At 64.7% G+C, this 56,666-nt stretch carries 50 protein-coding genes and 2 pseudogenes (2 of these 52 running past the window's edge); 20 read left to right on the forward strand and 32 right to left on the reverse strand.

What is annotated here, in order from left to right; translation table 11 throughout:
* The 5 genes from M3A49_RS28855 to M3A49_RS28875 all read left to right on the forward strand — a co-directional run.
* A protein-coding gene (locus M3A49_RS28855) for an ABC transporter permease (RefSeq protein ID WP_266232055.1) crosses the window boundary here: on the forward strand, positions 1-808 show its 3' portion. The gene continues 56 nt to the left of window position 1, outside the view; the window shows 808 of its 864 coding nt (coding positions 57-864); the start codon falls outside the window, past its left edge; the stop codon is at positions 806-808.
* 42 nt (positions 809-850) lie between these two features.
* A complete protein-coding gene (locus M3A49_RS28860; RefSeq protein WP_266232056.1) occupies positions 851-1,684 on the forward strand; it encodes an ABC transporter permease in 834 nt (277 codons plus the stop codon).
* A 38-nt stretch (positions 1,685-1,722) separates the two neighbouring features.
* Complete coding sequence (locus tag M3A49_RS28865) at positions 1,723-2,562, forward strand: ABC transporter ATP-binding protein (RefSeq protein WP_266232057.1); 840 nt, start codon at positions 1,723-1,725, stop codon at positions 2,560-2,562.
* Between the two features lie 341 nt (positions 2,563-2,903).
* Positions 2,904-3,605, forward strand: coding sequence for a carbonic anhydrase (locus M3A49_RS28870; RefSeq protein WP_266232058.1), 702 nt, complete (start codon positions 2,904-2,906; stop codon positions 3,603-3,605).
* Between the two features lie 549 nt (positions 3,606-4,154).
* Positions 4,155-4,331 (forward strand): hypothetical protein, encoded by a 177-nt coding sequence (locus M3A49_RS28875; protein ID WP_154677984.1) that lies wholly within the window; start codon positions 4,155-4,157, stop codon positions 4,329-4,331.
* Between the two features lie 27 nt (positions 4,332-4,358).
* On the opposite strand, the gene M3A49_RS28880 is transcribed toward M3A49_RS28875, so the two are convergent.
* Positions 4,359-5,354 carry an aldo/keto reductase gene (locus M3A49_RS28880; protein ID WP_266232059.1) on the reverse strand — a complete coding sequence of 332 codons (996 nt, stop codon included), beginning with the start codon at positions 5,352-5,354 and terminating at the stop codon, positions 4,359-4,361.
* A gap of 15 nt (positions 5,355-5,369) precedes the next feature.
* Between M3A49_RS28880 and M3A49_RS28885 the strand changes: the two are divergent.
* Positions 5,370-6,305, forward strand: a pseudogene (locus M3A49_RS28885) (MFS transporter); the annotation flags it as partial.
* Between the two features lie 39 nt (positions 6,306-6,344).
* On the opposite strand, the gene M3A49_RS28890 reads toward M3A49_RS28885, so the two are convergent.
* The gene (locus tag M3A49_RS28890; RefSeq protein ID WP_266232060.1) at positions 6,345-7,367 is read right to left on the reverse strand and encodes a VTT domain-containing protein; all 1,023 of its coding nucleotides are present in this window, start codon (positions 7,365-7,367) and stop codon (positions 6,345-6,347) included.
* A gap of 230 nt (positions 7,368-7,597) precedes the next feature.
* Here M3A49_RS28890 and M3A49_RS28895 point away from each other — a divergent pair, with 230 nt between their 5' ends.
* The 3 genes from M3A49_RS28895 to M3A49_RS28905 all read left to right on the forward strand — a co-directional run bounded on the left by M3A49_RS28895 (position 7,598) and on the right by M3A49_RS28905 (position 10,531).
* Positions 7,598-8,416 carry a helix-turn-helix transcriptional regulator gene (locus tag M3A49_RS28895; protein ID WP_266232061.1) on the forward strand — a complete coding sequence of 273 codons (819 nt, stop codon included), beginning with the start codon at positions 7,598-7,600 and terminating at the stop codon, positions 8,414-8,416.
* A 185-nt stretch (positions 8,417-8,601) separates the two neighbouring features.
* Positions 8,602-10,305, forward strand: coding sequence for an FAD-dependent oxidoreductase (locus tag M3A49_RS28900; protein ID WP_266232062.1), 1,704 nt, complete (start codon positions 8,602-8,604; stop codon positions 10,303-10,305).
* Between the two features lie 34 nt (positions 10,306-10,339).
* Positions 10,340-10,531 (forward strand): hypothetical protein, encoded by a 192-nt coding sequence (locus tag M3A49_RS28905; RefSeq protein WP_028205049.1) that lies wholly within the window; start codon positions 10,340-10,342, stop codon positions 10,529-10,531.
* An 18-nt stretch (positions 10,532-10,549) separates the two neighbouring features.
* On the opposite strand, the gene M3A49_RS42530 is transcribed toward M3A49_RS28905, so the two are convergent.
* From M3A49_RS42530 to M3A49_RS28940, 7 genes are all read right to left on the reverse strand, one after another.
* Positions 10,550-11,092 carry a helix-turn-helix transcriptional regulator gene (locus M3A49_RS42530; protein ID WP_323183340.1) on the reverse strand — a complete coding sequence of 181 codons (543 nt, stop codon included), beginning with the start codon at positions 11,090-11,092 and terminating at the stop codon, positions 10,550-10,552.
* Positions 11,093-11,441: 349 nt separating this feature from the next.
* A complete protein-coding gene (gene ggt, locus M3A49_RS28915; protein WP_254355013.1) occupies positions 11,442-13,172 on the reverse strand; it encodes a gamma-glutamyltransferase in 1,731 nt (576 codons plus the stop codon).
* A gap of 136 nt (positions 13,173-13,308) precedes the next feature.
* The gene (locus M3A49_RS28920) at positions 13,309-14,712 is read right to left on the reverse strand and encodes an MFS transporter (RefSeq protein WP_266232063.1); all 1,404 of its coding nucleotides are present in this window, start codon (positions 14,710-14,712) and stop codon (positions 13,309-13,311) included.
* Between the two features lie 229 nt (positions 14,713-14,941).
* Positions 14,942-15,721, reverse strand: coding sequence for a phosphocholine cytidylyltransferase family protein (locus M3A49_RS28925; RefSeq protein WP_266232064.1), 780 nt, complete (start codon positions 15,719-15,721; stop codon positions 14,942-14,944).
* Positions 15,722-15,749: 28 nt separating this feature from the next.
* A complete protein-coding gene (locus M3A49_RS28930; protein WP_266232065.1) occupies positions 15,750-16,760 on the reverse strand; it encodes a flippase-like domain-containing protein in 1,011 nt (336 codons plus the stop codon).
* On the reverse strand, positions 16,757-17,566 hold the full coding sequence (locus tag M3A49_RS28935; RefSeq protein WP_266232066.1) for a 2OG-Fe(II) oxygenase: 810 nt from the start codon (positions 17,564-17,566) through the stop codon (positions 16,757-16,759). Before M3A49_RS28935 ends, M3A49_RS28930 begins: the two co-directional genes overlap by 4 nt.
* Positions 17,563-18,264, reverse strand: a complete 702-nt coding sequence (locus tag M3A49_RS28940; RefSeq protein ID WP_266232067.1) for a CDP-alcohol phosphatidyltransferase family protein — start codon at positions 18,262-18,264, stop codon at positions 17,563-17,565. The genes M3A49_RS28935 and M3A49_RS28940 overlap by 4 nt, the downstream gene beginning before the upstream one ends.
* A gap of 218 nt (positions 18,265-18,482) precedes the next feature.
* Between M3A49_RS28940 and M3A49_RS28945 the strand changes: the two genes are divergently transcribed.
* Positions 18,483-18,932 (forward strand): hypothetical protein, encoded by a 450-nt coding sequence (locus tag M3A49_RS28945; RefSeq protein WP_266232068.1) that lies wholly within the window; start codon positions 18,483-18,485, stop codon positions 18,930-18,932.
* A 3-nt stretch (positions 18,933-18,935) separates the two neighbouring features.
* Here the strand turns inward: M3A49_RS28945 and M3A49_RS28950 are convergent, their stop codons facing one another.
* Positions 18,936-19,457: a hypothetical protein gene (locus M3A49_RS28950; RefSeq protein WP_028205041.1), complete on the reverse strand. Its 522-nt coding sequence runs from the start codon at positions 19,455-19,457 to the stop codon at positions 18,936-18,938.
* Positions 19,458-19,572: 115 nt separating this feature from the next.
* Positions 19,573-19,962 carry a hypothetical protein gene (locus M3A49_RS28955; RefSeq protein WP_266232069.1) on the reverse strand — a complete coding sequence of 130 codons (390 nt, stop codon included), beginning with the start codon at positions 19,960-19,962 and terminating at the stop codon, positions 19,573-19,575.
* A gap of 165 nt (positions 19,963-20,127) precedes the next feature.
* On the opposite strand from M3A49_RS28955, the gene M3A49_RS28960 reads away from it, so the two are divergent.
* The 3 genes from M3A49_RS28960 (at position 20,128) to M3A49_RS28970 (ending at position 22,480) form a co-directional block, all read left to right on the forward strand.
* Positions 20,128-21,291: a porin gene (locus tag M3A49_RS28960; RefSeq protein WP_266232070.1), complete on the forward strand. Its 1,164-nt coding sequence runs from the start codon at positions 20,128-20,130 to the stop codon at positions 21,289-21,291.
* Positions 21,292-21,485: 194 nt separating this feature from the next.
* A complete protein-coding gene (locus tag M3A49_RS28965) occupies positions 21,486-21,842 on the forward strand; it encodes a sugar ABC transporter ATPase (RefSeq protein WP_254355022.1) in 357 nt (118 codons plus the stop codon).
* A gap of 131 nt (positions 21,843-21,973) precedes the next feature.
* Positions 21,974-22,480, forward strand: coding sequence for a metal-dependent hydrolase (locus M3A49_RS28970; protein ID WP_028205038.1), 507 nt, complete (start codon positions 21,974-21,976; stop codon positions 22,478-22,480).
* A gap of 206 nt (positions 22,481-22,686) precedes the next feature.
* Here the strand turns inward: M3A49_RS28970 and M3A49_RS28975 are convergent, their stop codons facing one another.
* Positions 22,687-22,890: a DUF6900 domain-containing protein gene (locus M3A49_RS28975; RefSeq protein WP_028205037.1), complete on the reverse strand. Its 204-nt coding sequence runs from the start codon at positions 22,888-22,890 to the stop codon at positions 22,687-22,689.
* A gap of 355 nt (positions 22,891-23,245) precedes the next feature.
* Between M3A49_RS28975 and M3A49_RS28980 the strand changes: the two genes are divergently transcribed.
* Entirely contained in the window at positions 23,246-23,908 is a 663-nt protein-coding gene (locus tag M3A49_RS28980; RefSeq protein ID WP_266232071.1) for a helix-turn-helix domain-containing protein, read from the forward strand.
* Between the two features lie 40 nt (positions 23,909-23,948).
* Here the strand turns inward: M3A49_RS28980 and pcaQ are convergent, their stop codons facing one another.
* On the reverse strand, positions 23,949-24,965 hold the full coding sequence (gene pcaQ, locus M3A49_RS28985; RefSeq protein WP_266232072.1) for a pca operon transcription factor PcaQ: 1,017 nt from the start codon (positions 24,963-24,965) through the stop codon (positions 23,949-23,951).
* Positions 24,966-25,106: 141 nt separating this feature from the next.
* On the opposite strand from pcaQ, the gene pcaH reads away from it, so the two are divergent.
* Together pcaH and pcaG are read left to right on the forward strand one after the other, a co-directional pair.
* Positions 25,107-25,811 (forward strand): protocatechuate 3,4-dioxygenase subunit beta, encoded by a 705-nt coding sequence (pcaH, locus tag M3A49_RS28990; RefSeq protein WP_266232073.1) that lies wholly within the window; start codon positions 25,107-25,109, stop codon positions 25,809-25,811.
* Positions 25,812-25,814: 3 nt separating this feature from the next.
* Positions 25,815-26,402: a protocatechuate 3,4-dioxygenase subunit alpha gene (gene pcaG / locus M3A49_RS28995; RefSeq protein ID WP_266232074.1), complete on the forward strand. Its 588-nt coding sequence runs from the start codon at positions 25,815-25,817 to the stop codon at positions 26,400-26,402.
* 169 nt (positions 26,403-26,571) lie between these two features.
* Here the strand turns inward: pcaG and M3A49_RS29000 are convergent, their stop codons facing one another.
* The 4 genes from M3A49_RS29000 to M3A49_RS29015 form a co-directional block, all read right to left on the reverse strand.
* Positions 26,572-27,150, reverse strand: a complete 579-nt coding sequence (locus M3A49_RS29000) for an NnrU family protein (RefSeq protein WP_266232075.1) — start codon at positions 27,148-27,150, stop codon at positions 26,572-26,574.
* A 319-nt stretch (positions 27,151-27,469) separates the two neighbouring features.
* The gene (locus M3A49_RS29005) at positions 27,470-27,700 is read right to left on the reverse strand and encodes an H-NS family nucleoid-associated regulatory protein (RefSeq protein WP_028205031.1); all 231 of its coding nucleotides are present in this window, start codon (positions 27,698-27,700) and stop codon (positions 27,470-27,472) included.
* 305 nt (positions 27,701-28,005) lie between these two features.
* The gene (gene uvrA / locus M3A49_RS29010) at positions 28,006-33,903 is read right to left on the reverse strand and encodes an excinuclease ABC subunit UvrA (protein ID WP_266232076.1); all 5,898 of its coding nucleotides are present in this window, start codon (positions 33,901-33,903) and stop codon (positions 28,006-28,008) included.
* 224 nt (positions 33,904-34,127) lie between these two features.
* Entirely contained in the window at positions 34,128-36,482 is a 2,355-nt protein-coding gene (locus M3A49_RS29015; protein WP_266232077.1) for a tetratricopeptide repeat protein, read from the reverse strand.
* 227 nt (positions 36,483-36,709) lie between these two features.
* Between M3A49_RS29015 and adhP the strand changes: the two genes are divergently transcribed.
* Positions 36,710-37,738, forward strand: coding sequence for an alcohol dehydrogenase AdhP (gene adhP / locus M3A49_RS29020; RefSeq protein ID WP_266232078.1), 1,029 nt, complete (start codon positions 36,710-36,712; stop codon positions 37,736-37,738).
* Between the two features lie 102 nt (positions 37,739-37,840).
* Here adhP and M3A49_RS29025 read toward each other — a convergent pair whose 3' ends face one another.
* The 4 genes from M3A49_RS29025 to M3A49_RS29040 form a co-directional block, all read right to left on the reverse strand.
* Positions 37,841-38,140 carry a putative quinol monooxygenase gene (locus M3A49_RS29025; RefSeq protein ID WP_254355031.1) on the reverse strand — a complete coding sequence of 100 codons (300 nt, stop codon included), beginning with the start codon at positions 38,138-38,140 and terminating at the stop codon, positions 37,841-37,843.
* Positions 38,141-38,182: 42 nt separating this feature from the next.
* Positions 38,183-39,280, reverse strand: coding sequence for an NADH:flavin oxidoreductase/NADH oxidase (locus tag M3A49_RS29030; protein WP_266232079.1), 1,098 nt, complete (start codon positions 39,278-39,280; stop codon positions 38,183-38,185).
* A gap of 181 nt (positions 39,281-39,461) precedes the next feature.
* Positions 39,462-40,145, reverse strand: coding sequence for a type 1 glutamine amidotransferase domain-containing protein (locus M3A49_RS29035; protein ID WP_254355033.1), 684 nt, complete (start codon positions 40,143-40,145; stop codon positions 39,462-39,464).
* 147 nt (positions 40,146-40,292) lie between these two features.
* Positions 40,293-40,895 (reverse strand): TetR/AcrR family transcriptional regulator, encoded by a 603-nt coding sequence (locus tag M3A49_RS29040; protein ID WP_254355034.1) that lies wholly within the window; start codon positions 40,893-40,895, stop codon positions 40,293-40,295.
* Positions 40,896-41,002: 107 nt separating this feature from the next.
* Between M3A49_RS29040 and M3A49_RS29045 the strand changes: the two genes are divergently transcribed.
* The gene (locus M3A49_RS29045) at positions 41,003-41,653 is read left to right on the forward strand and encodes an SGNH/GDSL hydrolase family protein (RefSeq protein ID WP_266232080.1); all 651 of its coding nucleotides are present in this window, start codon (positions 41,003-41,005) and stop codon (positions 41,651-41,653) included.
* Positions 41,654-41,762: 109 nt separating this feature from the next.
* Here M3A49_RS29045 and cyoD read toward each other — a convergent pair whose 3' ends face one another.
* From cyoD to M3A49_RS29070, 5 genes are all read right to left on the reverse strand, one after another.
* Positions 41,763-42,092, reverse strand: coding sequence for a cytochrome o ubiquinol oxidase subunit IV (gene cyoD, locus M3A49_RS29050; protein ID WP_158759630.1), 330 nt, complete (start codon positions 42,090-42,092; stop codon positions 41,763-41,765).
* Positions 42,093-42,704 (reverse strand): cytochrome o ubiquinol oxidase subunit III, encoded by a 612-nt coding sequence (gene cyoC / locus M3A49_RS29055; RefSeq protein ID WP_266232081.1) that lies wholly within the window; start codon positions 42,702-42,704, stop codon positions 42,093-42,095.
* Positions 42,704-44,737 carry a cytochrome o ubiquinol oxidase subunit I gene (gene cyoB, locus M3A49_RS29060; RefSeq protein WP_254355037.1) on the reverse strand — a complete coding sequence of 678 codons (2,034 nt, stop codon included), beginning with the start codon at positions 44,735-44,737 and terminating at the stop codon, positions 42,704-42,706. Before cyoB ends, cyoC begins: the two co-directional genes overlap by 1 nt.
* 7 nt (positions 44,738-44,744) lie before the next feature.
* On the reverse strand, positions 44,745-45,632 hold the full coding sequence (cyoA, locus tag M3A49_RS29065) for a ubiquinol oxidase subunit II (RefSeq protein ID WP_028204958.1): 888 nt from the start codon (positions 45,630-45,632) through the stop codon (positions 44,745-44,747).
* Positions 45,633-45,971: 339 nt separating this feature from the next.
* On the reverse strand, positions 45,972-47,516 hold the full coding sequence (locus M3A49_RS29070; protein WP_254355038.1) for an NADH-quinone oxidoreductase subunit M: 1,545 nt from the start codon (positions 47,514-47,516) through the stop codon (positions 45,972-45,974).
* A 748-nt stretch (positions 47,517-48,264) separates the two neighbouring features.
* On the opposite strand from M3A49_RS29070, the gene M3A49_RS29075 reads away from it, so the two are divergent.
* Positions 48,265-48,744: a hypothetical protein gene (locus M3A49_RS29075; RefSeq protein WP_266232082.1), complete on the forward strand. Its 480-nt coding sequence runs from the start codon at positions 48,265-48,267 to the stop codon at positions 48,742-48,744.
* An 80-nt stretch (positions 48,745-48,824) separates the two neighbouring features.
* Positions 48,825-49,535 (forward strand): annotated as a pseudogene (locus tag M3A49_RS29080) (MFS transporter); the annotation flags it as partial.
* Positions 49,536-49,620: 85 nt separating this feature from the next.
* On the opposite strand, the gene M3A49_RS29085 reads toward M3A49_RS29080, so the two are convergent.
* The 6 genes from M3A49_RS29085 to M3A49_RS29110 all read right to left on the reverse strand — a co-directional run.
* On the reverse strand, positions 49,621-51,021 hold the full coding sequence (locus tag M3A49_RS29085) for a sugar efflux transporter (protein ID WP_266232083.1): 1,401 nt from the start codon (positions 51,019-51,021) through the stop codon (positions 49,621-49,623).
* A gap of 581 nt (positions 51,022-51,602) precedes the next feature.
* A complete protein-coding gene (locus M3A49_RS29090; protein ID WP_266232084.1) occupies positions 51,603-53,300 on the reverse strand; it encodes an acid phosphatase in 1,698 nt (565 codons plus the stop codon).
* 149 nt (positions 53,301-53,449) lie between these two features.
* The gene (locus M3A49_RS29095; RefSeq protein ID WP_266232085.1) at positions 53,450-54,331 is read right to left on the reverse strand and encodes a proteasome-type protease; all 882 of its coding nucleotides are present in this window, start codon (positions 54,329-54,331) and stop codon (positions 53,450-53,452) included.
* 52 nt (positions 54,332-54,383) lie between these two features.
* Positions 54,384-55,184: a transglutaminase family protein gene (locus M3A49_RS29100; protein ID WP_254355043.1), complete on the reverse strand. Its 801-nt coding sequence runs from the start codon at positions 55,182-55,184 to the stop codon at positions 54,384-54,386.
* Positions 55,185-55,236: 52 nt separating this feature from the next.
* On the reverse strand, positions 55,237-56,190 hold the full coding sequence (locus M3A49_RS29105) for an alpha-E domain-containing protein (RefSeq protein ID WP_254340472.1): 954 nt from the start codon (positions 56,188-56,190) through the stop codon (positions 55,237-55,239).
* Between the two features lie 40 nt (positions 56,191-56,230).
* A protein-coding gene (locus M3A49_RS29110) for a circularly permuted type 2 ATP-grasp protein (protein WP_266232086.1) crosses the window boundary here: on the reverse strand, positions 56,231-56,666 show its 3' end. 971 nt of this gene lie beyond the right edge of the window; the window shows 436 of its 1,407 coding nt (coding positions 972-1,407); its start codon lies beyond the right edge, outside the window; it ends in the stop codon at positions 56,231-56,233.

The following is a 56,666-nucleotide window of genomic DNA, read 5'->3' on the forward strand; positions in this document are numbered from 1 at the left end:
TATCGACGCGACAAGCGCGCGCGTGCGCTGGCGCAGCGTACTGCGCAGCTGGGCGTGGCATCTCGCGCCCTGGCTGCTGCCTGCCGTGCTTTTTCTGCTGTGGAGCGTGGGCTGCGCGCGTGGCTGGATCGCCCCGCAAATCCTGCCTGCGCCGCAGCGCGTTTATGAAACCTTCGTCGATCTCGCCCAAAGCGGCGAGCTGGCGCGCAATACGCTGATCAGCCTGCAACGCGTGCTGCTGGGTTTTGCAGGCGGCACCGTGCTCGGCCTGCTGATCGGCGGCGCGCTCGGGCTCTCTCGCACGCTCGAAGCGTGGGTGCTGCCCAGCTTCAACGCGATCGTGCAGATCCCCGTGCTTGGCTGGCTACCGTTTCTGCTGTTGCTCGTCGGGGTGGGCGAGCCGCTCAAATATTTGCTCATCGCTCACGCGGCGCTCGTGCCCGTCACGCTCAGCACCATGCAGGGCTTTCGGCAAACACCCGCCGCGCTCGACGAAGTAGCGCGCCTATTCGCCTATACCCGCTGGCAACGTATCGTGTGGCTCGTGCTGCCCGCCGCGGTTCCGACGCTCGCAACCGGCGTGCGCCTCGCCTTCACGAAGGCGTGGCTCGCGCTCGTCGTAGTCGAGCTCGTGGCGTCGTCGGAAGGGCTCGGCTATCTGATCGTGTATGGCCGCCAGCTCTTTCAGCTCGATCTCGTGATGGCGTCAGTGGTCGTGGTGGGTGCGGTCGGCCTCGTCATCAATCGTCTGCTCGATGTGTTGGAGCGGCGTTTGCGGCGCGGCACGCCTTCGGCGTTTCGCGGCTGATGATGCGCGATTGCCGTCATTCAGGACAGGGGAGAATTCGCCATGAAAATTTCGCTTGCACGAGCGTCCGCGCGTCCCGATTGCGCCTGTGAAGCGGCCACCGAAGCCAGGCCGCGCCGACGTGTCGATTTACGCGGCGCCGCCTTGCCCCTCGTCGCCGTAGCGCTGTGGTGGGCCTTGAGCGCCTCGCATCTCGTGAAGAGCGGCCTGCTCGTGAGTCCCGGCGATGTGATTCGCACCGCTTACGAACAGACCGAGAGCGGTGCGTTAGTCCGGGCACTTTCGGCGTCGCTGGTCCGCGAAGCCTGCGGCTTTGCCATCGGCGCAACGGCGGGGTTCCTGCTGGGCGGCGCGCTGGGTCTCTCGCGCATCGCAGCACGCGTCGTGGGGCCGAGCTTCGACACGTTCAAGCAGATCTCGCTGTTCGCGTGGATTCCGCTCATTTCCGTGTGGTTCGGACTCGGCGACGCCGCCAAGGTGGTGTTCCTTTCGCTCGCGGCGCTGCTCCCGGTTGCCGCCCATACGTGTGACGGCATTCACGCCGTGCCGCGCAAATACGTCGAACTCGCGCAGGCGTTGCGCTATTCGCGCCTGCAGCTTGTCCGCTATGTCCTGTTGCCGGCCGCATTGCCCTCTATTTTCACGGGTCTTTATCTCGCGCTCATCTATTCGTGGCTCGCCACACTCGGCGCGGAGTACCTGCTCGTTGCGGGCAGCGGCATCGGCAATCTTCTGATCGACGGCAGCGAGCAGTTCCGCATGGACCTCGTGCTGTTCGGCATCATCGTCGTGGGCGCGATCGGCTGGGCACTCAATGCGCTCGCACGGCGCGTGGAGCGAACGGTGCTGGCGCGGTTGCACATCAACATCCAATGATCCGGACTACCAATCAACAGAACCTGGGAGAAAAGCCGATGAGCGTCACTGAACCCGCGGGACTCGACATTCTGCACGTGAGCAAGCGTTACGGCGCGGGCGAGTCCGCGCTCGTCGTGCTCGACGACGTGACGCTGCATGTACGCCCCGGCGAATTCGTGAGCGTGCTCGGCGCGAGCGGATGCGGCAAATCCACGCTGTTGCGTCTGATCGCCGGCCTCGACGCGGGCTACAACGGCGCCATCATGATGCGCGGCGAACGTATTGGCGACACCTCGCTCGAGCGCGGCATCGTGTTTCAGGATCATCGGCTGTTACCCTGGCTCACGGCCGAACAGAACATCCTGGCGGCACTGCGCAACGCCCCGCTGTCGGCACGCGACAAGCACGAAGCGGTGGCTGAGCACATCGCACTCGTGGGCCTAGCGGGCTTCGAGCGAGCGTATCCGCATCAGCTCTCGGGCGGCATGGCGCAGCGCGTGGCGATCGCGCGCGGCCTCGTCAATCGCCCGCGCGTGCTGCTGCTGGACGAACCCTTTGGCGCGCTCGACGCCCTCACGCGCGGCCGTCTGCAAGACGAATTGCTGCGCATCTGGGAACGCGAACGCATCACGATGATCCTCGTCACGCACGATGTCGACGAGGCGATCTACCTGGGCGACCGCGTCGTGACGATGGCCCCGCGACCCGGCCGCATCCGTCGCATCGTCGACGTGGCATCGCCGCGCCCGCGCGAACGTACGGATCCGCGCTTCGTGCGACTGCGCGACAAGATTCTCTCCGACTTCTCAGACGCAGCGACACCGCCCGGCGACACGCTGTTGCCCGATACCGACACCCTCGCCCAACCTTCAGGTCAATGGCGCATGGCGTGGTAAGCGCATCGACCGACTGGTCAGTCGCGTCTCATCCCTCCTCATGATCCCGACACCACCGGCGACACCCCGGATGTGCCAACGACGCTCGGCGTGAGAAAATCTGTTTTCGAACGAAAACGCGCGACACGTCAGCGCCCTCGCCGCAGCCCGCTTTCCCGTACTTAGCTGTCTTTTCGGCCGGTTTATCGACATATCCCGCCGGTTGGACGATTGAGTACCGGGAAAACAGCTGTCCTTCGCAAGGTGGCGCGAAGTTTTCCGAGCCGCAAGGGGTCGGCTCAGCGTAAACTCCCGCTGTTGCCATTCGATAGTGTCGATTCATGATAAAGAGAGAAACATCCATGCCAGACAACACCCACTCGCACGACGGTCACTCCGATTCGTGCGGCTGCGACCTGTTACACCTGCTCGACGGCGTGGACGAATTCACTCATCACGTTTTCCCGGGCAACAAGGAGCTGTTCCACAGCCTCGCCCACAGCCAGGCGCCGCACACGCTCTTCATCACCTGCGCCGACTCGCGCGTTTCGCCGGAAATGATCACGCAGGCCAAACCCGGTGATCTGTTCGTTTGCCGCAACATCGGCAATATCGTGCCGGCGTATGGCGAAATGCTCGGCGGCGTTTCAGCCGTCGTGGAATTCGCGGTGCTCGCGCTCAACGTGAAGCAGATCGTGCTGTGCGGCCACACCGATTGCGGCGCGATGAAGGGGCTCGCCTCGGGCGCGGAAGCCACTGCCGACATGCCCACCGTGCACGCGTGGCTGCGCAACGCGGAAGCCGCGCGCAGCGTGGTCAAGACCCGCGGTCTGGACGACGACCAGGTCGTTCAGGCGCTCGTGGAAGAAAACGTCCGCCTGCAACTCACGCACCTGCGCACGCACCCCGCCGTGGCGGCGCGCGTGGCCCAGGGCCAGCTCGAACTGCAGGGCTGGGTCTATGACATCGGCCACGGCAAGGTCACCGTGCTGGACGAAGCACACGGCAAGTTCCTCTCGCTCGGCGAAGCGCGCGCGCGCCTGCGCAAGCGCGTCGAGGAATAATGGCCGGGCGCTGACGCGCTCACGCCTTCACGCTGGCTTGCAGGCCAGCGCCGGGGCGGCGATTCACGCCGCCCCATTTCCCATTCATTCCGCATAATTTGAAGTGCGTCCACGCCGCATTTCGGGCCTTGCCGCGCGATTTTCTCAATCTATGCAATAATTCTTCTCGAATTAGGGGTTTACCCTAGACCAAAACCCGACTACACTCTGGCCCGTACTACATGCGGCGCCCTGCCGCACAAGAAGAAAAAATCCGGAGGTTGGTCGCTATGCAGCAAGTTGCCCCGCCGTCGCATCACCTGTCTCATCCCGGCTTCAACCGCACTACCGGCGCATTGCGTCGTCCCACGCTTCGCTAGTTCAGCGCGCGTGTCCTGCTGCCGCGCACGCGCCGCTGCAGGCGAACTTGAAAGGCCCACTCCGCGTCATCGCCGTTTTGATGCCGCCGCTCGCATCGCGGCAAACGGCGCGCGCCCTTGGCGCGTATGGACGCCCGGTAATGGGCACCCGTCACGGGCCGAGCGCCCGGTTACCGAAGGAGAAGCATCCATGGAGTCCGCGCAGAACCGTCAGTCGAAAGTCGAAGTGAAGTTGTTCCTGCACCCGGAAGATCATTACCGCGCAATGGCCGCCGCGAAGACCCTCAATCTCGCGGAACGCGAGTTCTTCGCGCTGGCACTGCATTTGGGCGCAACCCAGATCCTGCGCCAGACCGAAGCGGCTTGATAAAGCCTCAACGGGCGAAGAAACCCGTCACACCGGTGACGGGTTGCGCTCGGCGAACCCCTCCTGATGCCAGTAGGGGTAGACAGGCCGCACCGCGCTCGCGGCGTCGAGCTTCACCACCTGCTCGGGCGTGAGGTTCCAGCCGACCGCGCCCAGGTTCTGGCGCAACTGCGCCTCGTCGCGCGCGCCGATCAGCACCGTCGCGACCGTCGGCCGTTGCAGCAGCCAGTTCAGCGCGATCTGCGGCACGGTCTTGCCGGTTTCCTTCGCGATCTCGTCGCTGGCGTCGAGCACGCGAAAGAGGTACTCGTCCGGCACCGGCGGCCCCTGCTCTGCCGTCTTGTGCAGACGGCTCTTCTCCGGCAGCGGCTGGCCGCGCCGGATCTTGCCCGTCAAACGCCCCCAGCCGAGCGGGCTCCACACCACCGCGCCCACGCCCTGGTCGAGCCCGAGCGGCATCAACTCCCACTCGTAGTCGCGGCCGATCAGCGAGTAGTACGTCTGGTTCGCGACGTAACGCGGATAGCCGTAGCGATCGGCCACGGCCAGCGATTTCATCAGCTGCCAGCCCGAGAAGTTCGACACGCCCGTGTAGAGAATCTTGCCTGCGCGCACGAGTTCGTCGAGCGTGGACAGCACCTCCTCGGCCGGTGTGTGCGCATCGAATCCATGCAACTGGAACAGGTCGATATGGTCGGTCTGCAGACGCTTCAGCGCCGCGTCCACCGCGCGCTTCAGGTGGAAGCGCGACGAGCCCACGTTATTGGGTTCGTCGTCGAAGCGGAAGGTCGCCTTGGTCGAGATGATCGCCTTGTCGCGGCGCCCCTTGAGCGCTTCGCCGAGCACCGACTCCGACGCGCCGCTCGAATATATGTCGGCCGTGTCGAACATCGTCACACCGGCGTCGAGGCAAATGTCGATGAGCTTGCGCGCTTCGGCGACATCGGTTGCGCCCCAGGCCTCGAAGAACTCGCCTTTGCCGCCGAACGTGCCGGTGCCGAAGCTCAGCACCGGCACCTTCATTCCGGACGCACCCGGTCGTGGCGCTGGATCTTTCTGCTGAATGTGCCGTTCGGCATTGCCGTGCTCGCGGCCATCGCCGCCATCGTGCCGAACCTGCGCGGCGAACAGCGCCGGCCGCTCGACGTGGCGGGCCTCGTGCTGAGCGGCGCCGCGCTCACCGCCATCCTTTACGGCGCGGAACTCGCGAGCCAGGCCGGCCAGAATCCGTGGCGCGCGGTGGCGCTCGTGGCGGCGGGCGTCGCGATCGGGGTCGTCGCGTTCGTCCATGCGAAACGGCATCCGCACCCGCTCGTCGATGTTTCCACGCTGAAAATTCCGACGTTTTCCGTCACGATCGTGACCGGCTCGATCACGCGTATCGGCATCGGCGTGGCGCCGTATCTGATGCCGCTGAAGTTCCAGATCGGCTTCGGTCTCTCGGCGTTCAAGTCCGGCCTGCTGCTGCTCGTGAGCGCGCTCCGCAATCTCGGCATGAAGGCGCTGACGACGCGCATTCTCGAACGCTGGGGCTTCCGGCTGGGTTCCGTCATCGACGTCAGCGTCGCGGGCGTCTCGTTGATCGCGTGGGGCCTGCTCACGCCCGACACGCCGCTCGCCATCGTGTTGATCGTCGTGTTCGTCTACGGCATGGCGCGCTCGATGCAGTTTTCCACCCTCGCCACGCTGGCCTACGCCGACGTCGCGCAGCCGCAGACGAGCGCGGCCAGCACGCTCTGGAGCGCCGCGGCGCAGATGACCATTGGCCTTGGCATTGCATTCGGCGCGCTCGCACTGCGCGTGGCCGCGAACGTCAACGGCGAAACCACGGGCCATGTGTTCACGCTCGACGACTTCCGGCTCGCCTTTCTCGGGGCCGGCGTGCTCACGCTGATTTCGGTGTGGGGTTATGCGCAGATGGCGCGCGACGCGGGACAGAACGTGGGCGGCGGCTCGCGCCGGCAGCGCGCGTAGGCAACGCCGCGCGCCTGGCGACGCGCGGCAAAACTACCGTTATTTGGAAAGGCTTGCCCGCACGGTGTATTCCACTTCCTCGCCCGCTTCGAGTTCATCGGCATGGGCATGCGCCGCGTGGAACTCGTTGGACAACGGCTCGACCGGATAACCGTGGCGCTCCCAGGCGTCGAGCCCGCCCTTGAGCGCGTGCGCGTGATAGATGTGCTTGTTGCGCAGTTGATCGACGATGCGCTTGGCCGTCGCCTCGTTCGGGCACACGCAGTACACGACGATTGGACGCCCAATCAGTTCGGGCGAGAGTTCTTCGCTCGATTCGAGATTCAGCGGCCGCGCGCCGGGAATCCGGTAGGCCTCCTTCTCGCGCACGGTTTGCGGACGCGCGTCGAGCACGATGGGCGGCGCGCTCGACCTCATCATCTCGTCGAGTTGATCGGGCGAAATGCGGTGCGTCGCCAGCCAGTGGCGGAACTGCATGCGCCGCAGCCAGCGCCAGGCGAGGAACAGCACGCCCGCCACGGCAAGCACGTCGAAGATCGTCATGCCGTTCGCGCGCACGAACGCCGCGAACCGCACGATTTCCGCATGCAGCGCCGCGCCGCCGAGCAGCCAGGTGCCCGCCCACAACGCCGCGCCTACCGTGTCCCACAACAGGAAGACGTGCACCGCCACCGTCGTCGTGCCGAGCAGCGGCGCGGAAATCAGGCCGAGCCCCGGCACGAACTTCGCCACCGCGAGAATCGGCGCGCCGTAGCGCTCGAATACGTTGCGCGCGATGCGGATCGTCGTGTCCAGCGACAGCGAAAAGCGCACGAGCCCGTTGAGCAGACGCCGCCCGCGCTTGCGGCCCGCGGCGAACCACAGCGAATCCGCGAGCAGCGTGGCGATCACGGCCGCCGCCAGCAGGCTCCCGTAGGATGTCTCGCCGCTCGCCGCCATCGTGCCCGCGAGAATCAACACCGGCGCGGCCGGCACGGGCACGCCCAGTTGCGTGACGAGTACGCTGAGAAAGACCGCTCCGGCGCCGAAATCGGGTGGAATCGCGGTGGGGAGCGTCAACATTTCGAGATAACCTGCGCGCGGGGATATTCAGGTAAGGAAACATGGCGCGAATACGGCGCCGGCCGAGGGTGGAGATTACCCCAACGTGCCATTCCTTGCTCTCGTTGACGCAGGCTTCATGGCGGCATCGCGCGCGGCGATCCGGCCCCGCTGCTAGCGCTTTCGCGCCGATGCGAAACGATGCTAATCTCATAGAAGTTGCTTTTTCCAGCCGTTTTCCGTCAAGAAACATGCGTTACTGGCATCTCGATCGACCGAGGCAGGCAGGTCAATTCGACCTCTCGCGCGTCACCAGCCTCGTTTCGGCCATTGGCCGCGACGACGCCAATGCGCTCGCCGCCGAAGTGCTGAACATGCTCGGCCCGGCGACTTCGGTCACGCAGTGCACCGTGTTCGCCTACGAATTCGGCAACCGGCCGCGCACGGTTTCCGTGGCCGATCATCGCGGCGGACGCTTTCTGCGCGACGTCGCCGATACCTACGCGCGCCTCTTCTACGCGCTCGACGGCAATCAGCAGATCGTCACCGGCGGCTCGACCGACAAGCCCGGCTCGTCGCTCGTGCTGCACTGGCAAAGCAGCGCGGACATCGCGCACGACGGTTACCGCACCGCGTGTTACGCCACGCCCAACGTGTCCGACCGGCTCTCGCTGCTGCTGCGGCCGGCCGCCGACATCTGGCTCTCCGTGAACCTGTACCGCGAAAGCGACGCCGGCAATTTTCAGCCGGGCGAAGTGGAGCTGGTCGAATCGCTCGCGCCGCTGATCGGCGAGTCGGCGCGGCATCACTACACGATTCGCGGCCAGAGCCAGCTCGGCATTCCTCAGATGATGCTCGCGCGCCTGCGCGGACTCTGCCCCACGCTGTCCAAACGCGAACTCGACGCCCTGCGCGGCGTGCTCGAAGGACGCAGCGCAGTTGAAATCGCCGAGTGCATGGGCGTGAAGCCCAGCAGTGTGGTGACGTATCAGAAACGCGCGTATCAGCGGCTGGGCATTTCGAGCCAGCGGCAGCTTTTTGCGCTTTGTCTGGCGACGGATCAGGGCTAAACACCCGCCGCAAGCGCGCGAAGAAGTAGGCGTGCGCAACACCCGCTCATCTCCCCCCGTAAGCCCCCTGTACCCAAATTGAGGACAGCGGGCCGCGCCTCGCGCTCCATACTGACTTCATCGCCAGCGCCCCTGCTCGGGGCAAGCCGGCAAGCACAAGACTTACGTATCGGAGACGCATTCCCATGAGCGCCGGATTCAAACCCTATCCGTTCGAGGCGAAGCAGTACGCCGCCCGCCTGCCCGAACTAGACGACGGCCGTGAAGCCCAACGCCACGCCGTGACGATCGTCGGCGGCGGTCCAGTGGGCCTCGCCATCGCGCTCGGCCTCGCGAAGCACGGCGTGCGCTCGGTGCTGATCGAAGCCGACGAATCGGTCTGCTACGGCAGCCGCGCGATCTGCATCTCGCGCCGCAGCCTTGAAATCGTCGAGCGCCTCGGCGCGCTCGACGGCTTCCTCGCCAAAGGCCTGCCGTGGACCGGCGGGCGCAGCTTCTATCGCAACGACGAAGTGCTGCACTTCACGATGCCGCAGGACGAAAACCAGAAGCTGCCGCCGATGGTCAACCTCGCGCAGTACCACATCGAACAATTCCTGCTCGATGCAGCGGAACGGCACTCCGATCTCATCGACATTCGCTGGTGCACGAAAGTGACGGCCCTGCAGGACGACGCGTATGGCGCGACGCTCTCGCTGTCCACGCCCGCAGGCGACTACATCGCGCAGACCGACTGGCTCATCGCCGCCGACGGCGGCCGCAGCACGGTGCGCGAGTCGCTCGGCCTGAAGCTTCAGGGCACGAGCTATGAGGGCCGTTATGTGATCGTCGACATCCTGCTCGACAGTGCGCGGCCCACGGAGCGGCTCGCGTATTTCGACCCGGCGTCGAATCCCGGCTCGACCGTCCTCGTCCACAAGCAGCCCGACAACGTGTGGCGCATCGACTATCAGCTGCGCGACGGCGAGGACGCCGACGAAGCGATCAAACCCGAAAACGTCATGCCGCGCGTGCAGAGCCTGCTCGACATGATGGGCGAGAGAGCATCGTGGTCGCCGGTCTGGATCACGATCTACAAGGCCAACGCGCTCACGCTCGAGCGCTATCGCCACGGCCGCGTGCTGTTCGCGGGCGACGCCGCGCACCTCGTGCCGATCTTCGGCGTGCGCGGTGCGAACTCGGGCATCGACGACGCCGACAACCTCGCGTGGAAACTCGCGTATGTCGTGAAGGGTCTCGCGAGCGACGCGCTGCTCGACAGCTACTCCGACGAGCGCGTCTACGCCGCGCACGAAAACTTGAGCTACGGGACCAAGAGCACGGAGTTCATGGCGCCGCCGTCGTTCGCCTTCGATCTGATGCGCACCGCCGTGCTGAGCCTCGCGCGCGAGCACGCCGCCGTGCGCTCGCTAATCAATCCGCGCCAGACTTCGGCCATCGCCTACACGGCCTCGCCGCTCAACGCGGCCTGCGACGCATTCGCGAACGGCCCGGCGCCGGGCACGGTGCTGCCCGAATGCCCGCTCACGATCGTCGATCAGGCAGGCACACGCGAAGGCCACGTGACCGACTTGATCGCGCCAGGCTTTACGGCGTTCTACTTCAGCGAGGATGGCACGACGCCCGCCCCGATCGCCGCGCTCGAAACGACGCTGGCCGCACGCGCACAGCCGTTCGCGCTGGTGCCGCTCGCGCAGCGCCAGCCCGGCGACGCACCACGCCGCAGCGGCTGGGACCAAACGGGACGCCTGTTCCCGATGTACGGCGCGCAGCCTGGCACTCTCTACCTCGTGCGCCCGGACGGCCATGTGCTCGGCCGCTGGCACGGCGAAGCCGGCACAGTCGCCACGCGGGCGCTCGCCGCCCTCGACCACGCGCTGTGTGCCTGAGCGCTGGCGGAATCAAGTACAGATGGAGAAAGCCATGACCGACAGCGAACTCGACACCGTCTACACGCAGCTGTGCAAGACCATGACCAATCTGGGCGAAGCCAACGGCCCGCTCTTTCTCGCGCGCTTCGCGCTGCTCGCGATCGAGCGGATCGGCAACGCACAAACCTGCCTCGGCTTGATCGACGCCGCAGGCAAGAACGTTTCGGCAGCCGTGCCGGAATAAGGGGAGACGCGGCGCGCCTCAGCGCGGCGTCGCCTGAACGAGCCGCGCGAGGCGCGAGCGGTTGCTGACGCCGAGTTTCTGAAACGAACGATCGAGGTGGGTGCGCACGGTCGTATAGGAAATGCCTAGCCGCTCGGCAATCTCCTTGTCGAGCAGCCCTTCCACCACGAGCGCGACCACGTCGCGCTCGCGCCGCGTCAGGCGGCTGATCGCTTCATTATCCGCAGTGGATGGGTCGCCTTGCGGCGGCTGAACGTGCCCCGTCTGCGCGTGCGAGCGCGCCAGCGCAGCAATGAAAGCCGGGCGCACCAGATCGAACAGCGCCCGTTCCCGAGCGGAGAAATGCTCGCACCGCTTGCCGCGCCGAATGCGCAGATGATCGAGATTCTCTTCGCCCGACCAGACGAACAGGTCCGCGTCCGCATGCAGGCCGTCGGCGTGCAGCAGTTCGAGCAGGCGCCGCCCCACCTCGAGACGCAAGGCGCCCTCGGGCAAGATATGGTCGGCCAGCAGCTTGAAGACGTCGGCGATCAACGCGAGTTCGCGGCTCGTCAGGTCCATGCTCGGGTGCGATGAGAAGTGGGCGCGCGCCTCACTTACGTGGCGGCGCAAACGTCAGAGCTTAGTGACCTCGCCTGACGGATTCAATATGCAGTGCGACTGTGAAGCGTGCAGCGGACATGCCGAAAAGAAAATGGGGCGGCAAATGCCGCCCCAAGAAAAACACACGCCGGCAAAGGGCTGTCTTCCGCCGGAGCTTGCATAGTACGCGATGAATAACAGAGCGGCATCCCCAAATTTGAGGACAAACGCTCATGTCATGCAAACTTTTGCCACCCCATGCCAGCTTGCCGACGCGAAATGGTTTGCTTTCATGCGGGGCGCATCGTTTCGCATCGGCGTCGCGGTTTTACTGGATCAGGCGCGACACGCCACGGCCGCGCGGGTCGGAAACCGCGTCGGGCGTATCGCCGTTGATCCGGATCGCCTGAATGTCACCGTTGAAGTCCTGCCCTTTCAGCACGTAGCCCTTCGCCTCGACCTGCTTGGCGAGTTCGCCGTCGATCGGCTGGTACGGCTCCCAGAAAATCGTGTTGGGCGGCAGCAACTGGTGGTGGAAGCGCATCGCCGCCACCGAGTCCTTCAACGGCATGTCGAAGTCGTAGTTGTTGTTGATGACCTGGAACACCGACGTGAAGATGCGCGACCCGCCCGGCGTACCGATCACGAGCGCCACCTTGCCGTCCTTCGTGAGGATGGTCGGCGTCATCGACGAAAGCGGACGCTTCTTCGGCGCAATCGCGTTCGCATCGCTGCCCACCACGCCGAACATGTTCGGCACGCCGGGCTTGGACGCGAAATCGTCCATCTCGTCGTTGAGCACGATGCCGGCGCCCGGCACGACCACGCCCGATCCGAAATAGCCATTGACCGTGTACGTGTTCGAAACGGCGTTGCCCCACTTGTCGACCACCGAGAAGTGCGTCGTTTCCGCCTTCTCAGGCATCGAGGTGCCGAGGCCCGGCTGCACGCTCTTGGTGTCGGAAGGCTTGTCGGGATCGACTTCGGCGGCGCGCTTCGCGAGGTAGGCGTCGTCGGTGAGCTGCGCGACCGGCACCTTGTAGAAGTCGGGGTCGCCGAGATATTGCGCACGATCCGCGAACACGCGTTTCTCGATCTCCGCGATCAGATGGATGTACTGCGGCGAATTGAGCGGCACGTCCTTGAATTGCGGCGCCAGCATTGCCTTCATCTTGAGCAGCTGCACGAGGCCCACGCCACCCGAACTCGGGGGCGGCGCGGTGATGATCTCGTAGCCGTTCCACTTCGCCTCCACGGGCTGGCGCCACACTGCCTTGTACTCCTGCAGGTCGCGCTTCGTGATTAGGCCGTGGCCCTTCATCGAGGCGGCGATCAGGTCCGCGGTCTTGCCGTCGTAGAAGTCCTTCGCGCCCTGGTTCGCAATGCGCGTGAGCACGTTGGCGAGATCGGGCTGCTTGAACGTCACGCCCTCCTTCAGGTTGCCGAAGTAGTCGTCGAAATTGGTCTTGCCGGCGAAGTCCTTTTCTGCGGCCTCACGGCGCTTTGCGAGCTGCTCGTCCACGACGAAGCCGTCGCGCGCGTATTTGATCGCCGGCGCGAGCACCTGCTTCCATTGCAGCCTGCCGAAGCGCTTCTGCGCTTCCCACATGCCCTCGACCGTCCCCGGCACGCCCACGGCGTCATAGCCGAACAGGCTCTTGCCCGGGATCACGTTGCCCTTGTCGTCGAGGTACATCGTGCGCGTGGCGGCGAGCGGCGCGCGCTCGCGATAGTCGAGGAAGTACGGCTTGCCGTTCACGTAGAGCGTCATGAACCCACCGCCGCCGATGTTGCCGGCTTCGGGGTACGTCACGGCGAGCGAGAAGGCGATGGCGACCGCCGCATCGACGGCGTTGCCGCCCTCCTTGAGGATCTGCTCGGCGGCGTCGGCCGCATACTTGTCGGCAACGGCCACCGCCGATGCATTCAGGACCGCGGGGCGTTGCTGCGTATCCTTAGCAAAGGCCGGCGTGGCTTCGAGGAAGCCCGTCGACAAGGCGGATAGCGAAAGCAGTGCGAGAGCGGCAGCGGAAATTTTCGTTTTTTCAACCAGCTTCATTGAGTTCACCCCATGATTCGGTTTGTTGGCCTACCGGAAACCTGCCTTGGCCTTATAGCATGCCGGGAAAACGATTGCGATCCGGCGATCCGCTGATTCCGCTGCCGTGCAAGACGACGTCCCGTCCTGGACTGGATCAGGCGTTGCCGCGCCGGCCGCGCGCAATTTCTTCGCCCGCATTCGCGGGCAAACGCATCGTCACCGGAATCGACGCCACCGAAAAGAGCCCGACCACGAGAAACGCCGGCCAGAAATCGGACCAGACGATGGCAGAATGCCCTTGCACGCGATGCGAGATCTGCAGCACGAGGCCCGCGATCGTCACGCCGAGACCGAGCGACACCTGCTGGATCACGCTTGCTACGCTCGTGGCGCGGCCGATGTCGCGCGTCGGAATATCGGCGTAGGCGAGCGAATTGAGGCCGGTGAACTGCAGCGAAGGAAAGATCCCGCCCGCGAGCACGATGAGCCAGATGAGCCACACGGGCATGCCAGGCGAAAACGAGCCGCATATCGCGATGGCCGTGCCCGCGAGCACCGCATTGACCATCAGGGTGCGGCGAAAGCCGAAGCGCCCGAGTACGCGCGAGACGATCGCCTTCATGAAGATCGAGCCGAACGCCGAAGCGCAGGTGATGGCGCCTGACGCGAACGCCGTCATGCCGAGCCCTTCCTGCAGCGTGAGCGGTAACAAAAAAGGCACGGCGCCAAGCCCGATGCGAAACAGCGACCCGCCCGCCACGCTCGCATTGAACGTGGGGATGCGCAGAAATTTCACATCGAGCACGGGCCGCTCGACACGTTGCGCATACAACCAATAGGCCACCAGCAGCAACGCGCCGATCACGCACATCGTCACCGCAGTGCCAGTGGCGACGAGCTCGCCGCCCACGAGCGAGAGGCCGAGCATGAACAGCGACGCCCCACCCGCCGAAAGCACGAAGCCGGCCCAGTCGAGCCGCCCCGGATGCTCCTCATGCATGTTCTCGATATGCCGGTTCGCGAGCCAGATGCCGAGCACGCCAATCGGAATATTGATGAAGAAAATCATCCGCCAATGCAGATACGTCGTGATGAACCCGCCGAGCGGCGGCCCCACGACCGGCCCGAGCAACGCGGGCACCGTGAGATAGTTGACCGCGCGAATGAAGTCCGATTTGGGCAGCGAGCGGAAGATGATGATCCGGCCCACCGGCACCATCATCGCGCCGCCGATGCCCTGCACGAAGCGGGCGGCCACGAACGTCTCGAGCGACCTCGAAGCCGCGCACATCAGCGACCCAGCCATGAAGATGCCGATGGCAGTGCGAAACACATTGCGCGAGCCGAAGCGATCGGCCACCCAGCCGCAGATCGGGATGAACACGCCAAGGCCGATCACGTAGCTCGTGACGGCCAGCTTGAGTGTGATGGGGTCCTGCCCGAGATCGCGGGCCAGCGCGGGGAGCGCGGTGACGATGACCGTCCCGTCCACGTTCTCCATGAACATCGAGCACGCGACAATGAGCGGAACGATGAATGTGCCGAGGGCTAATGGCATGGGCAGGAACGACGATCAGCGTGGCTGATGGCGTAAAGCTGCCATTATGGCCCTTGTTGCGGAAAACGGGAACCCGGCAACAGATGAAGCGGCGCGCCTCGTGTGTGCGGCATGAAGCGAAAGCGCCCGCAAAAGCAAATGCCGCGAAGCCCGCCTCCGCTTTCAAGCGGAGGCAGACCTCGCGGCCAGATTCAAGCAATCAGCGTTGGGCAATCCGCGCAGATGCGCTTCAGAGAGCCGTCTGCTTCACGCGGCTCACCACGGGACGCAGTTGCGGCAGCACCTGCTCTGCGGCGCGCGTGACGTCATTGGGGAAGTCGATCTCGATCCACGGCGCGCCGGTCACGTCCGCGGTTTCGAATTCGCTGCCGCGTTCGAGCAGCAGGTCGCGCAGCGCTTCTTCGTGCGGCAGGTTCGCGCGGCCCGTATCGACGTAGCCTTCGACGATCTGCGCAAAACGGCGCGCCGTCGCTTCGTTCAGGCGAAAGAAGCCCACCGACTCGCCGATCGTGTCGTATTGCAGACCGACCGCCAGCTGCTTGCGCAGTTCGACGGGCACGCCATTGCGCAGGCACAGCTTCACGGGCTCGTCACCGGCTTCGAAGTCGCGGTCGATCAAGAGACGGTTGGCCGGCCCCGCACCCGCCACGAGCGGCGCGAACACGCGCTCGTCGTAGAGCACGTCGGCGTCCATGAGCAGCACGTCGCCGCCGCGCGTGAGCGCTTCTGCCGTGCGATGCACCGTGAGCACGCTGCCCAGGTCGAAGCGCGGATTCATCACGACCTCGACCTTGTGCGGCCAGCTGATGCGCTTGAGTTCGGCCTCGACCAGCTCAGGCTGGAAGCCGAGCGCGAGCACGACGTCCGTCACTCCCGCCTCTTCCAGCAATTGCAGATGGCGTTCGAGCAGCGTCACGCCCTCGAACTGCAGCAGACATTTCGGAAACTGTTCTCCAGCGTGTTGCTGAAGGCGCAGGCCGAGGCCTGCCGCGAGAATGATGGCGCGCATGCGCAAACGTTCCTTGGGAGAAAAAAGGTCAATCGGCGACTTCGACAGCACAGACGCGCGAGGCGCGCCGGCGTTGCCAGCTACGTTCGCTGAAATGCAGATATAGAAGGCCCGGCAAGCCGAGCAGGATTTCTCGCGCGCGCTTGGCAAGCGAGAGCGCGAGCGCCGCCTCGGGCGGCAGGCCGACGAGCGGCGCGAGCAGCAGATAACCGCCCTCTTGCACGCCCAGCGAACCAGGAATGGCGAAGGCCGCGCCGCGAATCGCCTGGCCGATGCTCTCGAGCAGCAGCGCATCGATCCAGCCTACGGGATGACCGAGAAAGCGCAGCGCGAGCCACACTTCCACCGTGCCCACGAGCCAGCCCGCGAGGCTCAGCGCGAAGCTGACCGCCACGCGGCCACGCCGGGCGTAAAGCGACTTCACGGCTTCGTCGATGGCGTCGGCGCGCGTGGCAAGCGTTGACCAGTCGCGCTTGCCGAACACCTTCGAAGCGAGACGCAGCAGGCGGCCGAACAGACCGCGGCGCTGCGCGCCATAGAACAGCGCGATCAGGCCGCCGAGCACGGCGGTCGCGATCAGCGCGGCGACGCCGAGATCGCGCGGCGCGCCATTGGCGGCGTAGGCCGAAAAAAGCGCGATGCCGAATACGGCGAAGACGATCTGCGCGACGGCTTGCAGCGTCGTGCTCACGGTGATGGCCGCCGCCGCGTTGCGCATCGACATGCCGCGTTGCGCGAGCTGGCGAACCATCGCCACGGGGCCGCCGATCTGGCCCGCGGGCAACAGGCTGTTGACCGACTCGCCGCTCCACCGCGCGAGCAGTGCATCACGTTGATCGACACGCTCGCCTTTGCCAAAGAGCACGGCGATCGCACCCGCGTCCAGTGCGAGCGGCACGACGTGGAACGCCGCGACGAGCACCAGCCCCCAGCCGGCGGCCGCGAGCGCGCCCGTTACCGACCCGAGTCCCTGCCAGGCGAGCAGCGCAATGAAGAGTGCCGTGCCGATCGACAGCAGCAGGATGGCAGCACGGCTCACACCTTGCCTCCAAACGCCTTGCGGAACACCTGACGGAAACCGAAGTACGCAATGGCGTCCTTCATGTTCGAAATGAAACGCCGCCACGGGCGCATGTTCGGGTTCGTCACGTATTCGAGCGTCAGCGAAACGCGCACTTCGCCCTCGAGGCTCGGCGTGACGCGATGGCGAAGCTTGTCGCCGTCGAACACGATGAGCGCGCCCGGCGGGTACTGCACCGAGCCCGGTTCATCCGCCTTGTTCGGGTCTTTCGTGTGCAGCTCGTAGTCGAGCTTGCACGACGACTCGTCGATCACGCCGAGCAGCACCGTATAGCGGCGGCCGTCGTAATACGACGTGTCGTAATGCCAGCCGATATGATCGCCGGCGCGTGTGTAGTAATAGAGCGCGTAAGCGTGCGGGTCGTCTTCGGGCGACAACTGCAGGCGGTCGCCCGTGATCTTTTCGAGCCACGCAATCAGTTGCGGCGAGCGGTAAAGCTCGGCGATGTACGGCGCGAGGCGGTCGATGGTGTGACGGCTCACGCTGCCGCCCGCCTTGTGGCCCGGCAGATAGTTGCGGTTGACTTCAGGAAGCAGCGCGTTGGCCGCGTCGATCAACTGTTGCGTGGCGTCGGCGGGCAGAAAATCGGAGAGATACAGGAACGAGCCCTGGCTCTGGTAGTCGTCGCGCAGGCGCGCGGTGTTCAACGGTTGAAGCGTGCGGCCGATCGCGCCGTCCGGCTCGCCGGCCGCCGCGCGCGCGGCGCGGGCTGGTGCGGGGACGGGAGGCGCTACGACCTGTTCTTGTTCTGCTTGCACGCTCATCTGCTGCTCCACGCCTGACTGGTTTCCTTGGCGGGGCGCAAGCGGCGCGTCACGCGCACATAGTCGAGCACCACCCAGATGGCGAACAACGGCGCCCCGATCGAGGCCGCGATAATGAACGGCGACACGACGCCTGTCAGCGTGACAAGGGGTAGCAGATACAACACGTCCTCAGTCTCAAAGCCGCCGGCGAACGCCTGTTGGGTGCCCGCCTTGCCGGCCATTTCCTCGACGCGCATGCGCAGGAAAAAAATCACGGCGACCGCGACGCCCGCGATGCCGCCGAGCACGGCGGGCGGCACACGCCATTCGGCGCCGGCGTGGGCGGCCACGACGCCGAGGCCGTAGCCCATGCCAAAGAACAGCAGAACGGTAACGAGAGCGTCTGCCGCGAGATCGTACAAATGCCCGATTCGGCTGGTTTTGCCGCTGATGCGCGCCAGCTCACCGTCGGTATGGTCAACAAAATTCGACAGTACGATCAGAAATGCGCCGATATTGACGTGCAGAAAATCTCCGAGCGCCAGATAAAAGCCGCCGGCAACGCCAATCAGGAGTCGCAGCGTGGTCAGATGATTCGGGGTAACGCGCGTGGGTATAAGCGGAGTGACGAGCCAACGCGCCGCGCGAGCGTCCCACGTGCGCGGCTGCGGCACCGTCCGTGGAGCCGTTTTTACAGGTTTGTTTTTTTCGGTCATAACCGCGAAATATATACGCCTTCCAGAAAACTTGCAGGTGTTCCGACGTTCGCCCTACTTCAGCTTGTGGTTTTGTAAGGCAAAGCGCCAGATCGGCTCCCGCAGCGCCGCAAGCGAAATCGCCCGAACACGCGTAGAGTGCAACCCTTCGCGCCAGCCCGGGCGTTGTGCGCCCACCGCATTCCGGCCTGGGCGTACGCACTTTCGCCACTCATTTAATGAAACGCTTTACCTTTGTCGCCCTTTTTCTCGCTTTCCTGACGCTTCTCGCCGGCAATGCCCGCGCCGCCGCCATCGACGACTCGCTGACCTGCAGCGAGTCCGCGCACGACTTCATCGCGGGGCTGATCATGCAAAACCTGATCGATCCGAAGCCCATGAAGGTCGAAAGCAATTCGATCAACGCGTTCTGGCCCGCGCGCGGCCAGCGCATGACCGCCTATGGCTTCAGCGTGTTCGCCATCGTGGGTTTCCAGAAGGACGACCCGCTCTTCAAGACCGGCGACGGCACGCCCATCGCCCCTTCCGCCTACGGGGCCGTCGTGGTCGGCACCCAGGCCAGGGTGCAGGCGGCACTCACGGCGGCAGGCAATAACGCCATCGTCCACCATGCCGGACCGCTATTGACTGCGATCTTCTGCAAGCAGGAGTCAGCGGGCGGGTTCTGATATTTACTCGATACGCCCGAAACCGCCTTCGGCCCAGGCCTCGGCGCGCGCTTTCGTGAGCTTGAAGTTCGGCGCGACGCGCGCTTGAGCGAGTTGCTCGCCAAACGCATCGATCGCGCTGACGAGCGCGTAGGGCTCGTACTCGTCGGGAACGATGTCGAGCGTCACGTCCACATCGCCCTCTGCGGTCTGCACGCTCACGCGCTTGTGCAGCAGCGCGCGCAATTGCTGCTCGTGCCGGCGCAGCACCTCCGAAGCGGTTTTTACGAGCGTGTTGAACGCCGACGTATCGAGCGGCTTGGGATTCTTCTTGTCACGGCCCATGGTCCACGGGCCGACGAGTGCAGGCTCCGGCTCGCCGTCCTTGATCATTTGGACGGCCCAGCCGTCGTCGTCCTCGTTCTTGATCACGCGCGCGGTCCAGCCGTCCTTGCGCCATAGGCGCGCTTCCTGGATCACCTCGGCTTCGGCTGCGGGGTCATCGGCGGGGAAATCGGGATCGGTTGCGGGTGAGGAATCGGTCATGGCGGGGTTTTCATCGGGTTCTGCGCGGGACTTGCCCGTCGCGGGGCAAGGGCAAGATTCTACCCGGATCGCGTCGCGCGTCGGGCGCGTCGTCTTGCTATCCGGTTGATTCGGATTATCCCGCCACCAAACCGGAATATCTGACAGCGGCTTTAATCATTGCGTTTTCCGCAATGCACCATTCCGCTTCGCGCATTAATTTAAAATGATTTTCCGCAGGCAAAAAAACGCGGCCCGAGAGCCGCGTAAAAACAGATGAAAAAAGACCACCCTTGGTCGAGGGCTGGAGAAATTGTACCGCCGCGCGATGCGTGTGTTCAGTCCATGATCTGGAACAGTACCTTTCACCAAACGCCAAGAATCGCGCTTGAAAGAGCGTTGAATTCGCGCTAGGCCAGCCTCTGTGCGGGTTTGCCGCATCGTCGCGGGTGCGCAACAGATTATCCATACGGACCATTTTGTCGCACCAGATAATCCAATAGAAAATCTCTTTATATGCAGTCACTTACGGCGATTAATGCTGATCGAGAAATAAGATGAATGCATTGTTGCGTCGATTTGCGTAAATACGCCGAATCGCGGGCCTACACTTCGCTGCGAATCAGCCGGGCACGAAATCGATTTTCAGAATATTCGGCCCGGGATTCCCCAAGTTCTGACCGGAGAAAACATGAAAAAAGCACTCATTGCTGCAGGCGTCCTCAGTGCATTTGCCATAAGCGCCCATGCGCAAAGCAGCGTCACCCTTTACGGCTCGCTCGACGCCGGCATCGTCTACGCGAACAACGTCGGCGGCCACAGCCTGTGGGCTCAGGGTAGCGGCGCTCTCTCGAACAACTACTTCGGCTTTCGCGGCGCCGAAGACCTGGGCGGCGGCCTGAAGGCGATCTTCACCCTCGAGAGCGGCTTCAATCTCAACAACGGCGGCTACAAGAACGGCGACAGCGGTTTCAACCGCCAGGCCTGGGTCGGCCTGCAGAGCGATCGGTTCGGCACGCTCACGCTCGGCCGGCAGTATGACTCGATGGTCGATTACCTCTCGCCGCTCTCGGAAGCCGGCGCGGGCTTCGGCAACAATCTCGCGGGCCACCCGTTCGACAACGACAACCTCGCGCAAAGCTATTCGATCAAGAACTCGGTCAAGTACGCCAGCGCGAACTACGCAGGCTTCCAGTTCGGCGGCCTGTACGGCTTCAGCAACGACGCGAGTGGCTTCGCCAATGGCCGCGCGTGGAGCGTGGGCGCATCGTACGGCAACGGCCCGCTGAACTTCGCAGCCGCCTACTCGCAACAGAACAACTCCGGCAGCCTCGGCGCCGCGAACAGCGCGGCTTCGGCCGACCAGAACATCTCGGCACGGCTGCAGCGCTCGTTCGGCGCGGGCGTGAACTACACCTTCGGCCCGGCACAGGTTGGCTTCGTATGGACGCACTCGCAGATCGACGGCATGCAGGGTCTCTCGAGTGGCGGCAGCGCGCCGCTGCCGGGCCTCTCGGGCCTGAACCTGCACGTCGACAACTATGAGATCAACGGCGCTTACCATCTGACGCCCGCCCTCGCGTTCGTCGGCTCCTACACGTTCACCGACGGCACGGTCACGGGCAACGGCAGCAACAACAGCCCGAAGTGGCACACCGTGGTCGTCGGCACCGACTACTCGCTGAGCAAGCGCACGGACGTCTATCTCGCCGGCGTTTACCAGCACGCTTCGGGCTCGCTCGGCTATAACGCCGACGGCTCTGGCATCGCGAACGTCGCTGCGATCAATACGCTCTCGCCTTCATCAACGAACAATCAGGTGGCCGCGACAGTCGGTCTGCGTCACCGCTTCTGATCGCTCGGGGTTGGGCAAACCCGGCGCGACCCGCCACGCTGCCTTGCCTTTGCGAAACGCACATGCGCCACAAGCGCATGTGCGTTTTTTCGTGTTACCTGTTGCATCTTTTTACGTCTGCGTGGGCCTTGATCCAGATCGGGGTGCGTATACTCATTGGCATAATCCGCTGCTTCGATACTGTCACGCCGCCTATGAAAACGCTCACGCAACGAATCCTCGCCGCGACTCCGCTCGCGCTCATCGCCGCTTGTGGATCGACACCGCCGTCCGGCACCGCTTCGAACGGCGAACCGATGATCTACGCTTCGTCGGCGCGGTCGGCATCGTCGGTCGCGAGTTGCCTCGAAGACCGCCTGCCGCGCGTGCACACTTCGCGTGACGGCAATACGACCGAGCTGAGCGTGGGCTCGCGTTCGGACGCGTCGTACTTCGTCACGCTCACACCGAACGGCCACGGCTCGGTCATTCGCGTCACGCACGGCGCTTCGGCGTCGAACGATCCGCCTGAAGAAGAACTGCGCTTCGACGTGGCGCGCTGCACGACCTGACGCGCGAACGACTGGCGCGGGCACCGCGCGCGCCACACGACGTACCGCATGTCGCCGGCCTGTCGCCCCTGTCATAACGGCGACACATCTGCGAAGATTGCGCCCCCTTCGACTTCGCAACACACCGCTTCATGGCATCAGGCACCGCACATCACGCCACGGGTTGGGCCGCCGGCGTCATCGCCGCCGCAATCGTCACGCATCAGGGCGCCGATAGCGCCTGGCATCTCTACGCCGCGCTCGCGTTCGCGGCGGGTGTCGCGGGCGGATCGGCGCCCGACTGGCTGGAGGTCGCATGGTGGCGCAAGAAGCGGCGCCTCTGGATCACACATCGCACGTTCACGCACTGGGGCATCGGCTGGATCGCGTTGCTCGTGTGGTCGTATCACAAACTCGGGCACCTGCCGCTCGCGGCGCCCGCGTTCGGCTTCGCTTGCGGAGGCGTGATCCACCTGTTCGCCGACTGGCCCAATCCACTCGGTGTGCCGTGGATCTTTCAACGGCACTCGCTGAACTGGTGGCGCAGCGGACGTTGCGACCTGATCGTCGTCGCCGCGTCATGGGTGGCCGCGTGGTTTTTCGCCGTGCATGGCGTGCCGCACGACTGGTCGCTCGCGCCGTTGCGTCGGCTCGTCTGACTGATCAGGTTTCCTCGTACGGGCGCCGGTGCAGGCGCACCGTGCGTCATGCAGCTGATGAAGCGTTGAATAACAATCGTCTGGGCTGGATCGGGCGCCGCATCGCCCATTAATCATGGGTAATGTTTATTATCGTGTTAATAAAAGCCAAAATAAAAACGGCGCCCCTTTAAAGGACGCCGCTCCTAAATCGCGTCATGCGGTATTCAGGCGTTCTGCTCGCACTCGGCGCGGCCCATGCGGTAGCCGACGATCAACCCGGCGTCATACGCCGACTCCAGCGCGCGGCCAATATCCTCCGCGCTCACGAGGTGCGCGTCGGCGGTCGGCTTCCCGGTCAGTTCGAAGCTCTCGATCCCGAGCGTTCTTCGCGAGATTGCCAGCAATAATTCGAGTCGTTCGTCATGCATTTTGCGCTCTCCACTTGATCCACATCATCTGATTACAATGATAAATATCAAAATCCGTGTGAGCCGCGACGCATGGACGCATATTGAAGCGTCACTCTAATATCAAACCCAAGAAATCTTTAAAGTTTGTTAAATCAACACCCGATCAATCTTTAAAAAACATTAAATCGAATCGTTTTAATTCGCAATTAAACGGGGCATCAATGCATAGCGGCTTGCCCCATGCCGCCGAGCGGACGTCGCGGCCCGGGCCGGCCAGGCGAGGTCAGGGTTTCGCGCGGGCAACCGTTTGATATGATCGGTAAGACATCGCGGGGCCCAACCAGGGCTTTTTGTCAGCATTCGAACGTAGCCCATGGACTCCACGCTCACCCCATCCGCCAGCACGGCGACCACCGAACTCGGCCGCCGCGTGCGCGCCGCGCGCGTCGCCCAGGACCTGACGCTCGATACGGCCAGCCGCCTGTGCGGCGTCTCCCGCTCGACCCTGTCGAAAGTTGAAAACGGCCTCATGTCGCCAACCTTCGACGTGCTCCAAAAGATCGTCGGCGGGCTCAGAATCGACCTGGCCGAGCTGTTCGGCACCCCGCCCAGGCTCAATGCCGGCGGCCGCCGCGCGCTCACGCGCAACGGCGCGGGTCAGCGCCACGCCTATCGCGGCTATCAAATGGAGTTGCTCGCCACCGATCTCGCGCACAAGGCCATGCTCCCGTTTCGCATCCGCATCACCGCGCATTCGCTCGACGCGTTCGACGACTGGGGCCGTCACGAAGGCGAAGAGTTTCTCTACGTGATCAGCGGCAGCGTGTGCCTGTATTCGGAGCTTTACGCGCCCACCTGTCTGGAAGCCGGCGACAGCCTCTACTTCGACAGCCGCACCGGCCACGCGGCCATTTCGACGAGCGAAGAAGACGCCGAAGTGCTGTGGATGGCCACGAGCGCGCGCCTGCCCGGCGTTGCGCCGGAAGCGTCGGCAACCTCGAAGTCGCGCGCCAAGGCGAAGCTCGCGGCCGGCTGAATCCAGCGCGCGGCATTGGGTCTGCGGGATCCGTGAGACCTCAACCCTTGGCGCCGGGCGAACGCTTGCCCGCGGAAGGGTTTGCGGCACGCGCACGCCGCGTCCGGGGCGCGGCGGAGCCATCCGGCCGCACATCGCGCTCGCGCGCCGCACGCCGCACGGCCTCGATCAACGCGCGACCGGCAGGCGCGGGCTGGGTATCGGTACGCTGAATCACCCCCACCGGCTCTTCGCCGCCCGCGGAAGGCAACGGCAACCGCACTAGCGTCCCGCGCCGAAGATCGTACTCGACGGCACCGGCGGGCACGAACCACACCGCGTCGTTCTGGAGCGCCAGCGCGCGCCCCACCGAAACCGAAAGCAACTCGACGAACACCGACAGCGGCGGCGCGCGCCAGGCGGCGAGCAGGCTGTCCGCCGCCTGGCGGATCAACGTGCCGAACGGCGGCAGCACAAGCGGAAACGATGCGAGTTGCGCAGGCAACCCCGCCCCCTGCGCGAGCGGATGCCCCGCGCGGACCACCACGGCGAGCGGCTCGTTGTACAGCTGCTCGAAGCTCAGGCCCACCATGCGCTCAGGGTCGGCCAGACGGCCCACCGCAAAGCTGATCGCCCCTGTCTTCAGCCGATCGAGCAGCTCGGTGTTGGCCCCCGTCATCAGCCGCACGCTCACGCGCGGCCATTCCTCGCCGAAGTGACGCAACGCGCCGGGCAGCAACGCCGTCGCCACAGTAGGCAGCACGCCGATATCGAGCGTCGCGGTCACCGCGCCTTCGTCGCGCGCTAGCAAGGCCACGCCCTGGCGCAGCGCGCTCACGCAGGCGCTAGCGTGCGGCATGAAAAGCTGCCCCTCGCGCGTGGGCACCGCGCCGTGCCGCCCGCGCTCGAACAGCTTCACGCCCAGCACCAGTTCCAGCTCGGCAATCGTCTTCGACACGGCAGGCTGGGTGACCGAAAGGCTCTCGGCGGCCTGCTGCACGCTGCCCATCTGCGCCACGGCAAGGAAACACTGAAGATGACGGAATTTGACGCGTCCGTCCGCGAGCCGGTTTTGCATAACGATTCGTTATACGAGGTGCGAAAAAACATCATTTTGCATAACTTTTCGCTTTGGATAAAGTGGCTGCATCGGCTCGCACCGCCAACCGCTGCCGGCGCCAGGCCATCCCCCCCCAATAATCCACTCAGGAGACACCCCATGGCCGAGTCCATCCTGTCGCCGCGCGACTTCGACTCGCACCCCGCATACGTTTATCCGCCGTACCGTTCGTCGGTCAAACGCGGCCCCACGCTCCCGCTCATTCCTCTGAAAGAAAAGCTGCGCAACCAGCACGCGCCCGTGTACGGCACCGACGACCTCGGCGCGCTCGATCACGACCTCACGCGCAACGCGGCCAGGAACGGCGCGCCGCTCGGCGAGCGCATCATCGTCACGGGCCGCGTGCTCGACGAAGGCGGCAAGCCGGTGCGCAACACGCTCGTCGAAATCTGGCAGGCCAACGCCGCCGGCCGCTATGTCCACAAGCAGGACCAGCACGACGCGCCGCTCGATCCCAACTTCCTCGGCGCTGGCCGCGCGATCACCAATAACGACGGCCGCTATCGCTTCCTCACGATCAAGCCGGGCGCGTATCCCTGGGGCAATCACCCGAACGCCTGGCGTCCGAATCACATCCACTTCTCGCTGTTCGGCGATTATTTCGGCTCGCGTCTCGTCACGCAGATGTATTTCCCCGGCGACCCGCTGCTCGCGTTCGACCCGATCTACCAAGGCACGCCCGAAGACGCACGCGAGCGCATGATTTCGCGCTTCTCGCTCGACACCACCGAAGAAGGCTACGCGCTCGGCTACGAATTCGACATCGTGCTGCGCGGCCCGAATCAAACCCCCACGGAGCGTTGAACCATGGCACTCAAGGAAACGCCTTCGCAAACGGTCGGCCCGTACTTCGCTTACGGCCTGTGTCCGCAGCAATACGACTTCGATTTCAAGAGCCTCTTCACGGCCAACGTGGTCGGGCCTGAAACGCCGGGCGAGCACATCACGCTGATCGGCCGCGTGATCGACGGCGACGGCAAGGCCGTGTTCGACGCAATGCTCGAGTTTTCGCAGGTCGATGCAAACGGCCGTTATCCGGCTTCGCGCGAGGCAATCGCCAGAGACGGCTTCCGCGGTTTTGCACGCGTGGGCACGGGCACGGATGCGCAGCACCGCTTCATCGTGCATACCGTGAAGCCGGGCGTCGAGAACGCCGGCGAAGCGCCGCATCTGAACGTGATCGTGATGATGCGCGGGATGCTCACGCACACCTTCACGCGCATCTATTTCGAAGACGAAGCCGCCGCCAACGCCGCGGACCCGGTGCTCTCAGCCGTGCCCGCCGCGCGCCGCGACACGCTCATCGCGCGCCGCAGCGAGCAGGCCGGCAGCATCGTCTACACGTTCGACATCCGCATGCAGGGCGCACGGGAAACGGTGTTCTTCGATCTTTAATGCATCGACGGATACGCGAGCCGGATCGTGCGGACTTTCACGTGGCTTTCATGAACCGGCCCTATGATCGTGCCGCTGCGATCTGATCGCGGAACTCCGAGCTGTACCTTGTGAAGCCTGCCATGCGCAGGCTTCTTTTTTTGCCGTGCGCCTGCGGCCCGCCGCGCGCTCAGCCGAGCGGCCGCACACCGATCAGCACGCCATGCAGCCAGAAGGCGAACACGGCCCAGACCACAAGTCCGACCACGACGACGATCGCATCGCGCGAAACTTGTCCCGGCGGATAGACCACCCCGGCTTCGCGGTCGCGCCGGTTCTCGCCCCGCAGCTCGAACAACGCCCAGACGAGGAAAACCCCGAAGAGAATGATGTCGTTGAGCGTGCCGTTTGCGAGCAGATGCGCGAACGCCCAAAGCGCGACACCGCTCACGAACGGCTGGCCGACCGCGCGCTTGAAGTGATTACCCGGCACATAGGCCGCGACGAGCAGGATGAAGGCAATGGCGGTGAGGAGTGCCGTGACATGCGCCATCCAGAACGGCGGCAGCCAGATCGGCACGGGATAGCGGCGTGATAGACCGTAACCATAGACGATCAGGACGAAGCCCAGAATGGAAAGCAACGCGAACGCGCCTCGCCAGGCACGCGGACCCAGGCGCTCGATCTGCGCGGCGCGCCAGGGCCCTGCCACGATGCGGATCGAATGGACACCAATGAAAATCACGAGGCCCAGCACGAGTATCGCCATGACTACCTCCCTGCCGCAGCAAGAACGCAATGGGCGAGATTGTCGCGCAGCTTGATCGCGCAGCCAACCGGAGTTTTCAAAAAAGCTGACTAATTACGCGCGCAAATGCCAGCAAAAAAGAATGCGGAATTCATTGCGCGCCTTAGCCGGCGCGGCACATTAGGAGGCGCAATTAAATCCCGGCTCGCGCCGAAAGGCATTTTAAAACCATGCTGAATAATACTGGGCGCCGCGCCATTGCGCGGGCTTTGCGGCATGCGCCGCGAACGGTCTGGCGGTCGAAAGGGCAACACCGGCGCGCCTTCACGCACCGTCATGCCTAGCAGCGAAAATGCTCGATATCCTGTCCCGCGTGCTTATAGCGCAACAGCCAGGGCGGCATATCGCCCTCGCCATTCCACGTATTCCCGTATGCGTCGCGGTACTTGGGTAGTTTTTCGCTTTCGGCAATAGACGCTTCAAGCTCTTCGAACGTAATGCCGTACTCTTCCATACGGCGTCGAATCCACACGATGAGCCGTTCGCGCGCCTCTCCATCGAGGTCGAACATCGATTAATTCCTCTCGCTTCGTCAAGGGCAAGGCACCGATACAACGATCGGCAGAGAATCGTCTTCCCTGAAAAGACAAAGGCTTCGCGAACGAACTGCGAAGCCTTGCTGCACTGATGAAGTGGCCTGGGCGTGGAGCCCGCGACCGGTTCGGAGGGGATCTGCAGTCCGCTGCTCCGCTCTCAGTTGACGCCGCTACAGGTGAGCGAACGTTTGCTGCAAGCGGAACCCATGATACCTTGCGCTCGCGGCACAGATCAAGCGGTTTCAAGGCGGAGCGGGCCTTTGCGGCCCGCTCCGTTCCTTTAGCGCGAAGCCGCTGCGCCGGTCGCGCGCCGCTCTGGTGCAGGTTTCCTTTCGGCAACGTTCACGTCGCCCTGGCCGCGCGCCAGGACGGGCGCGAGCGCCGCACCGGTATGGCTCGCCCGCACCTTCGCGAGCGCTTCGGGATCGGCCGCGGCGACGATCGTGCCGCCGCCCACGCCGCCTTCCGGCCCGAGATCGATGATCCAGTCGGCTTCGGCGATCACGTCGAGGTCATGCTCGATCACGACGACGCTATGCCCCGCGTCCGCGAGCCGGTGCAGCACGCTGATGAGGCGCGCCACGTCGGCCATATGCAGGCCCACCGTGGGCTCGTCGAGCACGTAGAGCGTGTGCGGCGCCTTCTGGCCGCGGCGCGTGATGTCGTCGCGCACCTTCGAGAGCTCGGTCACGAGCTTGATGCGCTGCGCCTCGCCGCCCGAGAGCGTGGGAGAAGGCTGGCCGAGCGTGAGGTAGCCGAGCCCCACGTCCTTCATGAGCTGCAACGGGTGCGAAATACTCGTGATCGAGCCGAAGAACTCCACCGCCTCATCGATTTCCATCGTCAGCACTTCGCCGATGTTCCGGCCGCGCCACGTCACGGCCAGCGTTTCCGGATTGAAGCGCTGGCCGTGGCACACGTCGCACGGCACCTTCACGTCGGGCAGGAAGCTCATGCCGATGGTGCGCACGCCCTGGCCTTCGCACGCGGGACAACGTCCGTCGCCGGTATTGAACGAGAAACGCGACGCGCTATAGCCGCGGGCGCGCGCCTCGAGCGTATCGGCGAAAAGGCGGCGGATCGCGTCCCACACGCCGATATAGGTCGCGGGGCACGAGCGCGGCGTTTTGCCGATCGGCGTCTGGTCGACTTCGAGCACTCGGTCGATGCTTTCCCACCCGCTAATCGAATCGCAGCCCTGCCACGTATGCGAAACCTCGAGCTTCGGCTTCGTGCTCGTGCGCGCGAGCACGCTCGAACGTCGTTCCGCCGCGCTCGGCGCTTTCTCCTTCACCGCCTTGCGCGCGCGGCGCTCGGCAGGCGAAGACAGCACCGAACGCCCCACGGCGTCGAGCAGATTGGAAAGCAGCACGTCGCGCGCGAGCGTGGACTTGCCGGAGCCGCTCACGCCCGTAATCGCCACGAGACGGCCGAGCGGGATCTGCGCGGTCACGTTGCGCAGGTTGTGCAGCTTGCCGCCATGCACGGTGAGCCATTGGCCCGGCACCGCCTCGCGTCCCGCGCGCGCAGGACGCACTTCGCGGCGCGGCTGCAGCGGGTGCTGGATCGGCTGCGCGAGATAGCGGCCCGTGAGCGAATCGGGCTGCGCCGCGAGATCGGCCACGCTGCCCTGCGCGACCACGCGGCCGCCGCGCTTGCCAGCGCTCGGACCGATGTCGATGATGTGATCGGCGCGCCGGATCGTGTCCTCGTCGTGCTCGACCACGACGAGCGTGTTGCCCTTCTCGCCGAGGCTGCGCAGCGCGTCGAGCAGGATCTGGTTGTCGCGCGGATGCAGGCCGATGGTCGGTTCGTCGAGCACGTAGCACACGCCCTGCAAGTTACTGCCCAGTTGCGCGGCGAGACGAATGCGCTGCGCCTCGCCACCCGAAAGGCTCGGCGCGGCGCGATCGAGGCTCAGATAGCCGAGCCCCACTTCTTCCAGGAACTGCAGCCGGCTGCGGATTTCGCTGACCACGTCGCGTGCGATCTGCGCGTCGCGGCCATTGAGCTTCAGCGTATCGATCCAGCCGCGCGTCTCCGCCACGGTCCACTGCGCGACGTCGACGATGGGATGCGCGTCGAACGTCACGGCGCGCGCCACCGGATTCAGGCGCGTGCCGCCGCAATCGTGGCACGGCTCGTCGACCATGCCGTCGGGTTCCTGCTCTTCCGAAGGCAAGGTTTGCTCGCGGCCACGGCCGTCTTCGGCGACGATCGTGTCGTCGTAGGCGGCGCGCTGTTCGCGCGTGAGCGCGAGGCCCGTGCCCACGCAGGTCGTGCACCAGCCGTGCTTGCTGTTGTACGAAAACATGCGCGGATCGAGTTCGGGATAGCTCGTGCCGCACACCGGGCAGGCGCGCCGCGTCGAAAGCACCTTCACCTCACCGATGCTCACCGTCGAACCGCCATTGCCAAGCACATGATCGAGGCCGTCGAGCGGCGCGAGCAAGTGCACGATGCCCTTGCCCGCTTCGAGAGTCGCGCCGAGCATCGTACGCAATTGCGCCTCGTTTTCAGGCTCGATCACGAGGTCGCCCACGGGCAACTCGATCGTATGCTCGCGGAAGCGGTCGAGCTTGGGCCACGGCGCGACGGACACGAATTCGCCATCCACGCGCAGATGTGTGTTGCCGCGCGCCTTCGCCCACTTCGCGAGATCGGTGTAGACACCCTTGCGATTGACGACGAGTGGCGCGAGCAAACCGACATGCTGGCCGCGATGTTCGCGCAGCAGCTGCGCGACGATCGCATCGACGCTCTGCGACGTGACAGGCGTGCCGTCATGCACGCAGTGCTGCACGCCTAGCTTCACGTATAGCAGACGCAGGAAGTGCCACACCTCGGAGGTCGTGGCGACCGTGCTCTTGCGTCCGCCGCGCGAAAGGCGCTGCTCGATCGCGACGGTCGGCGGAATGCCATACACGGCATCGACTTCGGGACGGCCCGCAGGCTGCACGATCGAACGCGCATACGCATTGAGCGATTCGAGGTAGCGCCGCTGGCCTTCGTGAAAGAGGATGTCGAACGCGAGCGTGGACTTGCCCGAGCCCGACACGCCCGTGATGACGTTGAAGCGGCCGTGCGGAATATCGACATCGAGCGCCTTGAGGTTGTGCTCGCGCGCATTCACGATACGCACCACATCCTCGCCCTGCACCTCGCGGCGCGCCTGCGCGGCACGCAATGCGGTTTGCAGCGCCACGCCCTCTTCTTCGGCGAGCAGTTCGACGCTGCTGCCAAGTGCGGCCTCATAGCGCTCGAGCGCCGCGCCCGTATGCGAACGCGGGCATGCGATCACGTCTTCGGGCGTGCCGACGCACACCACTTCGCCGCCGGCGTCGCCGCCTTCGGGACCGAGATCGATCAGCCAGTCGGCGGCGCGGATCACGTCGAGGTTATGTTCGATTACCAGCAGCGAATGACCGCCCGCGAGCAGCTTGCCAAAGGCGCGCATCAGCTTGGCGATGTCGTCGAAATGCAGACCCGTGGTCGGTTCGTCGAACATGAAGAGACGGCCGCCCGCTTCCTTGCCGCGCGACTGCGCAGTTTCGGCGAGATAGCCCGCGAGCTTCAGGCGCTGCGCCTCGCCGCCCGAGAGCGTCGGCACCGGCTGGCCAAGCTTCACGTATTCGAGGCCCACGTCCACGATAGGCTGGAGCACGCGCAACACTTCGGCATCCTCAGCGAAGCATTGCACCGCTTCGCTCACCGTGAGGTCGAGCACGTCCGCCACCGAAAGCGTACGGCCAGCGCGCTCGATCTTCACTTCGAGCACTTCCGCGCGATAGCGGCTGCCGTCGCAATCGGGGCAACGCAGGTACACATCGCTCAGGAACTGCATTTCGATGTGCTCGAAGCCCGAGCCGCCACAGGTCGGGCAGCGGCCTTCGCCCGAGTTGAAGCTGAACATGCCCGCCGTATAGCCGCGCTGTTTCGCGAGCGTCGCCTTGGCGAACAGCTTGCGGATCTCGTCGAACGCGCCGACATAGCTGGCCGGATTCGAGCGCGCCGTCTTGCCGATCGGCGACTGGTCGACGAACACGGCGTCGCTGATCTGCTCCGCGCCGCTCAGCTTGCGGAACGTGCCCGGCGCTTCCGTCGCTTTGCCCAGATGCCGCGCAAGCGCGGGATAGAGCACGTCCTGCACCAACGTCGATTTACCCGAACCCGAAACGCCCGTCACGCAAACGAGGCGCTGCAGCGGAATCTGCACGGTCACGTCGCGCAGGTTGTGCTCGCTCGCGCCTTCGAGCAGAAGGTTCGGCGTGGACGCGTCAACCGGGCGCCGCTCCCAGTGCGAAGCGTCGGCGACGGCGCGGTGGCCGCCCAGGTACTCGCCCGTCAGGGTGCCCGAGGAGCGGATATCGTTCGGCGTGCCGTCGTAGACGATCGTGCCGCCGCGCTCGCCAGGGCCGGGGCCCATGTCGATGAGGCGGTCGGCCGCGAGCATCACGGAAGGATCGTGCTCGACCACGACGAGCGTGTTACCCGCATCGCGCAGGCGATGCATCGCTTCGACGATACGATTGAGGTCGCGCGGATGCAGCCCGATACTCGGCTCGTCGAGCACGAACAGGGTTTTCGTGAGCGACGTGCCGAGCGCCGTGGTCAGGTTGATACGCTGCACTTCGCCGCCCGAGAGCGTGCGGCTCTGGCGGTCGAGCGTGAGATAGCCGAGGCCCACGTCGCAGAGATACTTCAGGCGCGTGCGCACTTCCTCGAGCAGCAGCTTCAGCGCATCATCCAGCAATGCTGAGGAAAGCGAAAGATTGTCGAAGAAGCGGCGAATGCGCTCGATCGGCAGCAGCATCACGTCGTGCACGGTGAGGCCCGGCAACGCTTCGAGTTGCGCGCGCGTCCAGTCCACGCCGTGCGGCAGGAAACGCCCCGAAGGCGCGAGCACGTCGTCCGCATTCTGCTGCGTGCCGAGGCGCCATTGCAGAGCCTCGGTTTTCAGGCGTGCGCCGCCGCAGGTTTCGCACGGCGTGTAGCTGCGGTACTTCGACAACAGCACGCGAATGTGCATCTTGTACGCCTTCGACTCCAGATACTGGAAGAAGCGCTTCACGCCGTACCACTGCGTTTGCCAGCTGCCCTTCCAGTCCGGCGCGCCGTTGATGACCCAGTCGCGCTGCGCCTGCGTCAGTTCCGACCATGCGGTATCGCGCGGAATGCCGGCCTTCGCGGCGTAGCGCATCAGGTCGTCCTGGCATTCCTTCCACGCCGGCGTTTGCAGCGGCTTGATCGCGCCACCGCGCAGCGTCTTGCGCTCGTCGGGGATCACGAGGCCCCAATCCACGCCGATCACGCGGCCAAACCCGCGGCACGCGTCGCAGGCGCCGTAGGCCGAGTTGAACGAGAACAACGCGGGCTGCGGATCGGCGTAGCGCAGATCGCTGTCCGGGCAATGCAGCCCCGTCGAGAAGCGCCAGATCTGCGGCTCGGCCGCGGCTTCGGCGTCGCCGCTCTCGAGCACGTAAATGTTGACACGCCCGCTGCCGCGCTTGAGGGAGGCTTCGATCGCCTCGATCGCGCGGCTCTTCTCCACGTTCTGCATGCGCAAGCGGTCGGCGACCACGTCGAGCAGCTTGCGTGTGCCTTCGGCGGTCTTCACCTCGCGCTGCGCCTGGACGCGCGTATAGCCGCTCGCGGAGAGCCACTGCGCGACTTCCTCCTCGGTGGTCGTATCGGGCAACTCGACTGGAAACGTGACCACGAGACGCGGGTCGCCCGCGGCCGTACGCGCCATCAGTTCGGCGTAAATCGTCTCCGGCGTGTCGTGGCGCACAGGCTGCGCCGTGACACGGTCGAACAGATTCGCTGCGCGCGCGTACAGCAGCTTCAGGTGGTCGTTCAGTTCCGTCATCGTGCCGACCGTGGAGCGCGAACTGCGCACCGGGTTGGTCTGGTCGATGGCGATGGCGGGCGGCACGCCGTCCACGCGATCGACCTGCGGCCGGTCCATGCGGTCGAGGAACTGACGCGCGTAAGCGCTGAACGTTTCGACGTAACGGCGCTGGCCTTCTGCGTAAAGCGTGTCGAAGACGAGGCTCGACTTACCCGAGCCCGAAGGCCCGGTGACGACCGTCATTTCGCCGGTGTGCAGGTCGAGGTCGAGGTTCTTGAGATTGTGCTGGCGGGCACCACGGATTCGGATGGATCGGTTTTCGCTCACTTGCGCTGGCATTCCGGCTGGATCACACGCGTGGGGCCGGACGGCGCGCGAAATGGGGCGAATACGCGGCGCGGCCCGGCAACTTGCAGCGCGGCGCGCGCGGGAAATCGGCGCGCGGCCCTGGCTGTCAGGCTAGGATTCTACTGTATATTTATACAGCACGCTGGAGGGCCGTTCGGCTGAGTCCCCGCCGCCGGTTGCCCGTATTTGCGCGCCAGATCGTCCTATTGCGCCGCGGCGCGCCACATGCCTTCGTACGCCGCCTCGACGCCACGCGCGAAGCGTTCGCCGTCCATCAGCGGCGAATTCGCCATGCGTTCGCGCAGCGTCGCGCGCAGATTCGCGAGGCGCGGCAGGTCGTTCGCGAGACTCGCCGCCGTCTCCACGAAGGCGTCGTCGGAATCGGCGGCCAATTCGGTAAGGCCGAGGTTCGCGAGCTGGCTCAAGCCCGCGCGCCCCGCCACGGTCGGCCCGATGCGCGTGATGACGGGCACCCCCATCCACAGCGCGTCGAGCGAGGTGGTATGGCCGTTGTACGGCAACGTGTCGAGCCCGAGATCGACCTCGTGATAGCTGCGCAGATAATCGGCGCGCGGCCGGAAGGGCAGGAACCGCACGCGCGCCGAGTCGATGCCGGCCCGCGCGAGCCGCTGTGCGAGGCGGCGCCTCGCTTCGCCCTCGGCGGCCATGAGCACGAGGCGCGCCGCAGGCAAGCGGGCGAGTACACGAGCCCACAGATTCAGTGTCGTATCGGTGAGCTTGCATGGGTTATTCAAGCTGCCGAACGTGACGTGTCCCGCACTCGATGCCGGCGGCGCATTCACTTCGGGTTCCGAAGCAAGTGGGTCATAGCACCAGAACGTGTGCGGCAAACGCCACGACTTTTCGCTGTAGTGGCTATCGTGCGCAGGCGGATCGAGCCACGGATCGGTCAGCCGCCAGTCCATCGCGCCGATTCCCGTCGTGCCGGGATAGGCGAGCCAGGCGACCTGCACCGGCGCCGGCTTGCGCGCAAACAGCAGAGGCCGGCCATCGGACATGTGCATCGTGAGATCGACGAGGACATCGATGCCGTCCGCACGGATCCGGTCCGCCAGCGCCGCGTCGCTCAATGTGCGCACGTCGTGCCACTCGTCGACGTGCGCGGCAAGTCGCGCGGTCGTCGCATCGGGCCTGACCACGCTCGAATACGCGTGAATCTCGAAGCGCGTGCGGTCGTGGTGGGCGAACAGCGGCATCATGAACAATGCCTGGCAATGCTCACGAAAATCGCCCGATACGTAACCGATGCGCAAGCGCCTTCCCGCCGCGGCTTCGACAGGCGCCTGCGTGTGTTGCACGCCGAGCGGCGCTTCGTGCTGCGCGGACCACCGTCTCGCCTCGTCGAGAATCACCTGCGGATCTACGGCCTGGAACGACAATGCGTACAGAAGGTTGCTATGCGCGATGAGGTTGCCGGGCTCGCTCGCCACTGCCCGGCGAAAGCATTCGATGCCTCCGTCCAGGTCCCCGCAGTCCTTGAGCACGTTGCCGAGATTGTTGAGCGTGGCCGAGCGGGATGGATCGAAGTCGAGGGCCTGGCGCAACAGCGCTTGCGCCTCGTCGAGGCTGCCGAGCGTGCGCATCAGGTTGGCGGCGTTGTTGAACGCGTCGACGAAATCCGGCCGGGCGCGGATGGCCGTTTCGTACGCTACGCGTGCAGCCTGATAATCACCGAGATCGCGGCAGACATTCCCAAGGTTGTTGGCCGCTTCCGCATGCGCCGGGTCGAGCGCGAGCGCGCGGCGATACTGCGCTTCGGCGTCGCGCAGACGGCCGCGCGCCTGCAGCGCGACGCCGTAGTTGTAGGCCGCATGCGCGATAGGAGGTTCGATGGCCAGCGCGCGTTCGAGCAGGGGCAACGCCTCGTCCAGACGCTCGAGGCGCGTCAGCAGCACGCCGAGGTTGATCATCGCGACGGCCGTGTCCGGCGCGGCCGCCAGCGCAGCGCGCAAGCTTTCGAGCGCCTCCTCGTCCTGCCCCGCTTCCTGCAGCAGCGTGCCGAGGTTCGTCAATGCGTTGGCATCGCCCGGTTGCAAGGCGAGTGCGCGGCGATACGCGGTCTGCGCCTCGCCGGAATCGCCCAGCAGACGCAGGCCATTGCCGAGGTTGTTCCAGGCGTCGGCCCGGTTCGCCTCGCGCTCGAGCGCGGCCCGCCACGCCGCCACCGCTTCCGCCAGCGCACCCTGCGCCTGCAGTGCCGCGCCGAGCCCGCACCAGAGATCGGCGGACGACGCGTCGTCCGCCAGCAGAGCGCGATAGATCTGCGCCGCATCGGCATGGCGCGCGGCCATGGCATAGGCCTGCCCCAATGCTTCGCGGTAGCGCCGCTGACCGGGCTCGACGGCGAGCGCGCGCTGCAGCCAGCCGATCGCATCGACCGGCGCGCCTTCCTGCAAGCCGATCACGCCGAGGCGAAACATCGCACCCGCGTGCGCTGCATCGGCTTCGAGCAATTGCGTGTACAACTGACGCGCGCGCGGCAGGTCGCCGGCGAAATGGCTCTCACCGGCGCGTTCGAAAAGGGAGTCGTTCTGCATCGGGGTCACTGAATTCGTGCAACGGAGTCGTTACCAAACCTTGCCCAATATTAACGGCAGTTTCTTTCGAAAACTTCTCACCCGTTTCATTACCAACTATTGAGCACGTTCATCGCAGACGAAAAACCTTTCCTTCAAACTTGAAAGGCAGGCGGACGTGCGGCGACACCGCGATGCGCAACGCATCCGGCCGCCCGCCGCCACTCAGCTTCGACAGGAGCCCGACGATGAGCAAGACGATGCAAGCCGCGGTAGTCCGCGCATTTGGCAAACCCCTCGTGCTGGAAGAAGTGGCCGTCCCCACCCCGGGACCCGGCGAGCTGCTCGTGAAAATCGAGGCGTGCGGCGTGTGCCATACGGACCTGCACGCCGCGCACGGCGACTGGCCCGTGAAGCCGCAGCCGCCGTTCATTCCCGGTCACGAGGGCGTGGGCTATGTCGTGGGTGTGGGCGCGGGCGTCACGCACGTGAAGGAAGGCGATCGCGTCGGCATTCCGTGGCTCTATTCGGCATGCGGCCATTGCGACCATTGCCTCGGCGGTTGGGAAACGCTTTGCGAGCAGCAGCAGAACACCGGCTATTCGGTCAATGGCGGCTTCGCGCAGTACGCCAAGGCCGACGCGAATTACGTCGGTCTGCTGCCGAAAAATATCGACTTCATCGAAATCGCACCCGTGCTCTGTGCCGGCGTGACGGTCTACAAGGGCCTGAAAGTCACCGACACGCGCCCCGGCAACTGGGTCGTGATTTCCGGCGTGGGCGGCCTCGGCCACATGGCCGTGCAATACGCGCGCGCGATGGGGCTCAACGTCGCCGCCGTCGATGTCGACGATACCAAGCTCGAACTGGCGAAACGCCTCGGCGCAACCGTGACGGTCAACGCGAAAACCACCGATCCCGCTGCGTATCTGAAGAAGGAAATTGGCGGCGCGCACGGCGTGCTCGTTACCGCGGTCTCGCCCATTGCGTTTTCGCAGGCGCTCGGCATGGTGCGCCGGGGCGGCACGGTGTCGTTGAACGGCCTGCCGCCCGGCGACTTTCCGCTGCCGATCTTCGACATGGTGCTGGGCGGCGTGACGGTGCGCGGCTCGATCGTCGGCACGCGTCTCGACCTTGAAGAGTCGCTGATGTTCGCACAGGAAGGCAAGGTCAAGGCAACCGTCTCCACCGACAAGCTGGAGAACATCAACGACGTGTTCGCGCGCATGGAGCGCGGCGCGATCGAAGGCCGCGTCGTGCTCGATATGGCGGGCTAGGCAGCGCACGGCCGCTCAATGAAAAACGCGCCGGACACCGCTGCAAAGCGATGTCCGGCGCGTGACTGGATCGCCGCAACGATTGCGGCAAGAAGCGCGGCCTCAGTCCGCGACGTCCACGCCCTTCAATAGCTTCACCTCAGGCGGTTCCGTCACCCACGCACCGATCTTCGCGCGGTACGCCACGAAGTGCGCGCTTTCGCGATGCGCCTGCACTGCGACTTCGTCGACATAGGTCTCGTAAAGGTAAAAACCCGGCGCGCCATCGGCGCGGCGCAGCAGGTCGTAGCGCAAGTTGCCCGGTTCCTTGCGCGTGTGCGAAACCATGTCACGCATCAGCGCCTCCACGTCGGCGACGTGCTCGGACTTCGGCGTGATGCTCGCGAATAGATAGACGGTCATCGGCATTCCCTCATCGTCAACGGTTGTACCGGTCGGCAACATTCAGCCAACCTTGTAGCGCTCGAGCCAGTGCGCGTACGGCGCGGGCAAGGTCCACGCGGCGCGTTCGACGCCCAGTTCCTGGGCCGCGAAATACGGCCAGTGCGGATTCGCGAGATGCGCGCGCCCGACCATCACGACGTCGAGTTGCTCCTTCGCCACCGAGCGCTCGGCCAGTTCCGGCGTGCCGATACCCCATGCCGACGACACCGGCAGGCCGGCTGCGCGACGCACCTTTTGTGCGATCGGCGCGAGGAACGCAGGCGCCCACGGAATCTGCGCGGCGGGCGTCGAGAAACCGACGCTCACGCCCAGCATGTCGAGGCCTTCGCGCTTGAAGCCCTTGGCCAGTTCGATCGATTCGGCCAGCGTTTCCTCGTCGCGGCCATCGTACTCGATCACGCCAAAGCGCGCCGTCAGCGGCAGATGCTCCGGCCAGACCTTGCGCACGGCGGCCAGCGTTTCCAGCAGGAAACGGCTGCGGTTTTCGAGGCTGCCGCCATAGATATCGTCGCGCTGGTTCGAATGCGTCGAGAAAAAGCTCTGGCCGAGGTAGCCGTGCGCAAAGTGCAGTTCGAGCCATTCGAAGCCGGCTTCGAGCGCGCGCCTGGCCGCGGCCACGAAGTCCTCACGCACGCATGCGATGTCGTCAAGCGTCATCGCCTTCGGCACCTTCGGCAGATGCGCGCCAAACGCCGTTGCCGAGGGCGCGATGGTCTGCCAGCCGCGCGCGTCGCCTTCGGCGATGTGGTCGTCGCCTTCCCACGGGCGGTTCGCGCTCGCCTTGCGGCCCGCGTGCGCAATCTGGATGCCGGGCACCGCGCCCGCCGCCTTGATCGCCGCGACGGTAGGCTTGAACGCCTCCATCTGCGCGTCGTTCCACAGGCCCGTGCAAGCCGGCGTGATGCGGCCTTCGGGCGAAACCGCCGTCGCCTCGACGATCACGAGGCCCGCGCCGCCGCGCGCGATCTGCGCGTAGTGGACGTGGTGCCAGTCGTTGATCACGCCATCGACAGCCATGTACTGGCACATCGGCGGCACGGCGATGCGGTTGCGCAGGGACACGCCCTTGAGCTTGAACGGTTCGAACAATGCGGACATCTACAGCTCCTTTCTTGGCACAGGTCGCGCGTCGCGCGGCGCCTGCGCCGGTTGGCAAAAACGGGATTTCCTTGCGGCAACGCGCAGCCGGACACGCGCTGCGAGCGCGCCTCGCAGCATTGCCGAAAGGAAATCGAGGGAAGCGAACGCGCTCGCCAAAGACGAGCGCGTTCGCGCAACATCAAGCGCGGCGCAGCGCCGCGAGCAAGGCTTCGGCAACCGGCTCCGACGAAGCCGGATTCTGGCCCGTGATGAGCAGGCCGTCGGTTGCGACGTGCGCTTGCCAGTCGGCGGCCTTCGAGTACTGGCCGCCGTTGGCCTTGAGCATGTCCTCGACGAGGAACGGCACGACGTCCGTCAATTGCACGGCGGCCTCTTCGTCATTCGAAAAACCGGTGACCGACTTGCCGGCCACGAGCGGCCGGCCGTCCGCCCCCTTTACGTGACGCAGCACGCCCGGCGCATGGCAGACAGCGGCGACAGGCTTGCCCGCGGCGATCGTCTTTTCGATCAGCGCGATCGAAACCGGATCCTCGGCCAGGTCCCAGAGCGGGCCGTGGCCACCAGGGTAGAACACGGCGTCGAACGCGCTTGCGTCGATATCGGCGAGACGTTTCGTATTGGCAAGCGCCGCTTGCGCCTCGGTATCGGACGCGAAACGCCGCGTCGCATCGGTCTGCGCGGAGGGATCGCTGCTCTTCGGATCGAGCGGCGGCTGGCCGCCCTTGGGCGATGCGAGCGTGAGTGCAGCGCCAGCGTCGCGCAGCGCGTAGTACGGCGCGGCGAATTCCTCGAGCCAGAAGCCCGTCTTCTTGCCCGTGTTGCCGAGGTCCTCGTGCGAGGTCAAAACGATCAGTACCTTCATCGGCCTTCCTTTCTGGGTTGGGTTCGGGCGCTCGCACGCCCTTCGGAAACCGGTCTCTTCATACACTATTAGACCGGTCGTCTAGATATTGCGCACAATGCGCGACAATCGCGCGCACCTCACGCGCTGCCGCGGCTTCGCGTTCGATTAGTCGCTCGGAGGCAGGTTCAACAGGATGCGCGTGGTCGCCATGGCGGCGTCGAGCGGCTTGCGGTCGCGGTGGATCTTCTCGAGCAGAGTCGCGCCGAGCCACAGTTCGTAGAGCGTCACCGCCATGGTCGCGGCGTCGTTCACGCCCACGAGCGAGCCATCCGCGCGGCCTGCCTCGAGACATGCGGCAATGCGCGAGATCGTCGCGTCGGTGCCGAGACGCAGCGCCTCGCGCATCGCCTCGGACAGGTCGCTGACCTCCGCACCCAGTTTCACCGCGAGACATTTGCCCACCGGATCGTCGGCGCATTGGATCAGCCGCCAGTCGTCCCAGTAGCGCATCAGCTTCTCGGCTGCCGTGCCCGGCGCGCGCACGAGCAGATCGTCGAGACGCTCCGCATACTCGGCGAAATATGACGTGAGCAACGCTTCGCCGAACGCTTCCTTCGAGCCGAAATAGTGATAGAACGACCCTTTAGGCACACCGGCGGCCGCGAGGATCTCATTGAGTCCGACTGCGGAAAAGCCCTTGCCCAGCAGTATGGGCATGGCGGTATCGAGGATGTGTTGCCGCACTTCAACGGCTGCCGCTGCATTCATGAGGCGACATGTTACAGAGCGATTAGACCAGTCGTCTAGTAATCTCCCATGATGAGTAGTGGCATTGCATCGCGCCCCGCAACCAGGTAACCAGGAAGAGGCAACCCATGACGTCACGCACCCTGCTCTGTTACGGCGATTCCAATACGCACGGCACGAAGCCGCTGACCGTGCCCGGCGTCTCCGAGCGATTCGGCCCCGCCGACCGCTGGCCCGGCGTACTGCGTGAGGCGCTCGGGCCAGGCTGGATGATCATCGAGGAAGGCCTGCCCGCGCGCACCACGGTTCACGACGATCCCATCGAAGGACGGCACAAGAACGGGCACGCCTACCTGCGCCCATGCCTCGAAAGCCAGTTGCCGGTCGACGTGGTCGCGCTGATGCTCGGCACCAACGACCTCAAGACACGCTTTTCCGTCACGCCCACCGACATTGCGAACTCGGTGGACGTGCTGCTCGAAACGCTCGTCGCGTGTCGCGCGGGTCCGGGCGGCTCGACGCCGCACGTGCTGCTCATGTCGCCGGCACCGATCGAAGAGATTGGCTTCCTCGGCGATATCTTCACAGGCGGCGCTGCCAGGTCGCGCCTGCTTGCCCCGCTTTACGAGCGCGTCGCCGTGAAGTACGGCTCGGCGTTTCTCGACGCCGGCGAATTCGCCACCGTCAGCCCTACTGATGGCATTCACTACGAAGCCTCGCAACACCACCGGCTCGGCAAGGCCGTCGCGGAAGTCGTGCGTCAGCGCTTCGGCGCATAAGCGCCTGGCAGGCCGCAAAAAAAAACGCCGCCGGCCTGAAGGCCCGGCGGCGTTTCCATTTGCGCTTCACCCGAAGCGAGCGAAGCGCAAGTCCAGCAACGATGAGCGCTTAACGCGACATCATGTTCATGCTGACGTTGTGCATGACCCACAGCGTACCGACGACCACGATCAGGACCGTCAACACCGTGAAGCCAAATGCCGTCACGTTCCAGCGCTGACCCGACGACGTGTTCATGTGCAGGAAGAACACGAGGTGAACCACGATCTGCACCACAGCCAGCACGGCAAGGCCGAGCAGCGCGGTTTCGCGCGGGAAGCCGCCATGCAGCACGAGCCAGAACGAAGCGGCCGTGAGCACCACCGCCAGGACGAAACCTGCCAGGTAGCTGCCTACGCTGCCGTGGCTTTCTTCTTCATGGATGGAATGAGCACTCATTTAGATCACGCTCGCAAGGTAAACAAAGGAGAACACGCAGATCCAGACGATGTCCAGAAAGTGCCAGAAAAGGCTCAGGCACGTGAGGCGGCGCAGTTCGCGCTCGCCCAGCGTCGGGACCTTCGCGACCTGAACCATCAGGACGATCATCCAGATCATGCCCATCGTCACGTGGATACCGTGCGTGGCGACCAGCGTGAAGAACGACGAGAGGAACGCGCTGCGGCTCGGGCCCGCGCCTTCTTCGATCAGGTGCGCGAATTCATGCAGTTCGAAGTACAGGAAGGTCGCGCCCAGCGCGAACGTGATGGCCAGCCACAACAGAACCTGGCCGTTGCGCTTCTTGTACGCCGCAATCATCGCGAAACCGTACGTGATGGACGACAGCAGCAGCACTGCCGTTTCCATGGCCACGCCCGGAATGTCGAACAGGTCCTTGCCCGTCGGGCCGCCTGCGAACTGGTTCTGCATCACGGCGAACACTGCGAACAGCGAGCCGAACAGAATACAGTCCGTCATCAGGTACAGCCAGAAGCCGAACACCGAGTGTGACGGCGGGTGATCGTGGTGATCGTGCTCCGCGAGTGCGGCCGCACTAGTTTTCGTCAACATCAGTTGGCCTCCAGTGCTGCTTCAACCTTGCCACGGCGTTGCTTGTCTTCGAACGCCTTGACCAGTGCGCGGCTGCGCATTTCTTCGTCTGCCCGGACCTTGGCGGCCGGGATGTAATAGCCTTCGTTCTTCTGGAAGCTGTACGCGATGGCCGTGCCGACAATGCCGACGAAGCCAACGATCATGAGCCACCAGATGTGCCAGATGCCAGCAAAGCCGAGCACCAGGCTGAAGAAACCGATGAACACACCCGCGCTCGTGTTCGAGGGCATGTGGATGTCGGTGTACTTCGTGTTCGCGACATCCACGGTTTCGCGGCCGGTTTCCTTCAGGTGCGCAAACTCGTCGAGTTCGCTCACGTGCGGAATGATCGCGAAGTTATACGACGGCGGCGGCGACGACATCGCCCACTCCAGCGTACGGCCACCCCACGGATCGCCCGTCAGGTCGCGGTTTTCCGGCAGGTTGCGGTCGCGGATCGACACGTACAGCTGCAGCAGCTGGTGCGCGATGCCGATTGCCACGAGCACGGCGCCAACCCACGCGATGATCATCCACGGCTGCCATGCCGGATTGTCGTAGTGATTCAGACGGCGGGTTGCGCCCATGAAGCCCAGCACGTACAGCGGCGTAAAGGCAACGTAGAAGCCCGAGAGCCAGAACCAGAACGCGCGCTTGCCGAGCTTTTCGTTGAGCTTGAAGCCGAACGCCTTCGGGAACCAGTAGTTGAAGCCGGCGAGGTAGCCGAACAGCACGCCGCCGATGATCACGTTGTGGAAGTGAGCAATCAGGAACAGCGAGTTGTGCAGCACGAAGTCCGCGCCCGGGATCGCCATCATCACGCCGGTCATGCCGCCGATGGTGAAGGTGACCATGAAGCCGATCGTCCAGAGCACCGGCGAGGTGAACTCGAGGCGGCCGCGGTAGATCGTAAACAGCCAGTTGAAGATCTTCACGCCCGTCGGGATCGCGATGATCATCGTCATGATGCCGAAGAACGCATTGACGTTCGCGCCCGAACCCATCGTGAAGAAGTGGTGCAGCCACACGAGGAACGAGAGCACCATGATCGAGCAGGTCGCGTAGACCATGGTCTTGTAGCCGAACAGCGGCTTCTTCGCGTAGGTCGCAACGACTTCCGAGAAAATACCGAACGCCGGCAGGATCAGGATGTACACCTCGGGGTGACCCCAGGCCCAGATCAGGTTCAGGTACAGCATGGCGTTGCCGCCGCCGTCATTCGTGAAGAAGTGCGTGCCGATGTAGCGGTCGAGGCCGAGCAGCGCGAGCGTCACGGTCAGGATCGGGAACGCGGCCATGATCAGCACGTTCGTGCACAGCGCCGTCCACGTGAACACCGGCATCTTCATCATCGTCATGCCGGGGGCACGCATCTTGATGATGGTGACGAAGAAGTTCACGCCGGTCAGCAGCGTGCCGACACCCGAGATCTGCAGCGCCCACAGGTAGTAATCGACCCCTACCCCAGGACTGTACGCAAGCTCCGAAAGCGGCGGATACGCGAGCCAGCCGGTCTGCGCGAACTCACCCACGACGAGCGAGATCATCAGCAGGATGGCGCCGACTGCGGTCATCCAGAACGACAGCGAGTTCAGGAACGGGAACGCGACGTCGCGTGCGCCGATCTGCAGCGGCACGATGATGTTCATCAGGCCGACCATGAAGGCCATCGCCATGAAGAAGATCATGATCACGCCGTGCGCCGTGAAGATCTGGTCGTAGTGGTGCGGCGGCAGGTAGCCCGGCGCGTTGTACGCGAGCGCGAGCTGGGTACGCATCATGATTGCGTCGGCGAAGCCGCGCAGCAGCATGATGAGGGCGAGGACGATGTACATCACGCCCAGACGCTTGTGGTCGACGCTCGTCAGCCACTCCGTCCACAGATATTTCCACTTACCGAAGTAAGTGACGGTGCCGAGCACCAATGCGCCGATGAGCGCCATGCCGATCATCGTGCCGACGATAATCGGCTCGTGATACGGAATGGCATCCAGTGTAAGTTTTCCGAACATGCTTGGCTTACCCCTTGGTCACGCACGACGGGTCACTGAAATTCGTGACGTGGCCGTTGTTGTACTTCGCGATGATGTTGTTGAAGAGCTTCGGGTCGACCGTCGAGAAGTACTCAACCGGAGCCTTCTCGCTCGGCTGTGCGACCGTTGCGTATTGATCCATGGAAAGCTGCGTCTGCGACGCCTTCACCTTCTGGACCCACGCGTCGAAGTCTTGCTGGCTCGTCGCGAGCGTGCGGAACTTCATGTCCGAGAAGCCCTTGCCGCTGAAATTCGCCGAGAGGCCGGCGTAGTCGCCAGCGTGGTCGGCGATCAGGTGCAGACGCGTCTGCATGCCAGCCATCGCATAAACCTGGGTGCCAAGCTGCGGGATGAAGAACGAGTTCATCACCGAATCCGACGTGATGCTGAAGTTCACCGGCGTGCCGACGGGCACGGCCAGCTGGTTCACCGTCGCGATACCGAGATCCGGGTAGATGAACAACCACTTCCAGTCGAGCGCCACAACTTCGACGTTGATCGGCTTGACGTTCGATTCGAGCGGCTTGTAGGGGTCGAGCTCGTGCGTGGTGTTCCACGTGAGCACGCCGAGGAAAAGAATGATCAGCGTCGGGATGGTCCAGACGACGATTTCGATCGCCGTCGAGTGCGACCACTTCGGCGCGTAGGTGGCGCTACGGTTCGACGCGCGGTAGCGGTACGCGAACCAGAGCGTCAGGATGATCACGGGGATCACCACGATCAGCATGGCCCATGTGGAGGTAGCGATCAGCTGCTTTTCCGCCACGCCCACACTTCCCTTGGGGTCAAGGAGCTCCATGTTGCATCCGGAAAGACACAAGGCCAATCCGGCGCTTACGGGAAGCAGTAACCTTTGAAAGGTCGTTCTTTTCATCACGTTTGCCTGAATTTCATTCATTGAATTGTTCCGGACGCGTCCCCTGACATCCGACAAAGGAAGCGCGCCCGCATCATACAGCCGCTTTGATATTTCGCAATCAATGAATGTGGAAAATGACCTTTGTCAAAAGAAGATTGAGACACTTTGTCGCATGTGTTCGCGAGGTTTGTCGCGCCTCGGAAACACACGCACGTCGCGCCCTGCTCTGCCCTTGACAGCGGGCCGCCGCGGCTATGTTTCGAATCTCAAGATTCGAAAACTCCTGGACGCAGCAACGCGCCGCACCGCCTGGAGGCGATGCGGCGCGTTGGTTGCGCCGTCAATCTTCAGTGATCACGTCGGCGAGTGCGCAGCACGAACGTCCGTGCCCGCACGCACTGCGTCAGCAGGCGCTGCATCGTCGACGGGTTGCTTGCTGCGACCGGCCTGGGTGACGAGGTTCGCCGCCGAGAGCTCGATCGCGTCGGTCATCGGCTTCGGGTAGAGGCCGATTGCGAGCACGAACGCTGCAAGCGAAGCGAAGATCAGCGTTTCGCGGCGGCCGATGTCGGCCAGCTTCGCAACGCCCTTGTTCGCTACAGCGCCAAAGATCACGCGCTTGTACATCCACAGGGTGTACGCAGCGCTCAGGATGACGGTCGTCGCGGCGATCGCGCCGACCCAGAAGTTCACGCGGATCGCGCCCATGATGACCATGAACTCGCCCACGAAGCCCGACGTGCCCGGCAGGCCGAGGTTGGCCATGCAGAACAGCATCATGAAGGTGGCGTAACGCGGCATCACGTTGACGACGCCGCCGTAAGCCGAGATCGTGCGCGTCTTCGTGCGGTCGAACAGCACGCCGATCGAGAGCAGCATGGCGCCCGAGACGAAACCGTACGAGATCATCTGCACGATCGCGCCTTCGGTGCCGATCTGGTTGAAGAGGAACAGGCCGAGCGTGACGAGCCCCATGTGGGCGACCGTCGAGTACGCGAGCAGCTTGGTCATGTCGGTCTGCGCGAGCGCGAGCAGGCTCGAGTAGACCACGGCCACGAGCGAGAGCGTGATGATCGCCGGCGCGAAGAAGTGCGCGGCGTCAGGTGTGATCGGCAGCGTGAAGCGCAGGAAGCCGTAGCCGCCAAGCTTGAGCATGGCCAGCATCACGGTCGCGCCGGTCGGCGCTTCGAGGTGGACGTCGGGCAGCCAGGTGTGGAACGGCCACATCGGGACCTTCACCGCGAAGGCCGCGAAGAAGCCGATGAACACCAGGATCTGCGGGATGAAGCCGAGCGTGAGGTTGTGCCACGCCGACATGTCGAAGGTGTGCGACTGGCTGTAGAGGTACAGCATCGACACCAGCATCAGCAGCGAGCCGGCGAGCGAGAAGAAGAAGAACTTGACCGCGGCGTAGGTGCGGCGGGCATTGCCCCACGAGCCGATCAGCAGGTACAGCGGGATCAGCGTGGCTTCGAAGAACACGAAGAACAGCATCCCGTCGGTCGCGGCGAAGGTGCCGACCATCAGGCCCGAGAGAATCAGAAACGCGCCGAAGTACTGGGCCACGCGCACCGTGATCGATTCCCACGAGGCGATCACGATCACGAGCGTCGTGAACGCGGTGAGCACCACGAGCCACATCGAAATGCCATCGATCCCGAGTCGCCACGCCACACCGAACTCAGGCAGCCATTCGCGGAATTCGACGAACTGCATGCCGGCCGCGTGGTTATCGAAGCCGGAGATGAGCGGGAGGGTCAGCAGCAGACCGACGACGGCGCCAACGAGCGACAGCCAGCGGGCACGCTGCGGATGACGATCCGACCCGAGGCGCAGCACGGCCACGCCGAAGAGGATGGGAATCCAGATCGCCAGACTCAGGAATGGAACGGATTGCATTTCAACGGGACCTCAAAAATGCGGAGCAAATAGCTTCCACGGCGCACGATCAGGTGCGCAAGCAACTTGAAAGATTGACGCGGGGTGAAAATCGAACCAGGCTGGCTGTAATGTATTTGTCAGCGACGAGGCGAAATGCAACACACGTTCAAGGGTTAACGAGGGTAAACGGAATACGGAAGTTTTGCAGCGCAACAACACGGGCCGGATCGATGGTTGACACAAGTCATTGTTTTTATTCAGAAACGTACTAAGAGAAAAAACAACAAACAGGCTGTTTCAGCCCATTTTTGATCGCGAAAGCAACGCTTTCGACCTCCTGGGCGCCATGACGCGCGGCAGGCTGTCACGCTGCGCGGCCCGAATAATACCTTACTTGTTTCTTTCGGTTCAATGACTTATGCAGCGGAGTATGGCCCCCGACAGCCACCAAAACGTGTGCCAGGGCCGCCCCGCGCGCCCTGGCGCGGTGCAAAAAAAAGCCCCGGCCTTCATGGGGCCGGGGCCAACTCTCACGTTGCGCCAGAACACTGGAACACGCATGACGGGCACTTTAACGACTTGTGTCCCCGTAATTAAGGGCGTTGGCTGGAACAGTCCCTTCCCGGTTGCGCGAGGTCATCTCCCTCCGCCAGCCTCTTTTTTACAAATGAGAATCATTTGCATTTAGACAAGATTTATCCCAGAATAGAGCCCATGCCGGACGACCCGGCGCCACCCGAATGATTTGTGCGGGACCGGAGGCTCCATGAACTACACCGCCCCTTTCGCGAGAAATGACACGCTGATCGACGACACCTTCGTCCATCACCCCGACACCGCCGAGCAGACCGTCCTGCGCGCGGTGCGCACCTGGCTGCGCCCGCACTGCGACGCCTACGCCAAAGCCGAAAACTGGCGCGGCGTGCTCGCCGACGCGGGGCTCGGCGCGGAAGGTTTCGGCTATTTCGATCTGCTGATGAGCACCCTGTGCCGCGCCTCGTGCCGCCCGCTCGACACGCGCTGCCGCTGCGCCTCCGAACTCGCGAAGGACGAAGGATCGCTGCTGCAGGTGATCGCGCTCCTGCAGTCCACTCGCAGCGAGGCCGCCGTGCAGCTCCTCAACGACTGGCTGCCGATGCCGAGCGTGAGCGGCATGCTCAAGACCGCGCGCTGGTTCGCCATCGCGCTGCTCGACGCGGGATTGCGATTGAGCGACCGCTCGCGCCGCGTTACCTACATGCACTGACACAGGCACTGACTGGCCCGCACAGCATGAGCTCATAACCAAAAACGATTTGGGCGCGCGCCGCGCGGACCAGCGCCGCGGCCAGGCCGGCGCGCGTAGCGTCGTGGAAGAACGACGGCGCGCTGCTGCGCGGCGTCTACACGCGGCGCACGGTGCTCGCCACGGTCATCGGCGTGGCTTCTTCGTTCGCGTACAACGCGGTCGCGTTCGGCCTGCCCGTGATCATCTCGAGCTTCCTCGCGCAGTCCATGCTCACGACGATGCTCGCCTCGCTCGTGCTCAATCTCGGCTTCGCCTTCGTGGGCGGGCTGATCGCCGTGCGTATCGTGCCGCGCTTCGGTGCGTGGAAGCTCACCGTGTGGGGCTATGCGATCCAGTTCGTGGCGCTCGTCGGCCTCGCGATCGTCGGCAAGCCGGCGACGGCACCCGAAGTCGTCAGCGCGGTCGCCCTGCTTGCCGCGTTCCTCTTCGGCCAGGGCGTCGGCCCCGGTTCGCACAGCATGACGTTCGCCTCGCTCGGCTACCCGACCTCGCTGCGCGGCGTGGGTGTCGGCTTCAACCAGACGCTCATGCGCACCAGCTCGACAGTCTCGCTGTTCCTGTTCCCGGTGCTCGCCGCCGCGCTCAGCACGCGCGTGTTCTGGATCATCGCGGTCGCGCCGCTCGCGGGGCTCGCGGCGTTGCTCTCGATTCGCTGGGAGCCTTCGGGCTATGACGTCGATGCGGAAGACTTCGACGCCGCAACGCCCGCGCAAGCGCTCGCCGCGCGGGACGCAGAAACGGTGCAGTAAATGTCGATGAAGGGCGGTGCGTTTGCAGCAGCACCGCCCTTTTCTTCGAATGAAATTGCCTGGCAATCCAAAGTCATGCCGGGGATCAATCCCGCTTGCTTGAGCGCTCACGCAGATAACGCCTCACAGCACGCGCCATCTTCGGATACTGCTCGCCGGGTACGGCGAACAACACGAGCGCACACAGCGCGAGCGCGCCGCAAAAAAGAAACGTGCCGCGATAACCGAACGCCTGCACGAGCATGCCGGAAAGCACGCCTGAAAGTATCGAGCCGAGCCGCGACGCGTTGAAAAACAGCGCCGTTGCCCGCCCGGGCGACGACGGCATCAAATCCTGCACGAAGGTCATGCCAAGACACGACGTAACGGCAACCACGAAGGCGTTGAGGATCTGCATCGGGATCAACGCGTGCACGCCCGGCGCCAGCGACATCGCGACGAAGTAGACGGCATGCACCGCAGCGCAGGCGGCCAGCCACCATGGCTTGTTTAGCACCGAGGCGCGCGCGCCGAGCGCGAGCATCATCGGTATCTCCATGAGCGCGCCGAGGCCGAGCATGATCGACACATCGATGCGCGTGCCCTGCAGGCCATGCACGATGTAGAGCGGCAGCACGATCATCGTCGCGTTGGCGGCCAGTCCGACGAGTGTGAGCGCCACGATCGCGCGCATGATGTCTTTCTGCGAACCCTCCGCGGCGAGCTCCGGCGCGCGCGCTGCCCTGGCCTTCGCTTTTGCCGTTGCCGCCGCCGGGCGCGTCGCGGGGTCGCGAGGCGCACCCGGCTGCACTTCGGCTTGCGTGAGCGGCTGGCCCGCGTACTGCGCGCCGATCTCCTGCGCGACTTCGCCCGAGGTGGGACGCGCCATCAAATGCTGCGCGGCGTGTTCGTCGTGGCGCGGCTCGCGCATGCGCCAGACGATCGTGCCGCAAGCCGCGAAGCTCGCCGCCGCGAACAGGAACAGCCCGTAGAAGTTCGTGGCGGCCAGCACGAGCGCGCCAACCGCGGGCCCGAACACCCACGCGGCGGAGAGAATCGTGCGCAGCGTCGCGCTCGCAAAGGTCCGCTCGGCGTCGTCGCTCGCGGGCAGCGCCGCGCGGCTGAACGAGAACACGAGCGAGAGCGCGCAACCGCCCGCGCCAATGAACGCAATGCCCACGAGCAGCAGAAGCCGGTAATCGCGCACGACGCACAGGCAGAGATAGCCGAGCGTGGCGGCGCACAGCGAGACGAGCAGCAGGGTTCGGTGCTTGCCGGTGGCGTCGCTCCAGCGGCCCGCCGCGGTGCTCGCGATCACACCGCTCGTGGCGATGGCGGTCATGAACACGCCGAGCCGGAACGGTGTCATGCCGGCGCGCTCGACGCCGAAGAGCGAGAGGTAAGGCGCGGTGAAGGACATCGCCACGCCGAGCATCAGGGTGGCGCCGGCGAGTGGCAGGAAACCAGGAATACGCAGAAGACCGGCAAAGCGCGAGTTTTTGAGCACGGCGCGGCGCGTAGTGACGAGAAGAGAGTTGCCCGTGCACGCGCGGTCACGCGACGGCCATATCGACGGCGATTATCGGGCCGAACTCCCACACTGTGCAAGGTTGAACCGGCCGCGATCAACATCTGGGTGCGCTATCCACAACTTTGGTGGACAGCCTTGTGCGTAACCCTGGGACGACTGCACCAAGTGTTTGATGCGATTCGGATTGTGGGCGGCGTTGCCGATTGTGGCAGCGACGGCGTCTCGCGGGAAAGGTGCGGGGGGTTTTCCACAGATTTTGTTGAGAGCCCTGTTAGCAACTTCTGGACATCCGCATCAAGTCCTTGAATGGAAACGGGAAGCTCGCAAACGACATAGAAAATGCATGTTTTTTGCGCAGCAAAGTTGTCCACAGTTTTTGGTGACAAACCTGTTGATAACCGCCTGGCGAGCGCGCCAACTCATTGATCGGATGGAGAGTTCGTCGCTTGTGTCGCGCTTGCATCAATTTGCGTTCCGGATGGGCAACCCGGGGCGGCGGCGCAAACGTTTCGCGACGGCCACCGCCCTCTGCCCTTCGATGCCTCCATGCGCAGCGCTCAGGCCAGATCGAGTGCCGCCGTGAGATCGCCCGGTGGCGTCTGCTCTCGCGAGAGGAACGTCTGATCACGCGCAGCCACGCCGTCGAGCGGCGCGAGCCCATGCACGCGGCTGATGAAGCGCAGGATCGAAACCGTGTCGTAGAACGTGTGATCGACGTAGCCCTTCTTCGCGAACGGCGCGATCACGAGCGCGGGGACGCGCGAACCCGGACCCCAGCGGTCGCCCAAGGGCGGCGCGACCGGGTCCCACCAGCCGCCGTTCTCGTCGTGCGTCACCACGATCATCGTGTTCGCCCATTGCGGGCCGCGCTGGATGCGCTCGATCACGGTCGCGATGTGGCGGTCGCCCGACTCGACGTCCGCATAGCCGGCGTGCATGTTCAGGTTGCCCTGCGGCTTGTAAAACGTCACGGCAGGCAAGCGCCCTGCGTCGATGTCCGCGAGCAGACGGTTGGTCGACGGATCGTCGCCGAGACCCGCATCGCGCAGGTGACGCGCACGCGCGGCCGTGCCCGGCGCGAAGTTGGCAAAGTAGTTAAACGGCTGGTGGTGATACTGGAAGTCGGGCACTGCGCGCGTGTCCTGATGGTCCAGCGCGAACTGCCAGGCGCCGCTATACCAGGCCCAGTCGACGCCCTTCGCAGAGAGCCGGTCACCGATCGTCGCGTAGGTCTGCGGGCGCAGCACGCGTGGATTGGACGGATCGGCGAGCGCCGGGTTGCCGTCTTCCGACGGGCGCACGTTGCTCGGCTGATATGGCGGCGCCATCGTGTTGACGGCGTAGCCGTCGGGCGTGAAGAGGCCGTCGTTCACGAACTTCGGCGGTCCGTCGAGCGCCGAGGCCGGCGAGTTCGGCGCAACCTTCAGGCGCGTGCCGGTGGGATCGTCGCCCTCCACGACGGAGGCGAGATGCTTGGCGGCGCTCGTCTGGATGTCGGCGTATTGCGGCACCTGCGCCGAGATCAGGAAGATGTGGTTGAGCCATGAGCCGCCAAACGCGGCCATGAAGAAGTTGTCGCAGAGCGTGTACTGCTGCGCGATATTCCAGAGCCGCAGCGTCTGCGCGGAGTTCTCGTAGAAGCCCATGACGAGGCCGCCCGAGTCGCCCCACGCGGCGAACTGGTTGTTGCGCCCCGCGTTGATCTGCATCTGGTTCTGATAGAAGCGATGGATCAGGTCGCGCGTGATGATGCCGTTCGGCAACGGATGGCCGTGCGCGTCCACGATACGAAACGGCCGGTTGGAGAGTCCCCCGATCTGATGCTCCGCAATCATGTAGCGCTTGCCATCCAGCTCCTGCGCCTGGGGCACGAGGCCGCCCCAGATCTTCGGCAGCTGCGGCAACGGCGTCTTGCCGTCGCGATCGAGCTGCGTGTAGCGCTCCGCGCTCACATTCGCGAGCGGGGTTTGCACGCCGGGATAGTTGCCGTACAGATTGACGAAGCTGCGATTCTCCGCGTAGATCACGACGATCTGGCGCACCTGGTCGCGCAACGCGGCATCGACGCGCGCGTCGGCTGCGCTGCGCGGCGCGCCCGCCGCGCTCTGCGCCGGCGTCTCGCAGCCGCCGAGCGCGAGGCCCACGCCAACCGCCGCCAGCCCGCCGAGCACGCGGCGGCGCGCGGGGTCGTCCGGACCGACGGGAATGGAAGGTTCTTCGGGACGCCCGTTGTTTGATTCGTCGTTCCGCTTCATCAGCCTGCCTCCGGTGCCATGCCCGTAAGGGCGAGTCGAGGGGACGCGCAGTGCGCGCGGCGTACCGCGAATATTACGCAGGAGGATACCGGTTCCGCAGTTGGCAATGCAAAAAGGAAGCTCGCAAGCGCTGCACTGAAGCAGCCCTTTTAGCCGTCGCGCGGCATACGCGGCGCGCTTGCAGCGCCGTGCGGCTGGGCTTGCGCGAGCGTTTGCGCGGGACGCGGTTCGCTCGCGTGCCCCTCATGCGCGGCGCGCGGGGCACCGGGCAACGTCGTGCGCTCGTGGCGCGGCACATCGCCTTCGTCGGTCCAGAGCGGATCGGGAATCTCGCCGAAGACCTGGCGCAGCCGCTCGCCCCACGTCGAATGGATCATCTGGAAATAGGCATTCGACTGGTCGAGCGACGCGTATCGCGTCACACGCAGCGCGTCTCGCTCGTACACGAGCAGGTCGAGTGGCAGACCGACCGAAAGGTTCGAGCGCAGCGTCGAGTCCATGGAGATGAGCGCGCATTTCGCGGCCTCGTCGAGCGGCGTGCCCGGCGTCAGCACGCGGTCGATGATCGGCTTGCCGTACTTCGACTCGCCGATCTGGAAATACGGATTGACGCTCGACGTCTCGATGAAATTGCCGGCCGCGTAGATCTGGAACAGCCGCATGGCATGGCCGCCGATCTGGCCGCCGAGAATGAAACTGCAGTTGAAGTCGACGTTGAAGGTCTTGAGCGCTTGCGCGTCGCGCCGGTGCACCTCGCGCACGGCCTCGCCCACCACGCGCGCGGCCTCGACCATGGTCGGCGCGCTCCAGAGCGTCGCGCGCCCCGCGTCCTGCGGCTCGGTCAGCACCTGCAGCGTGGCCTGCGTGATGGCCAGATTGCCCGCGACGAGCAGCACGAGCACGCGCTCGCCGGGCGCTTCGAACACGGCCATCTTGCGCGACGTGCTGATGTGATCGACACCCGCATTCGTGCGCGTGTCCGAGAGAAACACGAGCCCCTCGTCCACTGCCATTGCCACACAGTACGTCATGCGCCTCCCTCCCCGTCCCTGACTTGCCGCTCTTTTTGTTATAGCGGGAAAACTATTGCTGCGACTGCTGCGCGCTCACGTGCACGCTGACATCGAGCGTTTCGCCGGCCCCGCCCACGCGGCGGCCGCGAACCGGCGCGGCCGCGTCGTAGTCGCGCCCCACCGCGATCCGGCAGTATTTTTCGCTCGCGAAACACGCGTGCGTGACGTCCACCGTCACCCAACCGTTGTCGAGCCACACGTCGACCCATGCGTGGCTCGCCATTTCGGGCACGTCGCCGGGGTCGAGGTAGCCGCTCACGTAGCGCGCCGGCACGCCGCGCGCGCGGCACACCGCCAGCATCACATGCGCGTGATCCTGACACACGCCACGGCCTAGCGCCAGCGCGTCCGCCGCGGTGTGCGTCACATCGGTGACACCGGGCTCGTAGCGCACGCGCTCCGTGATGCGCGAGGCCGCGTCGAGTACGGCGGCGGTGTCGTCCAGCGACGGCAGGCTGAACGCGAATTCCGTGAGTGCCTCGTCGGCTTCGGTGAGGCGCGTCGGCGAAGTGAAATGGTGCATCGGCACCATGCCTTCGCCTTCGGGCAGCCGGCCGTCGGGCAGCGCCACGGTCTCGACTTCGCCGCGCACGCGCAGGCGAATTTCCCTATGCGGACGCGTGAGCACCAGCGTCATCAGCGCGTTGCCGTAGGCGTCGCGGCACGCGTCGAGCTTGCCCGGCGTCTCGACGTGCCATTGCTTGACGATCTGCGTGGGCGTGGTGAGCGGCGAAAGCCGCAACTGCTGAATCGAATAATGCACGGGCGCTTCGTAGCGGTAAACCGTGTCGTGCCGGATCGCGAGTTGCATGAGGTTAATCCTCCGTCGAGACGATTGGGATATCGATGAGCGCGGGATCGCGCTAACCAACCGGCAACATCAGATAGGTGCGCGCAACCTGGTTGCCCAGCTCGTACACGCGCGCGAGAAACTGCGTGAGGAACGTATGCACGCCCATGGAAAAGATCTGCCGCAGGTCCGCATAAAGCAGCTCGGCGCGCAGCTTGCCCGCCGTGCGCTCGACTTCTCGCGAGCTATCGGTGCGCAGCATCGCGAGATTCGTGCAGACGCCGTCCAGCGACGCTAGCAGCGAGCGCGGCATTTGCTGGTTGAGTATGAGCAGTTCAACCACGCGCGCGGGCGTCACCACGTCGCGATAAACCTTGCGATAGATTTCGAGCGCGGAAACCGAGCCGAGAATCGAGGTCCAGTAATAGAAGTCCTCGAGCTGACGCGCGGCCGAGCGCGAGTCGGCGTTTTCCACGTCGACGAAACGCACGTCGAGAATGCGCGCCGTGTTGTCCGCGCGTTCGAGGAACGTGCCGAGTTGCGTGAAGAAGAGCGCATCGTCCTGCAACGCCGTGCCCAGGCGCACGCCGCGCGACAGATGCGAGCGGAACTTCACCCACTCGAACAGCGCATCGGGACGCGCTTCCAGCTCACTGCCGCGCAACAGCTCGACGAATTGCAGCCACGTGTCGTTGATCGTTTCCCACCATTCCGTAGTGAGCGTGCCGCGCACCGCGCGTGCATTCTCGCGGGTCGCCTGCAGGCACGAGTAGATGCTCGACGGGTTCGTTGGGTCCGCAACGAGAAACTTGAGCACGTTGCTGCTCGTTGTTTCCTCGTGGCGCGCATCGAAGGCGGGCTCCAGTTCCGAGATCCGCAGCATCGCACGATGCGTGCGCGCCTCGGCGTCCGCGCTGCCGGGCAGCAGGAGCGCCTTCAGATTGATGTCCAGCATGCGCGCGGTATTTTCCGCCCGCTCCATGTAGCGGGCCATCCAGAACAGATGATCGGCGGTGCGGCTCAGCATGGTCGAACCTCTTCGTGTGCGTGTGGTAAGGCCAGTGAAATCATTCGAGCACCCACGTATCCTTGGTCCCGCCGCCCTGCGACGAGTTGACGACGAGCGAGCCTTCCTTCAGCGCCACGCGCGTGAGGCCGCCGGCCGCCATCTGGATCGTCTTGCCGGAGAGCACGAAGGGCCGCAAATCGATATGGCGCGGCGCGATGCCCGCTTCGACGAAGGTCGGGCAAGCCGACAGCGACAGCGTGGGCTGCGCGATGTAATTGCCTGGCCGTGCGAGCAGCCGGGCGCGAAACGCCTCGATTTCCTCGCGCGTGGAAGCGGGACCGACGAGCATGCCGTAGCCGCCCGCGCCGTGCACCTCTTTCACGACGAGATCCGGCAGATGTTCGAGCGTCCAGGCGAGATCGTCAGGCCGGCGGCATTGCCACGTCGGCACGTTCTTCAGGATCGGCTTTTCGCCGAGATAGAACTCGATCATG

This window comes from Paraburkholderia sp. CNPSo 3076 (assembly GCF_026343935.1).
Lineage (GTDB): Bacteria > Pseudomonadota > Gammaproteobacteria > Burkholderiales > Burkholderiaceae > Paraburkholderia > Paraburkholderia nodosa.

What these genes read in the sequence shown, in the direction of transcription:
- M3A49_RS28860 (WP_266232056.1), top strand. Translation starts at nt 851, where the DNA reads ATGAAAATTTCGCTTGCACGAGCGTCCGCGCGTCCCGATTGCGCCTGT.
- M3A49_RS28865 (WP_266232057.1), top strand. Translation starts at nt 1,723, where the DNA reads ATGAGCGTCACTGAACCCGCGGGACTCGACATTCTGCACGTGAGCAAG.
- M3A49_RS28870 (WP_266232058.1), top strand. Translation starts at nt 2,904, where the DNA reads ATGCCAGACAACACCCACTCGCACGACGGTCACTCCGATTCGTGCGGC.
- M3A49_RS28875 (WP_154677984.1), top strand. Translation starts at nt 4,155, where the DNA reads ATGGAGTCCGCGCAGAACCGTCAGTCGAAAGTCGAAGTGAAGTTGTTC.
- M3A49_RS28880 (WP_266232059.1), bottom strand. Translation starts at nt 5,354, where the DNA reads ATGAAGGTGCCGGTGCTGAGCTTCGGCACCGGCACGTTCGGCGGCAAA.
- M3A49_RS28890 (WP_266232060.1), bottom strand. Translation starts at nt 7,367, where the DNA reads ATGTTGACGCTCCCCACCGCGATTCCACCCGATTTCGGCGCCGGAGCG.
- M3A49_RS28895 (WP_266232061.1), top strand. Translation starts at nt 7,598, where the DNA reads ATGCGTTACTGGCATCTCGATCGACCGAGGCAGGCAGGTCAATTCGAC.
- M3A49_RS28900 (WP_266232062.1), top strand. Translation starts at nt 8,602, where the DNA reads ATGAGCGCCGGATTCAAACCCTATCCGTTCGAGGCGAAGCAGTACGCC.
- M3A49_RS28905 (WP_028205049.1), top strand. Translation starts at nt 10,340, where the DNA reads ATGACCGACAGCGAACTCGACACCGTCTACACGCAGCTGTGCAAGACC.
- M3A49_RS42530 (WP_323183340.1), bottom strand. Translation starts at nt 11,092, where the DNA reads ATGGACCTGACGAGCCGCGAACTCGCGTTGATCGCCGACGTCTTCAAG.
- ggt (WP_254355013.1), bottom strand. Translation starts at nt 13,172, where the DNA reads ATGAAGCTGGTTGAAAAAACGAAAATTTCCGCTGCCGCTCTCGCACTG.
- M3A49_RS28920 (WP_266232063.1), bottom strand. Translation starts at nt 14,712, where the DNA reads ATGCCATTAGCCCTCGGCACATTCATCGTTCCGCTCATTGTCGCGTGC.
- M3A49_RS28925 (WP_266232064.1), bottom strand. Translation starts at nt 15,721, where the DNA reads ATGCGCGCCATCATTCTCGCGGCAGGCCTCGGCCTGCGCCTTCAGCAA.
- M3A49_RS28935 (WP_266232066.1), bottom strand. Translation starts at nt 17,566, where the DNA reads ATGAGCGTGCAAGCAGAACAAGAACAGGTCGTAGCGCCTCCCGTCCCC.
- M3A49_RS28940 (WP_266232067.1), bottom strand. Translation starts at nt 18,264, where the DNA reads ATGACCGAAAAAAACAAACCTGTAAAAACGGCTCCACGGACGGTGCCG.
- M3A49_RS28945 (WP_266232068.1), top strand. Translation starts at nt 18,483, where the DNA reads ATGAAACGCTTTACCTTTGTCGCCCTTTTTCTCGCTTTCCTGACGCTT.
- M3A49_RS28950 (WP_028205041.1), bottom strand. Translation starts at nt 19,457, where the DNA reads ATGACCGATTCCTCACCCGCAACCGATCCCGATTTCCCCGCCGATGAC.
- M3A49_RS28960 (WP_266232070.1), top strand. Translation starts at nt 20,128, where the DNA reads ATGAAAAAAGCACTCATTGCTGCAGGCGTCCTCAGTGCATTTGCCATA.
- M3A49_RS28965 (WP_254355022.1), top strand. Translation starts at nt 21,486, where the DNA reads ATGAAAACGCTCACGCAACGAATCCTCGCCGCGACTCCGCTCGCGCTC.
- M3A49_RS28970 (WP_028205038.1), top strand. Translation starts at nt 21,974, where the DNA reads ATGGCATCAGGCACCGCACATCACGCCACGGGTTGGGCCGCCGGCGTC.
- M3A49_RS28975 (WP_028205037.1), bottom strand. Translation starts at nt 22,890, where the DNA reads ATGCATGACGAACGACTCGAATTATTGCTGGCAATCTCGCGAAGAACG.
- M3A49_RS28980 (WP_266232071.1), top strand. Translation starts at nt 23,246, where the DNA reads ATGGACTCCACGCTCACCCCATCCGCCAGCACGGCGACCACCGAACTC.
- pcaQ (WP_266232072.1), bottom strand. Translation starts at nt 24,965, where the DNA reads ATGCAAAACCGGCTCGCGGACGGACGCGTCAAATTCCGTCATCTTCAG.
- pcaH (WP_266232073.1), top strand. Translation starts at nt 25,107, where the DNA reads ATGGCCGAGTCCATCCTGTCGCCGCGCGACTTCGACTCGCACCCCGCA.
- pcaG (WP_266232074.1), top strand. Translation starts at nt 25,815, where the DNA reads ATGGCACTCAAGGAAACGCCTTCGCAAACGGTCGGCCCGTACTTCGCT.
- M3A49_RS29000 (WP_266232075.1), bottom strand. Translation starts at nt 27,150, where the DNA reads ATGGCGATACTCGTGCTGGGCCTCGTGATTTTCATTGGTGTCCATTCG.
- M3A49_RS29005 (WP_028205031.1), bottom strand. Translation starts at nt 27,700, where the DNA reads ATGTTCGACCTCGATGGAGAGGCGCGCGAACGGCTCATCGTGTGGATT.
- M3A49_RS29015 (WP_266232077.1), bottom strand. Translation starts at nt 36,482, where the DNA reads ATGCAGAACGACTCCCTTTTCGAACGCGCCGGTGAGAGCCATTTCGCC.
- adhP (WP_266232078.1), top strand. Translation starts at nt 36,710, where the DNA reads ATGAGCAAGACGATGCAAGCCGCGGTAGTCCGCGCATTTGGCAAACCC.
- M3A49_RS29025 (WP_254355031.1), bottom strand. Translation starts at nt 38,140, where the DNA reads ATGACCGTCTATCTATTCGCGAGCATCACGCCGAAGTCCGAGCACGTC.
- M3A49_RS29030 (WP_266232079.1), bottom strand. Translation starts at nt 39,280, where the DNA reads ATGTCCGCATTGTTCGAACCGTTCAAGCTCAAGGGCGTGTCCCTGCGC.
- M3A49_RS29035 (WP_254355033.1), bottom strand. Translation starts at nt 40,145, where the DNA reads ATGAAGGTACTGATCGTTTTGACCTCGCACGAGGACCTCGGCAACACG.
- M3A49_RS29040 (WP_254355034.1), bottom strand. Translation starts at nt 40,895, where the DNA reads ATGAATGCAGCGGCAGCCGTTGAAGTGCGGCAACACATCCTCGATACC.
- M3A49_RS29045 (WP_266232080.1), top strand. Translation starts at nt 41,003, where the DNA reads ATGACGTCACGCACCCTGCTCTGTTACGGCGATTCCAATACGCACGGC.
- cyoD (WP_158759630.1), bottom strand. Translation starts at nt 42,092, where the DNA reads ATGAGTGCTCATTCCATCCATGAAGAAGAAAGCCACGGCAGCGTAGGC.
- cyoC (WP_266232081.1), bottom strand. Translation starts at nt 42,704, where the DNA reads ATGTTGACGAAAACTAGTGCGGCCGCACTCGCGGAGCACGATCACCAC.
- cyoB (WP_254355037.1), bottom strand. Translation starts at nt 44,737, where the DNA reads ATGTTCGGAAAACTTACACTGGATGCCATTCCGTATCACGAGCCGATT.
- cyoA (WP_028204958.1), bottom strand. Translation starts at nt 45,632, where the DNA reads ATGAAAAGAACGACCTTTCAAAGGTTACTGCTTCCCGTAAGCGCCGGA.
- M3A49_RS29070 (WP_254355038.1), bottom strand. Translation starts at nt 47,516, where the DNA reads ATGCAATCCGTTCCATTCCTGAGTCTGGCGATCTGGATTCCCATCCTC.
- M3A49_RS29075 (WP_266232082.1), top strand. Translation starts at nt 48,265, where the DNA reads ATGAACTACACCGCCCCTTTCGCGAGAAATGACACGCTGATCGACGAC.
- M3A49_RS29090 (WP_266232084.1), bottom strand. Translation starts at nt 53,300, where the DNA reads ATGAAGCGGAACGACGAATCAAACAACGGGCGTCCCGAAGAACCTTCC.
- M3A49_RS29095 (WP_266232085.1), bottom strand. Translation starts at nt 54,331, where the DNA reads ATGACGTACTGTGTGGCAATGGCAGTGGACGAGGGGCTCGTGTTTCTC.
- M3A49_RS29100 (WP_254355043.1), bottom strand. Translation starts at nt 55,184, where the DNA reads ATGCAACTCGCGATCCGGCACGACACGGTTTACCGCTACGAAGCGCCC.
- M3A49_RS29105 (WP_254340472.1), bottom strand. Translation starts at nt 56,190, where the DNA reads ATGCTGAGCCGCACCGCCGATCATCTGTTCTGGATGGCCCGCTACATG.